A 54,515-nucleotide genomic window follows, 5' to 3' on the forward strand; every position below is an offset into this window, starting at 1 on the left:
GGCCTTCAACACATCATCGATCCGCACGTACAGTGCGGTTGCGAGGGTGTCTAACTCTTTCGTCACACATCGAGCTTGGGCACCCTCGCCCTATCTCCGCAGCTACGCCTTGGCATCAATCATCTAGAGGAGCGGCGCCCCAACATCTGCCGCTGAATCGTCGCTGGCGCGCAGGAAGCCCCCCGAACACCACCAATCAGACCGCGCCCGCTCTCGTGCGACTATGACGCCTGATGTGTGACAGAGAACTTGCATTATCTGTCACACATGCGGCCATCGGGCCGCGTCCGCCCAGCTCGGCGTTCGCCGCCGAGACGGCGACTCGGCTACATTATGTGTCACATAGCCTGCCCGGAGGACGTCCGTGTCCGTCGTGTCCTTCCCTGGCCGGCTGGCACGGCGCCACCTATGCGGTCATCCTCGACTTCGCCGATGGCCATCGCAGCGCGGGCGGGCTCCGACCCACCGCCTTGCCCGGTGTGCGGCTGCCGGAGCTGACGGCGGCCCTGCGCGAGAGTGATGCCGATCCCCAGCGCTGGGATGAGGAGATACTGACTCTGCGGGCGCTGACCGCCCCGGGCGACGAACGGATCGGCGCCGCGCTGGAGCGCCGCAACCGATGGCCGGATGAGCCCATCATGGAATCCGCCGACGATCACCGGCGTCGCCTGGCGGCGCTGGCACAACCGCACCGGGCAGCACACGCCGAGGCGCTGCGCCTGCTGAACGGCTTCACACTGGAGCACGAGCGCGACCCCCGCCGTACGCTCATCCACCTCGGCGACCACCTCGCGCAGATGTGCATCCACAGCGGATACTTCGGTTATCGGCAGTGGTTCCTGTTCGACGACGTCTGGGCGGCGGCTCACCCCGATGTGGCCGCTTCGCTGATCCATTACGCCGGTCACTGGGATCCGGGCTGCGCCCGGCGCCATCCGCTCCACGCCCCCTGCGGGGACGACGCCTACCTGGAGATCGAACTCAACGACGGATACATCGTCCGGGACTATGAGCCCAACGACGAGCCCGGCATGACAGCGATCACCGCCGCCCTGGAGGCGGCGGGTGAGCACGCCGAGCGGGATGACCTCCGGCAGGTGCTCGCAGGACGGTGCACGGACACGCGGGTGCTGCTGGTGCTCGACAGGCAGGGGAGGGGGGAGCGGGGGATGGGGCTCATGGGCGTCATCGCCGTCCGGCTCCACCGGCCTGAACCCGGCACCTGTGAGGTGAGCGCCTTCGTGATCCGGCCGGATCTGCGCAGGCGGCAGCTCGCCCTGCAGACGGCATTACGGCTCTGGCACGAGCTGCGCGCGATCGGCGTCTCCAGGCTGGCCTTCACGATGCCGCGCACCTCTGGCGGCATGGCTCTGCTACATCGGCTGACCGGACTCACCGGGGACGTGCGGCCAGGCAGCCGAGTGGAGGTCCCCCTCGAACAGGTGCGATGTTCGACGAACCGTGCATGGATGACCGAAGGGACTCCACGCCCGTGAGGCGCGACCCCGCCCTTGGACCTGGCCCTCGAGAGAGCGCGGTAACGGAAGTGCCGAGCGGGTCATGGACATGAAGGCCCGATCACGAGAGATAGCCCCTCGTGATCAATACAGCGATGCGGCTTCCCACTACACTCGGCGCGCATGCGATTAAAAATGATCTTCATGGTGCTCCTGATTTACGCCGTGACGGCGGCGCCCTTGTTCCTGCCCGGTGAGCTGCGGGTGGTCGTCCAGCCGGCCACAAACGACGCGGCCGAGGTGTACTACGAGCCCGTCTCGCCCGTGATGCTCAGGTCGTACGAGGGCATCGAGCCCTTCAACCGGGCGCAACTACTCGCGGAGCAGCGGGCCGAGGCGTACCCGGACGACCTCGCTCCTCCCTACATCGCCCACGGCGGGCCGTACCGGCTCGTCGCCCCCTACGTCACGGCGCGAGGACGCGCGCTGGCCGCGCCGGTGCTCTCGGGGGCGTACTGGTCCGAGGGGAAACAGGTCAGGTACGACATCGTGCCGGAGGTGCGACGGGTGGCGAACACTCACGCGACGCTGAGCCGCGTGCTCCATAGTGACGAGCTGCTTGACGAGCCCGCCGCCCTCGGGGCGGGGATCGACGAGGAGACCAACCGGGTCGTCATCGAGACGAACACCTTCAACCAGGATTTGCGCCACAAGCTGGCGAAGCGATACGGCGGAATCGTCGTGGTGAAATGGGATCCGCTCGGGCAGCGAATGACGCTTCTGTGAGAATGGCCGGCTCTCGAAGAACTCGACGTGATCCAGCGATGCCACCGGCTGTCGCGAAGACGCCGAGTAGGCATGTCGTTAACGAGGGTGGCATGAAGTACACGCGAAGGTAGTTAGCCCTGCTCAGCGTCCAGTTGGCAGACAGGACCGAGAGGTCCTCAGCGGGAGCGTCGGCGTGCTGCCGGGTTGTGTTCGGCGGTGATGCGGGCCGAGGTCTCCTCGCCGAGGCGGACGTAGTGGCCGAGGCTGGAAAGGTGCTGGTGGCGGGACTTGGCCTGGAGCTCGGGGGCGGTGCGGCCGGCGGCGGCCAGATCGGTCAGCGCGCTGTGGCGGAGTCGATGCAGGGTCCAGCCGTCACCGTGCGGGTCGAGTTCGGCGGAGGCGGTCTTGAACAGGTGCTCCGCGCGGGTAGGACAGGCGGCCGCGCCCGGTGATGGGGCAGATGTCGGCGGCCGCGGGCGCACGCCGTCCGGAGGCGGGAGGGCGCCGGTCGGCGAGGAAGACGGGCCCGGCCTGGCGGCCCTGCAGCAGGCGGGGGTAGTAGGCGAGCCGTGCCGGTGGCCCAGTGCACGTATTCGACGGTCTCGATCTGCTGGTGTCTGGCCGTCACTCCCAGGTCGGCGGCTTGGCCGAGATCGGCCCCGCACCCGCATGGGCCTTACGGGTAGTGCTCGAAGATGTCTCCGTCGGCGACCTCCTGCGACCAGGCCAACGCCTTGCCTTCGGCTCCAGGCTGCTTACCCGGACGACGCCGGCCACTGCCGGCCTTGCGATCCTTCGGCTGCTTACGGCCTGGAAGATCGTCAGCCGAGGGAGGCATCCCGGAGTTACCGCTGTTACGCGAGACCAGCCGCTCCAGCTTGTCCACACGTCCCGCAGCTGAGCGACCTCTGTCTTCAACGCGGCGTTCTCGACCAGGAGGGCACGCGTCAGAGCGATCAGCTCCTCGCGGGACAACTCCTCCAGACCGGACACCCGGAGATCACATCACCACACGGCCAACTGATCAAGATGACCGACAGTCACACACTGGACCGTCCCGTCACGCCTTGCACACACGTGAATGCTTACCATTGAGGATCTCGCGTACATCCTCTCCGTTACCGCGAAGGCGTCGCCTTCTGCGCGCTGTCCGGTCCGCCGGAAGATCAGGAGCGGCTTCGGCTGACCCTGCGCAAGGCGGTGCTCGCCGTGCTGATCTCCACCGTGGATCCCGGGGACGACCTCAGCCTCGAGGAGGTGCTGTGGCAACTCATGGCCGTTCCGCAGGACATGCGGGGCACCCGGTCGCCGTGAGCCTGCGCGCAGACTCCACGACGTCGAAGACCTCAACCTGGAGGACCACGAAGCGCCGAATCCACGCTCAGGTGACGGCGGGCTGGGCGAGGATGCACTGCACGGGCATGCTGGCTCGGCGCGACCGGTTCGACGCGAGCGGTGCCCTGCGTGATACCCATGGTGGGCCCCGTCGTACAAGCCAGCGGGCCCACCCCGAACGGAACGGTTGCCTGCACCGGCCCGCCTGTACGTTATTGCGTAGTCGGCTCAGTGGCGCCAACCGAAAAGGCCGGTCTGCGGGGTCGTACGTCGGCCCCTCCTCATCCCCCCTTTGAGGGGTCACCACTTCGGCGCACTCGGCATATCGCCGCGAAACACCTCATCTCCCCTGCGAGGGGCCCTCACACCCGTATGGCCGTGATCGCAGGAGGACATTCCATGCACCGCACCATCCACTGGTACCGCGCCAACATGGACGCGGTCTTCCCCGCCCACATGCGTGAGCATGTCCTCGCCGCGATGGCCTCCGGAACCCCGCTGGACACCGCCATGGACGAGCATGGCCTGCTGGACGAGGTCGCCTACGGGCGGGCCCGCCGCGACCCGGAGTTCCGCGATCGCCTGTACCAGGCGCTCGTGAAGGGTCGCGACCCGAGTCTGAAGCACGGCCGAGGGTGGACCTACAGCCACCACAAATGCCGCTGCCCCGAATGCCAGACCACCCAGCCCGGATGCACCGCAGCGCGGCGCTGGCTGGAAACGCAGCACGTGGGACACACGTCGCTGACACCGACAGCCTAGTCATCCATGCGCCCTGGGGCCCGGACACGTGGCGCCTTTGATCCGTGGAGGCCGCATGCCAATCTGGAGAAGCTCTCGACAGCGCCGCGGACGTGACAAAGCATGGCAGCGTGGATGAGGAGGCCGCGGAACTGCCCGTGGCCGACCTGGCGACCCGGACGGCCGCGCTGTCTGTCGACCTGCGGCGGGTAGGCGACCAGTACTTGGCGTCCGGACCGGACTCCGAGTGGATTGACGCAATGCTCGACCACCTGGCTTCGCTTGTCAGGTGAGCATGGCGCCTCACGCGCCAGCGGTGGGCAGCGTGTTGGCGGCCGTGTCCCGGTAGGTGATTAGGGCCAACCGACAGCGACGCGTGGGACGTTAGCCGCGCAACCTCTCTACGTCGATCACCCGTGCGGCCTCCGCCTGCGTCGCCGCACGGACCTCGACGAAGTCGTTCTCCTTGCGCAAGATGGTGACAATCCCCGTGAACAGCGTGTTCTGACGGATGCGGTCGCGGGCGATCACTTCCCTGTCGACCGACAACACGTCGGCGTGGCCATTCTCCTCGGATGCCCATACCCAGGCGCGCCCGCTGAAGCCCGGCTCGGCCCCGAAGAATGGTGTGCGCACACTGGATGCCTCCAGCACCAGCGTGGGCGTGCCATCCGGGTTCAGCTCTCGGCCTATGCGCCGGTCCACGCGCAACTGCGTCGCGTAATCCTCCAGCATCGATCGCGACCAGGACCACACGTTCTGCGGCAGGTTGCCGAGCACGTCGTACAGCAGGTCTCCCAGCACCTCGTGGACCAGTGGCGGGTCATCGTCCGTATCGACAGACGAGACCGTTATGCGTCCCCCGTCGGTCTCCGAAGCGCTGTCGGCTTGCGCAGGGTGGCCTACCGTCGCACGGCCGGGTTCCGGTGGGTTGAATCGCATCACCGCGGTGGCGGTGTCGGGCTGCGGGTGCGGGCGCAGCGCTGCCCAGGCCTGCGGCCGTGATGGTGCCGTGCCGGGTTCGAGCGCGAGGATCTCGCGCATCCTGGCCATATACCCGCTGTCGTCTTCCCCGCGCAGAGCGGGTCCGGCCACGTCGGCTACCGGCCAGAACCGCAGTAGCCAGCGTTCCTCAACGGCTACGATGTCGCCGGGATCCCAGGAGGCCGGCTCGCTGCGTACGGAGCCGATGTAGGCGCTCAGCCAATAGGCGAAACAAGGCGGTCCCAGAAGGAGCTTCTGTCCCGTGGGGCTGTATCCCATGCCGCTGACGGCCACGATGCCGCCCGGGCTCCAATACAGAACCCGCCCCGCCTCGGCCCATGGCTGGCCGGGTTCATCCTCGGGCTCGGCGTTCCATGCCTCCAATTGGACAGTGGCCAGCCGCGCTCTGGCCGGGCTGACCAACTCAAGAGCACCCAGTGAAATGCCCTCGGGCTCGGCCAGCAGCGCACCATGTTCGGTCTCTTGCACGACATCCCGGCCATAGCCGGGTATGTCGTGCAGGCCAAACCGCCCGTACGAGATCGGCGCCTCGTCGTAGACGCTGCGGATCAACTCAGCCACTACGGTTTCCTCCATCCGGTCGCAGGTGGAAACCCTAGCGATCACGAACGACAGTCCCGCTCGCGCCATCAGGGAAGCCCGGACGGAGCCCCATATCGAGCAGATGCGGCGCTGCTCTCGCTGGGGGCACGCGCTCCTACATCGAGACCGCGCTCAGTCGGCGACTATGCCGAGCCCTGCCGCGCCAACTTCAAGAAGACCCAGCTCCGTCACACGGATGAAACGCGCAACCATGCTTCTCGGCATAATCGCGGTGTCAGCATAGATCAATCTATGCGGATATCCGCATAGATTGATGAGCTCGGCTACATGGAGCTCGACCGCCATGGAGCCGAACTGCTGTTCCAAGTTCTCACGGAAAGGGAGGAGACCAATAGTGTCGCGATCGCCTCCAATGAGTCGTTTTCGAAAGCGCACATGTTCGAGCCAACAAGTGTGTGGTTCGGCTGAAACTTCACACGTTGGAGCAGCTATTCAGGCTGGGGTGGGCGTGCGGTGTGGTTGCGCCATGCGGTCCGGAGGGCTTCGAGTTCGAGCCGAGGGAATGGCGCTCCCCATTTTCCGTGGTAACCGCTTTCGTCATAGCGTCGCGCGACATCGTCGAAGCAGCGGATGACGGCTCGAGCCAGGGTGTCGATCGTTTGCCAGCTGGACCAGACCTCGGTGCCGGCGTTGTCGTGACGGCGGCCGTCGGGCAACTCGAGCAGTCGCACCCAGACGTCGTTGCCCCCTCGATAGAAGTTCCAGCGAAACGCAGTCGGCTCGGCTTCGAACTGGGCCCGTGTCTGCTCTTCACCGAGCACCAGCCGGGCTGTCGCGGTCAGGAGTTCCTCAGGAGCCGCGGTGATATAGGAGGCGGTGACCTCCGCCTCGGCTTGGTCGTCAGCAACGATGCAGTCGGCCCATCCAGACCCCGCCAGCATCCAGCGCAATGACATCCGTGTCATGGTCATCCCTGTTCTGGTTGCGCCGTCAGATGGCCTTCGTCGATGTGGTCCGCGAGATAGATCATGACGCTTTCGGGATGCATCCCGAAGGCAGCGGCGACGAGTTTGGCGTCCATGGGGTTGACCAGGTCGATCAGGCGAGTGGAGCGGAGCATCCGTGGTGAGAGGCCGGACGGGTCCAGGACGTGGCTGCCCTCAAGGTCCTGGTCTCCGTCGATATGGAGGGCATCGCCGGCATCGTGCATCCCGCCGAGACCACCCCCGCAGGCGGCGACCACGAACGCGGCCGGGTCTGATGACCGCGGCGGCCAACGCCGTGGTGGCGGGCGTGCTCGACGCCGAGCCGGCGGCCGAGGGGACGGGTGCGGCGCTGCGGCTGCGCGTCAGGCGCAGGGTGATTGCCAGGATGGTCCACCGGCCGGGCTGGGTCTTGAGGATGGAGGTGCGGTAGCCGAAGCCGCACGCGGCGGCCGGCAGGCGGACGATGTGGCCTGATCGCCAGTCGTGAGCGGTGACGGCGGTCAGGGTGTCGGCGATCTGCTGGCCGTAGGCGCCGGTGTTCTGTACCGGGCGGCGCCGGTGGTGCCGGGGATGCCCGCGAGGTACTCGATGCCGGACATCTGCTCGGCCGCCGCGTGGGCGACCAGGCCGTGCAGGGGATGTCCGGCCTGGGCGGTCACCTCGACCGCGCCGTCGCTGGCAGCAGCACCGCCCCGCCGAGCCGGACGTCGTGGCCAGGGCGGGCAGGTGCGGCGCGTCCGGCAGCATCGGCTCGCGTTCCCAGTCGCGGCCAGCCGCCGCGGCGTCGTCGAGCTGGCGTTCGGCGAGCATCCACAGCCGGCCGGGCCCGGCGTGTTTGCCGATCATCGCGGCGACGTCGTCGGCGTCCAGATCGCGGCGGCGGCGGGTGAGCGCCAGCAGTTGGGCGAGCGAGGCGACCAGGTCGCGGCGCGCACCGGTCTGAGCGGCCTCCCACAGTTCGATCAGGTCAGAGTCGGCGGCGGTGGCGGCGGCCGCGCCGTCCAGGTCAAGGTCCAGGCCGCCGTCGTCGGCGCCGCCGGCCTGCTCGTAGGCGGCGGCGATGGTCGCGGCCAGGTGGTAGGTACCGATCTCGTGGAAGCTGGTCACGAGCTCCATCGCGGCGGTGGCAGCGGCCAGCTGGTGGCCAGCCTTGCGCGCCTGCGGCGGTAGCGCGCCGAGCTCGGCGAAGTCCACCACGTGCAAGTTGTCGCCGTGTTCGGCGGCGAGCTCGCGCACCAGCGCGGCCAGGTCCAGGTCATCGTCGTGGTGGTCGTGGCCTTCTCCGAACCGAAGCGACGGGGCAATCGAGGTCGGGCAGAGCGGCCAGCCAGCCCGGCACGGTGGCGATCGGCAGGTCGACGGGCGGCGGAGGGAAGGGCGTGGCTACCGCGCTGCTGGTCGGGCTCGCGTTGCTACCGCGCGAGACGCTTGCCGTCGGCCACGCACGTGGCGTTCCTAGGGGCAGCTTCGCCGGTATGGCTCATTGTCGGGGATGTACTGCCGCCACTCCTCAAGAGTGAACGGCCGAGCCGCGATGTCGCAGACCGCCCGGTGAAGATCACGTGGCAGGGCGACGTTCCAGATCCGCGCCGTCCCGTCTCTGCCGGCGGTGGCGAGGCGGGCGCCGTCCGGGCTGAACGCCACCGAGTCCACCCAGCCGGTGTGACCGGTGAGGGCGCCGATCTGGCGGCGGGTGGCCGCGTCCCACAGCCGCACTGTCCCGTCCTCGCCCGCGGTGGCGAGGCGGGCGCCGTCCGGGTTGAACGCCACCGATTCCACCCAGCCGGTGAGGCCGGTGAGGACGCCGATCTGGCGGCGGTCGGCCGCGTCCCACAGCCGCACAGTCCCGTCGCCGCCGCCGCTGGCCAGGCGGGTGCCATCCGGGCTGAACGCCACCGAACGGACCGGGCCGGTGTGGCCGCTGAGGGGGTCGCCGATCTGGTGGCCGGTGGCCGCGTCCCACAGCCGCACCTTCTTGTCGTGGCCGGCGCTGGCCAGGCGTTTGCCGTCCGGGCTGAACGCCACCGAGTTCACCTCGTCGGTGTGGCCGGTGAGGACGCCGATCTGGTGGCGGGTGGTCGCGTCCCACAGCCGCACCTTCATGTCGTCGCCTGCGGTGGCCAGGCGGGTGCCGTCCCGGCTGAACGCCACTGAACGCACCAGGCCGGTGTGATCGGCGAGGGAATCGCCGATCTGGTGGCCGGTGGCCGTATCCCATATCCGGACGGTCTTGTCGCTTCCGGCGCTGGCCAGGCGGGTGCCGTCCGGGCTGAACGCCACCGAGTTCACCGGGCCTATGTGGCCGGTGAGGGCGTGGATCTGGTGGCCGGTGGTCGCATCCCAGAGCCGCATGGTCCCGTCGAGGCCGCCGGCGCTCACCAGGCGCTTACCGTCCGGGCTGAAGGCCGCCGAGTTCACCGAATCGGTGTCCCCGGTGAGGGAGGCGCCGATCTGGCGGCCGGTGGCCGCGTCCCACAGCCGCACCGTCATGTCGCCACCGGCGCTGGCCAGGCGGGTGCCGTCCGGGCTGAACACCACCGAGTTCACCGGGGTGGCGTCGCCGGTGAGGGGCAGGTCGGTGTGGCCGGTGAGGGGGTCGCCGATCTGGCGGCCGGTGGCCGCGTCCCACAGCCGGACCGCCCTGTCGTCGCCTGCGGTGGCCAGGCGGGTGCCGTCCGGGCTGAACACCACCGAGTTCAACGGATCGGTGCGGTCGCCGAGGGCGTGGATCTGGTGGCCGCTGGCCGCGTCCCAGATCCGTACGGTCTTGTCGCTTCCGGCGGTGGCGAGGCGGCTGCCGTCCGGGCTGAACGTCACCGAGGCCACCGGATCGGTGTGGCCGTGGAGGACGCGGATCTGGTGGCCGGTGGCGGCGTCCCAGATCCGTACGGTCTTGTCGTTGCCGGTGCTGGCCAGGCGGCTGCCGTCCGGGCTGAACGTCACCGAGGCCACCGCATTGGCGTGGCCGTGGAGGGCGTGGATCTGGTGGCCGGTGGCGGCGTCCCAGATCCGTACGGTCTTGTCGCCGCCGCCGCTGGCCAGGCGGCTGCCGTCCGGGCTGAACGCCACCGAACGTACCTCGAAGCTGCCGGTTTGGTCGTGGAGGGCACGGAGGGCGCGGAGCTGGCGGCCGGTGGCCGCGTCCCACAGCAGCACGGTCGCGTCTTCGCCGCCGCTGGCCAGGCGGCTGCCGTCCGGGCTGAACGCGACCGAACGCACCGGGCCGGTGTGGCCGCCGAGGACGCGGATCTGGCGGCGGTCGGCCGCATCCCATATCCGTACGGTCTTGTCGCCGCCGGCGCTGGCCAGGCGGATGCCGTCGGGGCTGAACGCCGCCGAGTTCACCTCGTCGGTGTGGCCGGTGAGGACGCCTCGTGCGGGGCGGCCGAGCAGCGCGGACATGCTCGCCCGTGCGCTCGCTCGGGCGTCGTCGGACGGGGGAGCGATCACCCATGCCGCCGCGGCCAGGCGAGCCGCCGTCACCGGGTCGTCGCCGGGCCATGACTGGCTGTCGGCGGCTATCTGGCTGGAGAGTGCCATGGTGCGTCGCCGTTCGGTGTCCTGGTTGAGGCGCACGGCGGCCACTGCGGTGATGACGGCGATGACCAGCAGTCCGGCCAGGACGGCGAACAGGGCCTGCCAGCGGCGCCGGGTGCGGGTGGCAGCGCGGGCGGCGGCGTGCAGGAAGGCGTCGGCGGGGTCGGGCAGGTCGAGGTAGCGGCCGGGGTCGGCGGCCCAGCGCTCCGCGGCGCGCTGGGCCGTCTCCAGCCGGACCCCGCGGTAGAGGAAGGACGCGTCACGGCTGGTCCGGTCCCATTCGGCGGCGTCCTGGCAGATCTCGCCGTGCAGGATGCGATCGGCTTGATCTTCGGCCAGCCAGGAGCGCAGCCGTGGCCACGCGCTCGGCAGGACGTCGTGGGCGAGTTCGACGGTGCCCGGCTCGCCCAGGGCGGGGGCGGGGGACGAAGAACCGGTCACCATCAGCCGGGCGCGAGTGAAGACCCTCACGACGTGCCGGGCCACCTCCGGCTCGGCCGGCTCGCAGCGGGCGGCCAACTCGTCCACGACCGCGCGCTGCCGCAGGACCCGCCCATCGGCGCCGGTGAGAGTCAACGCCAGGATGACCCGTTTCGCCGACTGCCGCTGCCGGTCGCTCAGGGCGCGGTAGGCGTCCTCGGCGGCATCCTCGACCGCGGAGGCGACGCCTCCCGATCGGTCGTAACCGTGCAAGGTCAGGCGTCCGTCGTGCCGATTGTCCCAGGTGCGCACCATCGCCATCGACAGCAGCGGCAACGCTCCCACCACCGAGCCGCCGCCCGCCGCCCGCGTATGGTCGATGAGGTCGCGCACCACCTGCTCGGCCAAGCCCTCCTCCACCGCCAGCCCGGCTGCCGCGGCGGGTCCGGTGATCGCCCGCTGCAACTCCTGCTCACTCATCGGGCCCAGGACGAACGTCCGCTCCTCCAGAGCCCGCGCGAGGGCCGGGTGGGCTGCGCACCGGTCGATGAAGTCGCCGCGCACCGCGACCACCACGACCCCAGCAGACTCCCCGCCGGGCCGGTCCGGGCTCAGCGGCTCTCCGTCCACTCCGCCGGTGTCTCCCGGACCGGCCGGGGTGGCGATCGCTTCGAGCGCGGCCACGAACGCGGCCACCTCCCCGGCGTGCCCGTTCGAGGAAGGGGCGAACACTTCCTCGAACTGGTCCACGACCATGATCAGCCGTCGTGGGGCATCGCCGGACCCGCCCTGCTGATCACGGCGGATCGCCTCGGCAGCCAGAACCTGCCGGGCCCGCTCCGCGGCCCGGCCGGGATCATCGCGCAACTCGCCCAGCACGACATCCGGATCGGCCGCGCACCGCACCGCCAGCTGCACGGCCAGCTCCCGCAGCGGCCGCTCTCCGGGGGTGAAGCGCACCTGCGGCCACGCCCCGCCGTTACCGGGGCCGCTGGACGCGGCGGCCAGGGCCGGCAGGAGCCCGGCGTGCAGCAGGGAGGACTTGCCCGCCCCGGACGCGCCGGTCACCACGATCAGCCCGCCCCCCTCACGCTCGGCCTGGGCGGTGACCATCGCCAGCAACCGGGCGCCGGCCCGGCCCCGCCCGTGGAACAACGCCGCCTGATCCGCGCCGAACGGCGCCAGCCCCTGGTACGGACAGCCACCCGCCCACACCGCGCCGCCGTCCGCCTCCGGCAACGACGTCAGCCGGTCGAGGCCCGTACCGAGCAGGGCCCACCACGCGGCGCGGTCGGGGAGCGCGTCGATCAGAGTGATCGGCACAAGGGTCAGGTCGGAGGCGCCCTGACGCGGCGCGTGTTCGGACACCACGCCGACCACCAGATCACCGGCCAGCACCACGGCTCCGGACATGCCCGACCAGACCGACCCGGCCAGCGCCGTCCCGGCCGGCGGCAGCGGCGGCTGACCGGGACGGTGCGTGGTCTGCAGGGTGAGCAGGCCCGGCCCCGGCCGCTGTGAGACCGGGATCCGCCCGCTGACCTGCGCGGGATGGCGGACGGCGGCCGAGCCGTCGCCGCGCTCCAGGAACCGGGGAAACCCCACCGCGCCGCAGCCCCGTACCTCCTCCAGGCGCCGGGTGCGGTCGGCGACGCGGGCGAACCCGGCCCGCGCCAGCCGCGCGATCTCCCGAGGGATTTCCTCGCGGGCGTCGGGGGAGAGCTCGAGAATCGCCAGATCCGCACGTTCGAGGTCCCCGGCCAGGAGCACCCGGGCCGGCCAGCTCCGCTTCGGGCCATCAGGCCACGGAATGGCACGCCGGACGGTGATGCTCCCGCTGACGACGGCGTGCAGGCAGGTGAGAACATGACGGCCGTCGACCAGGAACCCCGACGCCACCTCCCACTCCGTACGGGCCCCCGTACCGCGGCCGACCACGACCTCGGCGATGACCTCGACGAACCGGTCCTGGATCGCCACGCCGGCTAACCCGGCAGGTGGGACGAGCGGCGGGAGACCTTCACCGGATTGCCGTCACGGTCGACGGGCGGCTCCAGCACGACGGTCACCTTCTGCACCCGTTCATGCTCGATCTTGCCGACCGCGCCGGCCTCCAGCACCCACACTTTGACCTTGCCGCTGCCTTCGCCGGTCTTCTTCACCCCGACCTGCAACTCCACCGTCACGTTCCCGACGGGAAACTGGATGTCCGCATCGGCGCCGGCGGCCACCGCCTCCCGCAGCTCCTGGCGGATCTGCTCGATCGCCTCCGATAACCCGAGCTCAGCCACGCAACCTCCAACAGCACCGAGGATGGATCAGGCAACCGATCGTAGGCCAGCGGCAACCCCAGCGGGCGCGGCGATCTCCTCCCACGGACCTTCCCGCCCGCGACCAGGGCGACCGGCGTACGCAGACACCCGGTCCGGGGGACGTCACGGGGTGAGGACGACCTTGATGGATCCGGAGGCCCGGTCACCGGCGACGCGGAACGCCTCCGCGGCCTCGTCGAGGGGGAAGCGGTGGGTGATCACCGTCTGCGCGATCGCGGGGTTGCCGGCGAGCAGCGCCGCGGCCTGTTCGGTGTCGCGGATGCCGTCGTGGCGGCCGTAGGCGATGGAGTGGACGTAGGTGAGTTCCTTGACCAGGCTGACGATGCCCGGAATGGGAACGGTGTGCTGGTACACGCCCAGCAGCACGACGCGACCGCCGGGACGGGCCAGCTCGGCGCACCGGGCGAGACCGGTCTCGCTGCCCGCGGCGTCAATGACAACGTCGTAGACGCCTTCCGCCGAGCCGAGTCCGAGACGTTCCGCGGCCGTCCTCTGGTGCTTGTGGCGTACCTCGATGTCGACGTCGTAGCCGCACTGCCGGGCCGCGGCCGCCGCCAGCAGTCCGATGCTGCCGCCGCCGACGACCGCCACCCGCTCCCCGGGCGTGAGCGCCGCCCTGCGAACGCCGTGCCAGGCCACCGACGCCGGCTCCATGAGGCAGGCGTCGCGTACGTCCAGGCCGGCCGGAAGCGGGACGAGCATGTTCTCGGGGACCGTCACGGCATCGCACATGCCTCCGTCGCGGAAGATGCCGAGCGTTCCGTGCTCCGGGGCGACGCACCGCTGGACATGGCCGGCGCGGCATTGGTCGCACTCACCGCAGTGCACCGTGGGCTCGACGGCGTAGCACCGGCCGTCGGCGGCGGTGCCGGCGAACTCGTGACCATAGGTGTAGCCCTGGACGCCGCCGGCCGCGAAGTTCACATCGGTCCCGCAGATGCCCGTCGAGGCGATGGTGAGGCGTACCCCGGGGGCTTCTGGTTCGTCGATCGAGGTCACGAGGATGCCCCGGTCCGTGTTGCGCACTGCGCGCATGGTGTTCCCCTTCGACCCGCCGTTATGCGAACGCCGTTAGCTTATGTTAAGCGATCGATGTTCGCTTAGCGCCTATCCTTGTCCCGTGCACGAACCGACGACAGGCGCGGCCGGCGAGCCGTCGCCGGAGGACCCGCGGAAGAACCGGCCGGCGGAACCGAAACCAGGCACCGCGGCCTGGTGGCTCGCCCGGGAGAACGAACCCGCGCGGCGGCGGAGGCGCAGGTCGCTGACCCTCGACGCCGTTCTCGACACGGCCATGGCCCTGCTCGACACGCGCGGGGTGGCCGCGCTGACGATGCGCAACATCGCCGAGGGGCTCGGCTGCACGCAGGCGTCCCTCTACCGCCACGTACGCAACCGCGAGGAACTGGTGACGCTGCTGATCGACCGGGCGATCAGCGTGGCGAGCTCGGCTCCGCCCGACGACGCGGACTGGGTCGGGAAGGCGGCGTGGTCCGCACGCCTGTTCCGCGACCACCTGCTCCGGCACCCCGGCGTGGCCTCGGTCCTTCGCGGGACCGAGCGGCTCGGCCCCAACTCGCTGGCCGGGGTGCAGTACTCCCTCGACCTGTTCATCGGCGCCGGCCTCAGCCCCCGGCTCGCGTACGCCGCCGCATCGTCGCTGGCCACCTTCGTCATCGGCTCGGTGCACTTCAACCTCGGCCTGGACGCCTCGGATCCCAAAGAGAGCCGTCACCGGCGCCTGCTCTACCGCTCCCGGGACCCGGCCGCCTTCCCCCTGATCGTCCAGCACGCCGACACCCTCGCGGAGGTCAGCGGCGACGACGAGTTCGAAATCGGCCTCAACGCCCTGCTGACCGGCTTCCGCGCCCTGATCCAGAGCCCGGGCAACACCCGCGATCAGGATGCGGAGCGAGGCGAAGCTTGTTCTCGATCGTGATCCGCGGCGAACCGGCCGGACACGGCCCGAGCCGGTCAGCCACGTGTGAGGGCTTGGGAGTTGCGAGGGCGGATTCCCGCCACGGTCGCGGTGGACGGCGGGGACGGGTGTCTAGTCCTTGAAACGCCAGTCGAGGCGGCCTTTTTCCACGCCGGGATGCCAGCCGCGCACCGGCTCGCCCCGTTCCAGGGCGCGGGCGGTGACCTTGAGCAGGGTCAGGTAGGAGGGCCAGACGTCGCCGCCCTGCATGCGCAGGCCATCCTCGTTGTGGAAGCTGCCGGTGCGGCCGGTGTCCGGGTCGATGAACAGGTTGCCGCCGGTGAGGTCGTAGCCGAAGGGGATCAGGCGGCCGTGCCACCAGTACGGGCTCAGCTCCGGGTCGTCGAGGGTGATGTCGCAGGTGAGCTGCCAGTCGCGCTGCATGCCGCGTACCGACATGGGGGTGTAGATCGGCGGGAAGGAGAAGCCCCAGTCGCTCGCCCCGTCGTGGCGCAGCAGGGAGGCCCGCAGGTCGTCGGGGAAGCGGGCGCCCATGGCGGCCTCCGCCCGCGCGATCGCGAGCGACGTGGCAGGCGGGCGCAGGCTCTCGGCGTCGGACGCGGTCCGCCCGCGCACCCGCCCGGCAGCGGGGCGGGCTTCGCGGCCCAGCGCAGCTCGCAGCTCCCGGTCACCGTCGGGTACGAGCCGCCCATCCCCGCACCGCCCTCCAGCGCGGCTGCCAGCGGCTCCAGCATCGCCGCGTGGGAGGTGAAGCCCATCGGGCCGTCGTAGCGGAGCTGTTCGCCGAAGGCGGCCTCGCCCACCCGGCCGATGCTGGGCTCGACGAACAGCTCATGTCCTGAGGCGTCGCTGCCGGTCGGCAGCAGCGTGCCGTGCCAGGTGCCGTGCTCGGGGTCGGCGTCTGCCAGGTCACCGGCCATGACGAGGTTCTGGCAATTGCCGGTGGTGATGTAGTCGATCTCGTTGACCCCCAGCAGGCCGTACCCGCCGGGGAGCCGGAAGCCGTCGCCCAGGTTGCCGTCCGCGCCGTCATAGCGCAGGTAGGAGGCGTACAGGTCGTCGGGCAGGCGGCTCCCCGCGTAGTGCTCCCACTGGGCCAGGCGCTCCGGCTCGGCGCCGAGGCACAGCTTGCGCAGGGTGGCAGAGGCGTGCGCGCCGAGCCAGCGTTCGACGCGGTCCCACGCCGCGCCGACGCGGGCGGTGAGCGCCGGGTCGGGGGTGCGGACGGCGAAGCCGGCCGGCTCGGGGATCGGCGGCTCCTGGCCGGACTCCGGCTCCTGCTGCTGTCCCACCTAGAGCGGCGGGCAGCCGATGGAGCGGGCCTCGGCGGGCGTGAGCATGGCGGCCGCGATGGCGGCGTCACGCTCGGGGGAGCCGCAGGACATCGAGTCGCCCACAAAACCGCAGAAGAAGCCCTCGTCTTCGAGCAGCGCGTCGGAGGTGAGGCAGCCCAGCAGCAGCACAGCCGCGAGCCCGAGAGTGAGGGGCCGAGGTAAGCCGATCATGGACGCGTACGATACGGCAGCGCGCCGACAGATCGCCGGGCGCGGCCCTCATGTGCGGCACGCAGTACGCCGGAAGCACCGTGTGGTGTCGGCGTCCTGCGCTCGTCGGCCGCGGGGGGAGTGGTCGGCGCTGATCCGGGCGGGCGGTCTCAGCGGGATCGGTCCGCGGCCTCCCAGGCCGCCTCGATCATCTGGAAGATCTCGTCCACCGCGGCCTCCGGATCCGCCGCCTCGCGAGCCAGCGAATGGGCGTCGGCCACGAACCTCGCGATCGTCCGGCAGGCCGTCGTGGTCTGGGGCAGTACGACAAGTACAAGGCGATCCGGCCCGCGTACGTCTTCTCGGTGTTGAACGCCCGGCTCGCCGCGCGCACCCCCGCCAGGTACGCGCACGCCTCGACATGCAACCCGAAGTCCTCATCCACCACCACCCACCACACCGACTCATCGGCGCCCACCGCGCGCTCAGGGCGGTAGTAGCGAGGCAACGCACCTGACATGCCTGACATGCCTGAGAACCCCTGGATATCTGTGAGGCAAGTACGCGCCAACCTTACTTGACGAACACGTCTGACTACCAAGAGTAACAATAGATAACGTTCTGCGTCTTCGCCGAAATCCGGCCGTACCGTCCTCCAGCACCGGGCATCGCCCCCGGGTTCATCCTGGCTGAAGAACCCCTCACCACGAGAACCGTTCAGTTCGCGGTGTCGGACGCGCATATCCGTTGGATTTCCGTGATTGCTACCGGTTACAGGCGACTCGAACAGCTCGCGCTCGCCACTGCAGAGCCGCGCCGCCCGGCCACGCAGAAGATCGATCCTTACTCGTGCCAGCTTTCCCGGATTCCGGGTGACGGGCGCGCCTGAAAGGCGCAGGCTGCTACAGCTCGGACGTGCCCGGGACGTCGAAGGGAAGGCTGATGAGCACGCTGGGAGGGTCGGATCGTTCGTCGAGTTCGATGAGGATGCCTAGCCCGGTGTCGAGAATCGCGGCAAGGTCAGCTTGATCTTGGGCGGCGACGGTGACCAGGTGTGTCTGGCCGGCGTAGAGCGCCAGCGGCGCAGGCCGCGGTCCGTCTGGCATCGCTTTGAGGGTCAGGGGGCCTGCCCGATCAGGCAGGTCAAGGAGCGTCGTGGGGAGGGCGACGGTCACAGTGCCGATCTCCAGGAGACTCTTGAGCAGGCTGCGGCGCCGCAGCCGGGTGAAGTCGAGCAGGTCCAAGACCTCAGAAGCCGAAGCGCTGTAGAAGGAGCGCCAGCCCGCCACTCCCAGCGTCGCCACCCATGAACCTGGACGCCGCGTTGCGCGTGCAGATGCGCGCGGAGCTCATCGAGTTCCACCGCCGCACCAAGGGCACGGTCCTGTACGTGACACACGACCAGGTCGAGGCCATGACCATGGGACACCGTGTCGCGGTGCTCAACGAGGGCGAGTTCGCGCAGATCGGCACCCCGACCGAGATCTACGAGCGGCCGGCCACCGTGTTCGTCGCCACGTTCCTCGGTAGCCCCCGGATGAACCTGCTCGACGCCACCGTGCGCCCGTCCGACGGGGAAGTGGAGCTGGCCAGCGGTGAGCTGAACTGGCGGCTGCCGCGCGAGGGTCTGCCGGCGGACCTGCCGGAGTCGGTGCAGATCGGCTTCCGGCCCGAGTCGGTCCACCTGCGCGCCGGCGACGGGACGTCCGCCTATCCGCTGGCGGCGACCGTGTCGTACCGGGAGAACCTCGGCAACGAAAGCATCCTCCACCTGCGCGACAGCACCGGACGGGCCATCGTCGCCCGCCTCCCGCCCCGCACCGGACCGCGCGACGGAGAACACGCGACCTTCCAGGTGCCGCTCACCGATCTCCACCTCTTCGGCCCTGATGGGCGGGCGTGCTGGCACGGCATCGAACTCGCCGCCGACGGCCGGCCGCTACCGTGGTCGGCATGACCGCTGAACGCGGGAAAACACCGTCGACGACGAACCTCAGTACGCTCATCGCCGTCCTCGAGAACCGGATCCTGACCGGAGGCTGGGCCCCCGGCGTCCGCCTGCCGTCCGAACGCGACCTGGCCACCGAGTTCATCGTCAGCCGCCCCGTCATCCGCGAAGCGCTCAAGGCCCTGCAGGAACGCGGGCTCGTCGAGGTCTCGCCGAAACGCGGCAGCTTCGTCCGCCACTACACCGCAGAGAACCTGATGCGGCCGATGAACCTCGCGGCCCGCGCGGCGGGCGTCACCGCCCGGCAACTCATGCGCGCCCGCGTCATGCTGGAGACCGAGGCCGCCGGCCTGGCCGCGACCAACGCGACCAAACAGGACCGGACCGACCTCCTGCGGATCCACCAGCTCTTCGCCCAGCCGGGCAACCTGCACGCCAGGGCACGCGTGGACCTCACCTTCCACGAGACCATCGCCAGGGCCTCCGCCAACCCGGTCATCCACATGATGTTCACCGCGATCCAGGACCTCGCCTACGGTCTGATGCTGCGCAGCCTCAGCGACCGCGAGGTGCGCGCCGCCGGCGAACCCCTGCACACCGTGATCCTGGAACACATCCTCGATCGCGATCCCGACGGCGCGCGCGAGGCGATGCGACGGCACCTCAACCTCGCCGAAGACCTCTACGGGCCGGACCTGGACACCAACCTGGCCGAAGTCGTCGAACACCAACTCGCGGCACCCTCGGCCGACACCCCGCCCGGCGACAACGTGATGGCGAACCCCACACCCGTCTGACGCCGTGAGGCCTCTGCGGTGCCGCCGAGCCGGCGCGTTCCTAAGTGGACACGCTGGTCAGGCTGTGAGGGCGTATCCGTCCTGGTAGCGGGTGCGGCGGACACGGCGGCGTTCGTGAGCGAGAGGGAAGTCCCAGCAGGCGTCCAGGCGGCCGTTTGCGATCAGTGCCCGGAGGTTTGAGGACAGCCTCGGCGCCGGCCAAGCCCCACCTCACGTCGGCAATCTCGAGGCGGTCTCCGACGATATGTGAAGGCGCAGTAGCTGTAGCCGGCTCAGCCGACCAGGTTCGAGCGCTGCACGGTCGGAGGGGACATCCGCAGGGTATCGGCGTGGAGTCGGTGATCCAGTGGTTTGTCGAAGCAGAAGTCGCTGCCGATGGCGAGTTCCGGATCACTTGCTTGATCAGTGGCAACGCTGCGCGCAACCGCTTGTTTGTAGCCCGACTGCTGCGGCAGGTACGGAACATACCGGACAGGTGCGAGCGAAGCGCCGCCAGCGGGCCTCGGAGTGGTGACCGAGCAGGGTCTGGACCACCGCGAGGCAGACAAGTCCATCTGATCGTGGTGTGGTCGCCTGCTTCGCGGCCCGGAATCGGGGTTGCCGACCGGATCACTCCGTTACGGGCAGGCACTCAGCGAGCAGGTCGACGACGTCGCGCCAGGCTCGCTGCGCGTGCCGTGGGTGGTAGCCGACGCCGGGGACGACGGTGTGGTCGACCGGCGGGTGGTGGAAGGCGTGCAAGGCGCCGCCGTAGACCACGAGGCGCCAGTCGACGCCCGCAGCCTGCATCTCGGCGGTGAACGCGTCCCGCTGCGCAGGCGGCATGATCGGGTCTTCCGACCCGACCCCGGCCCACACCGGACAGCGAATGCGCGCCGCCTCGCCCGGTCGGCCCGTGGTCAGTGCGTTGACTGTCCCGATCGCCCGGAGGTCGACGCCGTCACGCCCGAGTTCCAGGCCGATGGCGCCCCCGGTGCCGTAGCCGACGGCGGCGATCCGGTCGGGATCGGTCCGCGGTTCGGCGCGCAGCACGTCAAGCGCCGCGTGGCCGATGCCCCGCATCCGGTCGGGGTCGGCGAGCAGCGGCATACAACGGGCCAGCATCTCCTCGGGGTCGGTGAGCAAGCGCCCGCCGTGGAGGTCGAAGGCCAGCGCCACGTATCCCAGCTCGGCGAGCGCATCGGCTCGGCGGCGCTCGACGTCGCTGAGCCCTGGGCCCTCTGGTCCGAGCAACACCGCGGGGCGGCGCCCGGCGCCGGAGGGCAGCGCAAGGTGCCCGATCATCATCAGGCCGTCGGCCGGGTACTCGACCGTGCGGGTTCTCACTGTCGTCATGAGACTGGACTGTAGTGATCGTCGAGCCCGGTCGGGCCGGTGTTCACCGCTGGCAGAGTTCACCGCTGGCAGAACAGCGCGGAAATGCCTCTGAAATGCGGCGATGGATCACAAGGTCCGTCACGAACCCCGTCCTCGCGGCAGCGTTATCGGATCACCTGTCCTGGCCACGGTGCTGGAGACTGACCCTCCCGGCAGGTTTCTGGCATATTCCGGCCCACCCCTCACACAGCGTCACGAGAGCCACGCCCCAGAACCGCTTGGCCCGTCTCCTGCTCACCTATCCCGACCGGCTACGCGACAGCGACACCCAGCTGGTGCAGGAACTCACCGCTGCCTGTCCCGAACTGACCGCCTTTGCCCGCCTGATCCGTGACTTCGCCGCATTCCTCACCCGTTCTGCCGCAGGTGGCGCAGGAGGATCTGGTCGAGCGGGCCGGCGAGATCACCGTCCAGCAGCTGATCCGCCACAGTTCCGGCATCCCCGACTTCTTCGCTTCGGGGAAGTTCGACGACGCCTTCGACTTCACGACCGACTACTCCCCGATCGATCTGGTGAAGGCGTCGCGTAAGGTTTCCCGCACGGGGGAGCCGGGCGCGGGATTCGCCTACTCCAACACCAACTACGTCCTCCTCGGCCTGATCGTCGAGAAGGTAACCGGCCGCAGCCTGGCCGCCGAGCTGACCCGGCGTCTTTTCGCACCTCTTGGGATGAAGCACACCTATCTGACCACCAAGCCCCCTCAGGGGATCAAGGGCCCGCATGGGCACGGCTACTACCCCGACGCCAAGGGCGAGCCGCGCGACGTCGACCGGCAGAACGCGAGCCTCGGCGGCGCGGCCGGAGGGGTCGTCTCCACCTCCGGCGACCTCAGCGCCTTCTACCGCGCGTTCAACCAGGGCCGGTTGCTGCCGGCGGACCTGCAGAAGGCGGTGGGACAGCCGCGGCCCGGTCTGTGTGACGGGACGGTCGCGGCGGCTGCGGGCAGTGGCCCCGGCTTCCTGGCCGTGACCTACACCTCGGAGGACGGCCGCCGTCAGTTCGTGGTGTCCACCACGTTGAAGATCGACAACCGGCAGGCCATGCCCGTCGGCGACGCGATGAACAAGGCTGCCGAAACCGTGCTCTGCCCCAGCTGACAACTGGGGGCATCCATCGACCGCGACATGCGTCCACGAGTGAGGGAAACCCGTCAACGTGAAGCGTTCACTCCTGACCGCGCTGGCCTGCACCGGCGTCCTGACACTGGCGACGTCCTGCGCCGTGGCGACCGCCCGGACCGAGGCAGCCTCCCGGACCGAGGCGGCCGTGTGCGACGCCAAGCCGGGCGGGCCCGTCGCCACCGGCCTGAGCACCATCAAGCAGGCGTACGCCTGCATCTTCACCGGCTTCTACGGGCGCGAGCGGCTCGACCACCGGGCGGTGCTCGCGGCCGGGCTCGCCGGGCTCACCGAGGAGCTGAACCGCCGCGGCGCCGACCGGCCCGACGCCATCATGCCGCCGCTGGCCGGGAACCGCACGACCGACCTGGACGCGTTCGCGGCCGTCTACGAGCGGGTGGTTGCCGCCTTGCCGGACGACGCCGCACTGCGGCAAGCCGTGGCCGGGGCGATGATCAAGGGCATGGTGGGCGGCCTGCACGACAATCACTCGCAGTGGGGCCGCCGACCGCAACTGCCCGGTAAGCCGGGCGACGTCTACGGCCTCGGCTTCACCACCTCACCCGGCTATTCGATCACCTACCGGGCACCGCAGAAGGCGGTGGCGCCGTTGTTCGTCAACGCCGTGCAGGGCGGCCCTGCCGCCGCCGCCCGGATCCGTCCAGGCGAGATCGTGCAGTCCGTCAACGGCGCGCCCGTCTTCGCAGCCGGCGTCCTGTCCAGCGGCGTCATGAATCTGCTCAACCCCGCATACTCCAATGACCGGGCGGATCCGGTGCGGCTGGCACTGCTCGACCCCTCCACCGGCCGCGTCAGGAAAACGACGCTGCGGCCGAAGGTGTTCACGCCCACGACGCGGCCCGTGGCGGCCCGCCGGCTCGACGGCGACGTGGCCGCGATCAAACTCAGCAACTTCCAGCCCGGCACCGCGGACCAGGTCCTGGCCGCCATCGCCGGACTGCGCAAGGACAAGGAGCTGCGCGGCCTCGTCCTCGACCTGCGCGGCACCAACGGCGGCTCGGCCGCCGAGGTCCTCAAACTGCTCAGCAGCTTCGTCCATGGCAAGGTTCACAGTTACAACTGCGCCCCCGACGACACGTGCACCCCCAACCGCACCGACGACTCGGTCCCGCTGCTCGGCCTGCCCCTGGCCGTGCTTATCGACGGCATCTGCGCCTCGGCCTGCGACGCCTTCTCCGCCGCGGTCAAGGATCTCGAAGTCGGTCCGCTGATCGGGTCGCGTACGTCGGGCATGGTGTCGGGACCCGCCCGCATGTTCACGCTGGACGACGGCAGCACGCTGTCTCTGCCTGCGGCCTACCAGGTGGGCGCCAACCGCGAACTGATCAACGGCATCGGCGTGCCGCCCGACCACTACCTGCCACTGACCGCGAAGAACCTGCGCGAGGGCCGCGACCCGGCGATGGCCAAGGCCCTGTCCCTGCTCTCCGCCGCCCGGTAGACGAACCTCGGCGGCAATGGCGCGCTGCAGTCCCCTGTCCATGCGCTCTCGAAAGGAATATCTCCATGGTCGTCAGCCGTAGGGCTTTGTCGGGATGCCGGTAGGAACGCTGTCATTGGCCCCAAACGGCGCTGATCTAGGCTGGTGGGAGCCGGATGCAGGGTTCTGATCAGCCGATCAGCAGTTCTCAACGAGGTTGATCATGCTCGGGGAGCCTCAGCAGCTGTGATGCGGGCGGAGTACAACCGGTAGGCCTTGCGCGCGGCCGGGCCGGTGCCGTCGACGAGGGCGACACGTTGCTCCAGGGCGGCGCGGTGAAGGGCAAGCGGGGCCGCGAGGCGCACCGAGTGGCCCTGGCCACGGCGGATGATCTGCCCGGTGGTGAGGGCTTGGCGGACGGGGCCGTCGCGGGCGGCGCGCAGGTGGTCGGCCAGGAGGCCGGGCAGATCGAGGATCACGATCAGGTCCGGCGCAGTCGCACTGGACCGCTCGCCGGGGCCGACCGAAGCGACCTCGAATTGGTGGGGCAGAGTGCGGGCACCGGCGGCGTCTCTAGGACGCGGCGGATGGTTTTGGGGGCGACCTGGTGCTGGCGGGCCAGGGCTTTGACAGCGGCGCCCTGCCGGTAGGCCTCCACGATAGTGGCGGCCTTGTTCTGGTCGAGCGCGGCGGGGCGGCCGAGGGTCTTGCCGTCGGCCTCGGCGGCGGTGACGCCCTCGCGGGGGTTCTCGCTGATCATGTCACGCTGGAACTTCAGCACAGCGGCCAGGACGGAGACCATCATCTTGGTGCCAGGTTCGTCGCTGGCCAGGTCGATGCCGGACAGCAGCCCAGATCCGACGCGCAGGTGCAGGCCGGCCAGCCTGAAGAACCTTCGGTTCGCCTGAACTCTGGGAAATCCTGGGGTCTTGGACTATCCAGCCGAAATTGAACGATAAGCATCCCGCCGCAGGTCAGGGGGTTGCGGGTCGAAGCATCGCGGACTAGTTGATCTCGGTTTGGGCGTACCGGCTGGTAGAGCCGTCGCGGTTCATGTCGTATCAGTACCTGTCTGAGGAGCAGAGGGACCGCTATCGGCGGTTCTTGACCGATCCGTCGCCGGAGAATCTGGAGCAGTTCTTCTATCTGGACGCGGACGCGTTGGCGGAGGTGGCGAAGAAGCGCGGTCCGCACAACCGGCTCGGCTGGGGTCTGCAGTGGGGGACGGCGCGGATGCTCGGCACGTTCCTGGCCGACGCCGTTGGCGATGTCCCGCATGTGGCGGTCGACTACGTCGCCGAGCAGCTCGGGGTGGCGGACCCTTCGTGTATCAAGCACTACGCGGAGCGGCTGCCGACCCAGCATGAGCACGCGCGGGAGATCCGCGGGCTGCTGGGGTTGCGGGAGTTCGCGGAGGCGGAGGCGGAGACGGAGCTGCGGGTGTTCGTGGCGTCGCGGGCGGCGCAGACGCGGGATTCGCGGCGGGAGCTGTTCGACCGGGCGGTGGTGTGGCTGATCGAGAACCGGGTGTTGCTGCCGGGGATCACGACGCTGGCGCCGCTGGTCACGAACGTGCGGGCGGAGCAGTTGGCTGCGGTCAACGAGCATCTGGTGCAGCAGACACCGGTGGAGATGCGGCGGGAACTGCTGGAGACCATGGTCGTACCGATCGGCAAGAAGGTGTCGCCGTTGGAGTGGATGCGCACGGCAGTGGCGCTGTTGTCCGGGACGGGGATGAAGGAGGCGTTGAACCGGTCGGTGGCGGTGTGGGCGTTCAGTGCCGGCGCGTGGATGTGGGCGGGGTCGTTCCGGTGAAGCTGACGAAGCTGGCCGCCTACGGGATGTCGGCGAAGGCGCCGAAGATCGGGCAGTTGAAGGGGAACCGGCGGGTCGGGTTTTGACGGTGCCCTCGGCCAGGAAGAGGTCCTCGGCGATCTCGGTGTTGGACAGGCCGCGGGCGATGAGGCTCAGCACCTCGCGTTCGCGTTCGGTCAGGACGTCGAGGTCGGCTCTGGGGTGACCGGGGGCGGCGCTGATGCCGACGTATCGTTCGAGGGGCCGGCGGGTCACTCTGCGCGCGACGACCGCATCGCCGCGCGCGGCCACGCATCACGCCGCAGCACCTCCTCTCCTGGTTGATCTCGCCGGCCACGTCGAGCAGCGTCGTGTACGCCGGGACCTCGGCGCCGTACAAATCGGACAGACGAGCGGCGAACGCGGCTCGCAGCTGCGAAGTCTGAGGCATCGGGTTTCCTAATGAGAGTGCCACCGGACAGCCGACCGTGGCGGGGGAGTCTGCTCACTTCGGCCGGATACCAGGGCCTCGCCGTCGACGAGCACCGCCGCGATACCGGGAAGGTCGCCCATCGCGAACGACTCCAGCGCGTCGCCGGCGTCGGAGCCGGTGATCGGACCGAGCACGACCAGGTCGGCGGGCCGGCCGGGCGCCAGCACACCGGTGTCCAGCCGGTGGGCCGCGGCGGTGACGCCGGTGGCGGCGGCGACCGCGTCGGCGGGATCGACTCCGCAGACCGACGCGAGGAAGCAGATGTTGCGGAGCATGCCTCGCGGGATCACGCCGGTCCCGCCGGGCGTGTCGGTCCCCAGCGTGAGCCTGTCCAGCCCGCCTCCGGCACGGAGTTCGTCGACCACGACCTGGGTGGCGCGGTAGTTCATCGAACTGCACACCTCCAGCGCCGCGGTCGTCTCGCGGACCACCGCACGGATGTCGTCGTCGCGCATCGGGATCGGCCCGCCGGAGATGTGCCCGACGATGTCAGGGCCGACCGCCGCCACGATCTCGTGGCCGGCCACCCGGCTCGACCCGGAGCGCGAAACGCCGCCGGAGTGCATCTTGACGGTCATCCCGCGCTCGTGCGCCCAGGCGACGTACCGGATCGCTTCACCGTCGCCCAGCCGGTTCCAGTCGTAGAAGATGAACTTCAACTGGTCGACGCCCTCGGCGGCCAGCCGGTCGAAGTGCTGCTCGGTCATGCCCGGCACGAGCAGCGCAGTGCCCGCGCAGACCTTGACCCCGGACGGGCGCATCCGGCCGGTGGTGTGCTTGGACACGATCGCGATGCTGACCACCAGCTCGGGGGTGAGCTGGTCGAACGCCAGCCCGGGAATGTGCAGCTCGCCCGCCGACACCATCGACGTGGTGCCGCCATGCAGGTAGTTGTGGATCCAGCCGATCGCATCCTGGGCGGGAGTCCATTCACCGAAGGTCGGGTGCACGTGCCCATCGACGAGCCCGGGGATCACCGTGAGACCGCCCGCGTCGAGGACGCGGTTGGCCTGGTGGGAGCCGCCGATGGCGGCGATGACGCCGTCTTCGATGAGCACGGAGGTCTCCCGCGTCACCGGGGCACCGGGCTGTCCGGTGGCCAGCGTGCCGATGTTGTCGATCACAAGAGAGGTCATGCGTGACTCCGTAAGATCAGAAAAATGTTTCGTATAAACTATTAATGTGAGCGACGAGGGTGGAAGCGGCGCGGTTCGTTCCAGCGCGGCGGTGTACGTCCGGCCGACCACTGCGCACCAGGCGGTTCTGGTCGAACTGCGTAAGATGGTGATCAACGGGGAGCTGGCGCCCGGCATCGCGATCCGGCAGGACGAGATCGCGGAGCGGTTCAATGTGAGCCGAGTGCCGGTGCGCGAGGCGCTGAAGATGCTTGAGGGCGAAGGGCACGTCTCCTATCTGCCGCACCACGGGTTCCGTGTCACGCAGCTGTCCATCGCCGAGCTCATCGAGATCTACGACATGCGCGAGTGGCTTGAGACGGGGCTGGTCCGCGCCAGCATCCCGAGGCTGGGCCGTGCTGAGCTCGCCACGATGCAGGACGCGATGGCCAAGATCGCCAAGGCCGCCGCCGACTCTGACCTGACCACGGTGAACGAGCAGAACCGGCGGTTTCACTTCCAGTTGTTCGAGCCGAGCGGGCTGCATCGCGCGGTGCGCACTGTGAGCCAGCTCTGGGACAGCACCGACCCTTACCGGCAGCTCTACTTCGGCGATCGGTTCAACGCCGAGACGGTCAACGACGATCATCAGGCGATCCTCGAAGCCGCGTTCGCCCATGACATCAGCCAGACCGTGAGCCTGCTGAATTTGCACCGTGGCGATTCGGTGGCGCACCTGCGCAGCCTGCTGGGAGACGGCAAGTGACCGTCAGCCCGCGGAGTCAGGAGGTGTTGGCCGAGCTCGGCCTGGAGTTGCACGCGGGGCTCGGCGTGCGCGGTGCCTACGCTGCGACCCGCCGGGTCGGCACCACGTTGTGGGTGTCGGGCGTGACCGGCCGAAGTCCCGCCGGTCCGGGTATCGCCGGCATCGTGGGGGAGAGCGTGACGGTCGAACAGGCCCGGGACGGCGCCCGGCAGGCGGCGAGGACCGCGCTCGGCGTCGCCTCGCTGCCCGGCGGTGCGGCTGTGGAGCTGGATCTGGCCGCCCATGTGACGGCCTAGCTCCGAGCCGCGCGCAGGGCCTGCTGGTCCAACGCGCGCCGGCAGGCGAACCCGAGCAGGAAGGCGCCCAGCGCGGCACTGGCCAAGGGTGCCAGCACAGCCCCCCGATTGATCGCCGGCCGGTCGTGCCCGGCGCTGACCTGTCGCGGCACCGCCGGCGGGGCGCCGGTCATCACGGCGGCGAACTGCTGCTCCAGCCGGCCGGCGAACTGCCGTACGATCCGGCCGCTGATCTTCTCGATCATGCCCGCGCCGTACTGGGCGACCTTGCCGGTGAGATCGACGTCGGTGCGGACGTCGACGGTGGTGCGTTCTTCGGCAGCGGCCGCCAGTGTCACCGTGACCACGGCTGTCAGCGCGCCTTGGCCCCGATGTTCTCTCGCTGATGCCCGTATCGCCAGCGTGTGCGTGCCGGGGTCGACGCCGGCGACCTCGGCCGCGCCGGCGAAGCGCAGGTTCACCGGTCCGACCCGGACGCTGACGTGACCCCGGTAGACGTCGCCTTCATGGCCGTCGAGCTCGGCGCCAGGGATGCAGGACACCAACCGCTCGATGTCGGTCATCAGCGGCCAGGCCGCGGCCAGGGGCGCCGGGATGTCGAACGTGTTGACCAGCTGCACCCGGTACTCCCTCCGCGAGCCTCGCCTCCGCGAGACGCCTCTGCTAGCTTTTTATAAAGAATACACTTGGAGGCAGCGTGGGCAACATCAGCAAGGGCGTGGGTCTTTTCCCGACCGAGCCGGTTGGCGTGATCCGTGAGTATGTGCAGCTCGCAGAGGGTCTCGGCTACGACAACGTGTGGTTCGGCGACTCACAGAACATCTGGCGGGAGTCCGGTATCGCGATGGGTGCCGCAGCGGTGGGCACCGAGCGGATCGTATTCGGTACGGGCGTGACGAACGCGGTGACCAGGCACCGATCGCTGCTGGCATCCCAATGGGCGACCCTGGCGGAATTCACCGGCGGCCGGGTCGCGCTGGGCATCGGCACCGGCGACTCGTCGTTGCGCACCATGGGCCTCAAGCCCCTCAAGCTGGCCGAGCTTGAGCACGCGATCGACGAGCTGCGCACCCTTTTCCGAGGTGAGAGCGTCAAGGAAGCCTCCAGCGGCGCGGACTTCCACCTGAACTACCTGACCGAGCCGACCCCGATTCCGATCTACATCGCCGCGTCCGCGCCGAAGATCCTGGAGATGTCCGGGCGGGTGGCCGACGGCGTGATCGTGCTGGTGGGCACCGCCTCGCAATTCATCGAAGGCGCGCTGAAGCAGATCGAAAAGGGTGCGAAGGCAAGCAACCGCACTCTGGCCGACCTGCGGATAGTCCTGTGGACTCCGACCGCGATCCAAGACGACCCAAAGGAAGCGCGCGACCTGGTGCGGGCGCACGTGTCGCGAGTGGTGATCCGGCCGCTGCCCGCGGAGATCGACCCTGAGCTGCAGGGCGCGGTCGACCGGATCCGCCAGAACTACGACTACTACCACCACATGGACACGGAGGCCGACCACGCCGACCTGGTCCCGGACGCCCTGGTCGACCTGTTCGCGCTGGCCGGCACACCCGACGAGTGCCGCGAGCGGGTGAAGCAGATCCAGGCCATGGGGGTGGACCAGATCTCGATCGTTCCGTTCGTCCGGCCAGGCCAGAGCAAGACCGCGACGATCACCCGGTTCGCCGAGATCTGTGCGTCACTGGGATGAAACCCCAGGACAGTGGCATGTTCCCAGCGCCGGGCAGCTCGGCCGCCGGCGCCCCGCCGGAGCTGCGCTCAGCCCGGTCGACGCCGGCGGCTCCGGTCCGGACACCGCCCCTGGCGCCTCCGCAGCCCTTGATGGCCGACCGCCCTGCCGGCGCTCCCCGTTCCGCTGAGGCGGCGGGCTGGGAGCGGGTGCTCGCCAGCCCTGGCTTTCTGGTGGGGGTCGCCTGCGCCGCCGCCGCACTTGGCGTGGCGCTCGCAGGCAGAAGAAGTCCCGTTACATGCTCGTTACATGCTGTATGTCGCATTCGGAAGTAGGAACGTCTACTTTATTAAATCTACCAGCGCCTAGGAGGTCCTTATGCGCCACCGCCGACTCGTTTCTTCAACGGCCGGACTGGTCGCTGCCGCGCTTCTGCTCGTCGGCTGCGGGAGCAGCGACTCCGGAACGAGCGGCACCACCACCAAGCTGAGCATCTCCGCGACCGGCACCGACAGCCTGCCGTTCATGGCGATCCTCCAGGTGGGCATCGACAAGGGCTGGTTCAAGGAAGCCGGCCTGGACGTCGACCTCTACAACGGCGGTGGCGGCGGCAACACGCTGCGCGTGGTGACCACGGGCGACGCGGACATGGCCATCGCGGGCAACACCTCGGTGCTGCTGGCCGCCCGGCAGGCCGGGTCGAACCTGAAGATCGTCGCGCCGTGGTTCCAGGTCAACGACTTCTACTGGATCGCGCCGTCGGGCCGCTCGGTCACCGGCGCGAAACTCGGGTTCTCCTCGGCCGGTTCGTCCACCGAGTTGCTGGTCAAGGGCTTGGAGAAGAAGCTCGGCACGACGTCACAGGCTGTGGGCACCATGGGCGACAACTGGACGGCGGCCAAGGCCGGCGAGGTCACCGCGGGCTGGGCGATGCACCCGTTCGTCACCGACAAGCAGGCCAAGGAAGGCGCCCAGGTCCTGGTCGCCGCCCGCGATCAGCTGGGTGACACGCCCGCCGACCTGGTGGCGGTGAACACCGACTACGCGGCGGACAACCCGGGCAACATCAAGGCCTTCTTCACGGTGGCCGAACGCCTCAACAAGTGGGTCGTGGACAACACCGACGAGGCCGCCAAGACGCTGGCCCCGCTGATGAAGGTGTCGCCGGAGGTCATGGCGCAGTCTCTGAAGGACACGCCGGAGCTGGCCAAGGCCTATTCGCTGAAAGTCGACGCCCAGGCGCTGGACAACCTGTCCAAGCTGATGGTCGCCGCCGGTCAGCTCACCGAACCGGTCGACTGGGCCAAGACGATGGACCAGCAATACCTGCCGGAGAACGTCCGCGCCACCCTCTGACGAGAAGACAAGGGTTTCCATGGAAGGCATCCACCTCAACGACGTGCACGTCCAGTTCGACCATCCCAGTGGGATCACCATCGCGGTCGACGGCGTCACCCAGCGGGTGCCGCCCCGCAGCTTCGTGTCCATCGTCGGTCCCAGCGGCTGCGGGAAGTCCACACTGCTCGCGGTGATCGCCGGCCTGCAGCCGGCCACCTCCGGCAGCGTGGACATCAACGGACGGCGCGTTACCGGGCCGGACCGTGACATAGGTGTGGTGTTCCAGGAGGATTCCACGCTGCCGTGGCGAAATGTCAGCGAGAACGTCGAGTTCGCCATGCAGATGGCGGGCGTGTCCAAGGGTGAGCGTGCGGCCAAGGCGGCCGCGGCCATCGAACTCGTGGGACTGAAAGGGTTCGAGAGCTCCTACCCGGCGACGTTGTCCGGTGGCATGCGCCAGCGGGTGGCTCTCGCCCGCACTCTCGCGCTGCAACCCGGGGTGGTGCTGATGGACGAGCCGTTCGCCGCGCTGGACCAGCAGACCCGGATCTTCCTGGGTGCCGAGGTGCGCCGGATCTGGGAGCAGACACATCAGACGGTCCTGTTCGTCACCCACGACATCTCCGAGGCGATCCTGCTCAGCCAGCAGATCTGGGTGATGTCCTATCGGCCGGGCCATGTCATCGACGTCATCGACATCGACCTGCCGGACGAGCGCGACGCCTCGATCGTGTCCTCCACGCGGTTCAACGAACTGCACAACCGGGTCTGGACCTCGCTGCAGAAGGAATCCATGCGCGGGTTCCAAGACGTGGAGACGGCGTGATGGCGGTGGGGGTCGAGCCAAGTCAGCAGGCGCCCCCCAAGCGCCTGCCCCCACCGTGGGGTGCCCGATGGCGTGCCTTCCAGCGTGTTCCCCAAGGTGTTCGCAGTGCGGCGGCGAGTGCGGTGCTGCTCGCCCTGCTGTTCGTCGCTGTCCAGATCGGTGTGGCGAGCGGCGCGCTGAGGCAGACGGGCCTGCCGTTGCCCACCGAAGTGGTCGACGGCACCTTGGGGTTGCTGGGCACCGGCGGGTTCTGGAGCGACTTCGGCCGGACCTGCCTGGAGATCGGGGCGTCCATTGTGGCCGGTTGCGCACTCGGCCTCGGCGCGGGCATCGTGTTCTGGAAACTTCCGCTGCTGGGCCGGGTGTTCGAGCCGTATCTGGTGTCGTTCTACGCCGTGCCGCTGGTGTTGTTCTACCCGATGATGATCGTTCTGGTGGGCATCAACGCCGGGTCGATCATCATCCTGTCGTCGATCATGGCGGCCATTCCGCTGGCGCTCAACACCCGCACCGGTCTGCAGGGCATCCGGCCGGTACACCTCAAACTGGCCAGGACGCTGCAGTGCAACGCCAGGCAGACGCTGTTCAGCATCGCCATCCCGGCGGCGGCGCCGATGATCGTGGCGGGCCTGCGACTGGCTGTCGTATACGCCTTGATCGGGTCGATCGCGATGGAGTTCACCACCGCGCAGAGCGGCCTGGGCTACCGCATCCGCTACCTGTACGAGACCTTCGACAACACGACCATGTTCGCCAACATCTTCGTCGTGCTGATCCTTTCGGTCCTGCTGACCGTCCTGATGACGCTGGCCGAGCGAGTGCTGCTGAGGGGGCGTCGATGACCACGCTGACCAAGCTTCGTCAGTCACAGTTCGTCGGCGCAGTGGTTCTGGCCTTGCTGGCGTCGGTGATCTGGCAGATCTCGTCGGGCCTCAGCTTCGTCATCCCGTCGCCCGCGGCCACGGCGGAGGCGTTCGTGCAGAACTTCGCCGACCCGAGGTACCTGAGTGACATGGGGGAGACGGCGCAGGCGGTGGCGCAGGCGTTCGTCATCGGAACCTTGCTCGGTGGTGCGATCGGGGTGCTGCTCGGGTTGTCGGCCGCAGCCCGCACCTGGCTGGAGCCACTGCTGATCGCCTTCAACGGCGTGCCGAAGATCGTGCTGTACCCGGTGCTGCTGCCCATTTTCAGCCTGAGCGGCTCCAAGATCGTGATGGGCGTGCTCTTCGCGCTGTTCCCGGTGCTGATCAACGTCGCGGTGGGCGTGCGCAGCATCCCGCCGGTGTACTGGAAGCTCGGCCGGACCGTGCAGGCCGGCAAATGGCAACTGTTCGTGCACATCCTGCTGCCGGCGATCCGGCTTCCGCTGCTGACCGGCGTCCGGCTCGCGATCAGCTTGGCGGTGGTGGGCGTGGTACTCGCGGAGTTCTTCGCCACCCGCTTCGGGCTGGGCCGTGTGGTGCTGCAGGCATACAGCCACGGTGAATACGCGCAGATGGTCAGCACGATCTTGCTGCTGCTCCTGGTCGCCTTCACGGTGTCCGTGCTGCTGTGGCGGCTGGAACGGCGCGTCCGATGACCCTCATCGGCACGTCCGTGCTGCGCAGGGAGGACGAACGTCTCCTTGCCGGCAAGGGGTCGTTTCTGGCCGACCAGGCGCAGGGCGCGTATCACGTGGTCTTCGTCCGTTCGGACATCGCCCACGGCGACCTCCGGCACATCGACGTCTCCACCGCGCAGGAGGCGCCGGGTGTCGTCGGTGTGTTCACCGCCGACCAGCTCGGCCTCCGCGACAACCACATCGCGCTGTTGCACGAGCCCGATCCGGAGTTCGTGGCCGCCACCGCTTTCACCATGGCCGATCAACGGCTGGCGCTCATGGCCGAGCGGCGTGTGCACTATGCCGGTCAGATTGTGGCGGCCGTCGTCGCCTCCGACCGGTATCTCGCCGAGGACGCGGCCGAGCTGGTGAACGTCGGTTACACGGCATTGCCGGTCGTCGTCGAGATGGAAGACGCGCTCGACGCCGGCGCGCCCGTGCTGCACGACCATCTCTCCAGCAACGAAGCGGCTTCGCTGTCCTTCGCCTTCGGCGACCCGGATTCGGCTCGCGCCCAGGCCGCGGTGACCGTGGCCGAGACGTACCGGATCGGCCGGCATGGCGCCGTGCCGCTGGAATGCCGCGGGGTGCTCACCCGGATCGACCATCGCACGGGCGAGGTGGACGTGTGGTCCTCCACCCAGGTCCCACACATGGTCCGGCGCGGGATCTGCGCCGCCACCGGATGGACGACCGACGGGGTACGGGTGCACGTCCCCGACGTCGGCGGCGGCTTCGGCACCAAGGCCAACGTGTACCCGGAGGAAATTCTGGTGCCGCTGCTGGCGCGGCTGACCGGCCGGGACGTGGTGTGGGTCGAGGACCGCCAGGAACACCTGACCGCCGCCGCCCAAGGCCGGGACCAGGTCCACCGCTGCGTCTTGTCAGTGGACGCCGACGGCCGGATCCTCTCGCTGGAGGACGACTTTCTGGTCAACATCGGCGCGGGCAGCCTGTGGGTCGCCGGGATCATCGCGAACACCGCGATCCACATCCTCGGGCCGTACCGCGTGCCCGCCGCGCGGGTCGGCGGGAAAGGAATCTTCACCAACAAGGCGGTCGTCGCGCAGTACCGCGGCGCCGGCCGGCCCGAAGCGTCGTTCGTACTGGAACGCAGCCTGGACGCCGCGGCGCGCCGGCTGGGGCTCACGAACGTCGAGATCCGGCGGCGGAACCTGTTGACCGCGCAGGACATGCCGTATCCGCGGCCGTTGCCGTACCGGGACGGGGTGCCGATCGTCTACGACGGCGGCGACTACCGGGCTTGCCTGGACGCCGCCCTGGACCTGTTGCCGCCCGACGTGGTGGCGCAGGAACAAGCCGCGCATCCGGAGCTGCGCATCGGCCACGGCGTCGGCTGCTACTTGGAGGCGACTGGGCGCGGCCCTTACGAGGCCGCGCAGATCACCGTCACGCCGCAAGGCCGGATCGAGGTGATGACGGGCGCGGCATCGGCCGGGCAAGGCCACGAGACAAGCTTCGCGCAGGTCGCCGCGGAAAGCCTTGGTCTGCCCATGGAAGCGGTCCGGCTGTTGCCCACCGACACCGGATCACTCGCGCACGGAATCGGGACCTTCGCCAGCCGATCCGCCGTGCTGGCGGGCAATGCGATCGCTCAGACTGCCGCACTGCTCGTGGACGCCGGCCGGCGTCGGTACGCGCGAGCGACCGGCGCGGACCTGGCCGACGTCGGCTACCGCGAAGGGGTCTTCCAAGCGCCTGGCCGTGATCCGGCCGGCTGGCGTGAACTTGCGCGGCTCGGCGCACCAGGAGAAGCGCTGGAAGGCGAGCCACCGCTGTACGCCGCGAGCATGTACCGCTGCCGAACGGTGACGTGGACCATGGGCGCCCACGCCACTGTCGTCGGTGTGCATCCGGGGACGGGGATCGTGCGGGTGCTGCGCTATGCGGTGGCCCACGAAGGGGGAGTCGAGATCAACCCGCTCGTCGTGGAAGGCCAAGTGCTCGGCGGTGTGGCACAGGGGATCGGAGGGACGTTGTTCGAGGAGTTCCGCTATGGGGCCGATGGCGGCCCGCGGTCGACGACGTTCGCCGAATACGGCCTGCCGGGCGCAAGCGAGGTTCCGGAGGTGCAGATCCGGCATCTCGGCGTACCCACCGACAATCCGCTCGGGGTGCGCGGCGCGGGGGAAAGCGGGACCATCGCGGTCGCCGCGGCTGTGGCCGCCGCGATCGACGCGGCGACCGGCTGCACGCACGTCACCGCGACCCCCATCGCCCCTCGGACGATCAAGAGCGCCCTTGATGCCGCATGAAGCCCGCAGCGGTCGACTATGTCCGCGCGGAGTCCGTCGCGCAGGTTCTGGACCTGCTCGCGGACGCCGAGGACGCCCGGGTGATCGCCGGCGGGCAGAGCCTGATCACGATGATGAACCTGCGCCTGGCCAGGCCACGCCTGCTGGTGGACATCACGGGCCTGGCCGAGCTCGCGCGCACGTTCGACGACGGCGACTCGATGATCCTCGGCGCGCTCGTCCGGCAGCGCTCGCTGGAGACGGATCCGTTGCTCACGCATCGCCTCCCGCTCGCCGCCGACGCCGTACGGCACACCGGGCACGTGGCCATCCGCAACAGAGGGACGCTCGGCGGAACCCTCGCCCACGCTGACCCGTCGGGAGAGCTGCCGCTCGTCGCACTTGTCTGCGACGCGACCCTTTACCTGGAATCCCGTGACCGCGGCCGCCGCGAGGTGCGTGCCGGGGACTTCTTCCTGTCCTACTACACGGCCGATCTCGCCGCCGACGAGCTGCTCACCTGGGTACGCATACCGGTCCAACCCCCCGGTCATGGCTGGGGATTCACCGAACACGCCCAGCGGCACGGTGAGTACGGCATCGCCGGGGCCGGCGCGCTGGTCACGACCGACGAGCAGGGCAGGGTCACCAGTGTCCGTGCAGGTCTGCTGCACGCCGCGGACCGCCCCTTGCTGGTCAGTGCGGAAGCGGATGTCGTCGGCGAGTCACCCTCGCCCGAGGCGTGGTCCCGGATCGCTCGCTCCTGGGTGCGCGCGGCAGAACCGGTCGAGGACACCGACTACGTGCGCGCCGTCGCCGCGGACGCGCTCAGCACCAGCCTCATACTGGCCCACGACCGTGCTCGGGAGGAACGACAATGACCGACCATGTCATCCGCGTAGCCGTCAACGACAAGCAGATCGAGGCGACCGTGCCCGCCCGCCTGACGCTGGCGGACTTCCTACGCGATCTACTCGGCCTGACCGGCACCCACCTCGGTTGCGAACATGGCGTGTGCGGGGCCTGCACGGTCCTGGTGGACGAGCGAAGCGTGCGCGCCTGCATAACCCTGGCCGTACAAGTCGACGGCTGTTCGATCACGACGGTCGAAGGCCTGACCGGCCCACTCGCCGACCGGTTGCGTGCCGCGTTCAGCCGCCGCCATGGCCTGCAATGCGGCTTCTGCACGCCGGGTTTCCTCATCACGGCAACGGAGATGATCCAGAACGATTCCCGCCCGAAGCCGTTGACCGCCGACTACGTCCGGGAAACCCTGTCGGGCAACACATGCCGATGCACCGGATACCAAGGCATCGTCCAGGCGATGCTGGACGCCGAGGCGCCCGATCACATCACAGGTTGAATCGCCTGAAGGACTCTGCTGGTTAACTCGTTTCAGGCGGTCAGAGCGGGTTCGAGTCGGGCCAGGTGGCTGGTGCGTTTCCGGTCCAGGGGTTGGCCTGCGGCTCTTGGGCGCTTTCATTTGAGAAGACGCTCAAAATAGCTTTGAGCGGCAGCCTTGAAACGTTGGCCATGCGACACCAGCTCGGACTCGATCAGCAGAGCGAGCGACTCGGTCAGTAGTCGACGGCGCGGCGGCGGTGCACGAGCTTGAGGCCCGTCTCGACCATCGACCAGCCTAGGCGCGCCTCCCAGGCACGGACGGCCGAGCCGAGGCGGGTCGCAGGATGCAGGGCCGGTCGATGGTGGCCGTCCAGCGAACGCGTCAGGCGGTGCGGAATGGGAAGCCGTTCATGTGCACGGCGACGTTCTCGCGTCCTTCCACGTCCCCCGCCTCGCGAGCCGCGCTGGAGCGCTCGCGCCACCGCTCGACCAGCTCGTTAAGCTCCCCCTTCAGGCCGCGCAGCTCGTCGGCCGTCAGCGACAGCAGGTATTCGGCGCTGAAGGCCGAATTGCGCCAGCTCTCGTCCCAGGCCGATTTAGAGTCGAGGTAGGTCTCGTACAGCTCGCTGTACTGACGGGCATACACGCGCGAGACCGCGGTGTGGACGGCGTCGCGCTCGGGGGGCGTCGCGCCAGTCCTCGTCCTTGGTGGTGATGACGGTGGCCGCCGGGCGCCACCAGCGCTCCCTGGCGTCGCCGCTGGCCGCCGGGCCCGGATGGAAGGTCTGCTTGTCGTCGGGCCGGACGGCAGATCGACGTTCAACCGGCTCAAGAAGCCCGCCCAGCGGGCCACCTGGTCGCGGCTGCGGGATCAGGTGAGATGGCTGGATCAGGTGGACGCGCTCGGCGACACCGACGCCTGGCTGGACGGCATCGCGCCGTCGAAGATCGCCGACTTCGCGGGGTGAGGCCGACACCCAGGACGCCAACACCTTTTCGCGCTACGACCCCGTCAAGCAGGTGGCGTTACTGGCTCGCTGCGATACCGCACCGCGGCGCCCGGTTTGCGTGATCGCGACGGCATCGGCTCCTCCACGAGCCAGCGCATCATCGCCATCAGCTGCGGAAGGCTCGGGCCGGCCCAGTCCAGCCCATGACCTCGGCAGTACGACAAGTACAAGGCGATCCGGCCCGCGTAGGTCTTCTCGGTGTTGAACGCTCGGCCCGCCCCGCGCAGCCCTGCCAGGTACGCGCACGCCTCGACATGCAACTCGAGGTCCTCATCATCGATAACCACCCACGACACCGACTCATCGGCGGCTACCGCTCGTTCAGCCCGGTAGTGCTGCTCGGGCGTACCTGACCTGCCCAACATGCCGTACGGACCCCCAGATACTGTGCGCCAAGTAGCCGCCCACGCTACTTGAAGTACTTGCTTCACTACTGGGAGTCACCCAAGATAAACGACAACGGCGTGGGGAGCCAGGCGGATGATGTCGCCGTAGTCCGCCTGGTTGGTACGCAGCCAGGACATGCGGTCGCACTCGTAGGCGAGGAGTTGGCCGACCAGCCACTGTCCGCGAGGGCCTGGGATTTTTAAGAACAAAAGGGCCACACGGGAAAGATCGCTCGTCATTGACTTCCGAGTCGGCGCTACCCCGGCTGGCGCCTGCCAAGCTGCAGCGTGTGACGATTCGCATGCTTATCGCCGATGATCAGGAGCTGGTGCGGGCCGGCTTCAAGATGACCCTCGACGCCCAGCCCGGCATAGAGGTGTCGCAGCGCAGTCCTCTCGCGACGTGACCGACCTCAACGACCTGCGATCCATCCGGCGGAAACCGGTAGTTGCCGGCCTGACCAGCGAATACCACCGCGCCGCTTGACCGCGTAACTCGATATTCGAGCGGGACAAGCAGAGTCCTTCAGGGTGCGATGCTCCGGGCGCCGGGGCCGGGTGTCGCCTGGGTGACGTTCGGGGTCAGGGCGTGATGGTCGTGCTCGCAGGCCAGAATGGCGCTGACCGCACCGCCGCAGTCGCGGTGCCGGACCTGGACGGGCGGACCGTCCGGACCGGTCGTCCAGCGATCGCCCCACTGCATGAGAGCGATGAGCGCGGGCAGCAACTCGAGACCCTTTTCGGTCAGTTGATATTCGTAGCGGCCGCGTTGCCCGGGTTCCTGATAGGCGACGCGTTCGAGCACCCCATGGTCCACGAGCTTGGCCAACCGCTCGCTGAGCAGATTTCGGGCGCATCCGAGGGCTTGATGGAAGTCGCCGAACCGGCGGAGCCCGAAGAACGCCTCACGCAGCACGAGCAAGGACCACCGTTCGCCCACGATCTCGAGCGCGCCTTTGATGGAACAGTTCTCGGCGCTGTAGCGAAGCCGGGTCTCGACGGAATCCATGCCCCCAGGATAGCTGGGTTGACAAGCAGTACTCAGGCGTGGAAGCTGAGTATCGCTATTAAACTCAGCCCTGCGGAGGTCGAACGATGCCCCAGCTCGATGCCTATATCCCGGCCGGTGCCCTGACCCCCGACGCCGAACACGGCCTGATCGCCCGACTCACCGATCTGCTCATCCGCCACGAGGGCGCCGACCCCGCCAACGAGATGGTCCGCTCCATCGCCTGGGTGTTCGTACACCGCCCCGAATCCGTCTACGTCGGAGGGCTGCCCTCGGCGGCGCCACGCTACCGATTCATCGCCTCCGTCCCCGAAGGGCAGTTCAACGCCGATCGTCGCCAGGCGATCGTCGCCGACATCACCGAGGCTGTGCTCGACGCCGAGCAGGGGGCCCATCCGCGTGACCCGATGCGCGTCTGGGTGTTCACTCCCGAGGTGCCCGACGGCACCTGGGGCGGCGCGGGTAGCATCGTGACCTTGGCCGACATCGTCGGCCTGGCTCTCGGCGACATGCAGCAGGGCCGCGAATACGCCGAGCGCGTCTTCGCCGAACGGCGCGGTGAGCTGGTCACCGCCACCACCCGATCGGATGAGGAGGCTTCCGCCCGCGTCACCACCGAAGCCGGCCCCGTCCAGCGCCGCCAGCCAAGCTGAAACCTCCACACCATCCTGGCGACCAGCGCTCTCACGAAGGCGGCCAATCGGCGTTGTCGCAGGTCAGGCAGTTCCCCCAGGACTACGGCCAGGCCGTCAACGGCACCCCCAGGCGCAGCGTACGGATTCAGCTCGGCGGCCTCCTCGCGAGCTATGTCATGGCATCGAGATTGGTCAGGACGTCCCGCGATTCGGCCTGGGCCCAGCTGAAGATGCCGATCGACATGGTGCTGCGCTCCTGGGCGGCGCGGAGCGCGTAGACCTCGGCGCGGGCGGTGTGGACGGCCCTGTCCTCCGGAGCGGCGTCGCCGGCGAGCTGGGTGAGGTGGCAGGCCAGCCCGTGCTCGCCGGCGCGGGCCAGCTCGGGGGCCAGACCAAGTACGAGAGAAAGGGGCAGCGTCCCCTCCCACTCGGAGAAGTTCCTGATCAGAGTGGGTACGGCGGCGGGGTGCCAGGACCTCGGTGACCTTGGCGATGGCTTCGGCGCCGGGTTTGACGTAGCGCATGGCGGTGCGGGGGTTCTTGTGCCGGGTCTTGCCCATGATGAGCTGCAGCGGGACTTCGGCGTCGCCGAGGTGGGTGGCGGCGCTGTGACGCAGCTGGTGCAGGTCGAGCCCGGCGTACTTGTCCAGCAGGACACGGGCGCGGTCGTAGCCGAGGCGGGCGCGGCCGGTGTGCGGGCAGATGTCGGCGGCCGCGGGGCGGCGGGCCGGGACCGGGCGGCGTTCGGACAGGAACAGCGGGCCGTGCGTGCGAGGGCTGCCGTCCGGGAGCCGGAGCAGGCGGGGTAGCAAATGGGCGGTGCCGCTGTCCCAGTACACCCACTCGACGGCGCCGCCCTTGGAGTTGACGGGGCGCGGCGGTGCTCCAGGTCGAGGTCCTCGACGTTCAGCGCGAGGATCTCGGCGGCTCTGGCCGCCGTTTCGGGGCATGACGAGCATCCGAACGAAAAGTCCCGTTAGCAGAGCAGCGTTGAGCGGCTTGCCGTGACTTTCCGTTCAGATGCGTCTCGCCGAAGGGTTCTCGCAGGTCATGACGGATGCAGCCGGGTGGCCTGAACGGGTGTGACACGGGCGGCGAACACGCGGTGCGCCTTGCGCTCGGTCGGGCTGGCATCGGCGAGGGCAGCGCTCTGCTCCAGCGCGGCGCGGTGGAGTGCGAGCGGGGCCGTGATGCGGATTGAGTAGCCGTGGCCGCGGCGGATGGTCTTGGGGGTGACCTGGTGACGTCGGGCCAGGGCCTTGACTGCGGCACCCTGGCGGTACTCCTCGACAATGGTGGCTGCCTTGTCCTGGTCGAGGGCGGCGGGGCGGCCGAGGGCTTGCCGGCGGTCTTGGCGACTGCGACGCCCTCGCGGGTGTTCTCGCTGATCATGTCGCGCTGGAACTCCAGCACGGCGGCCAGGACGGAGACCATCATTTTGGTGCCGGGGTCGTCGCTGGCCAGGTCGATGCCGGACAACAGCCCGGATTCGACGCGCAGGTGGAGGCCGCGGCGGATGAGCACCGGGCGCAGAGCGAGGATGTCGGCGACGGAGCGGAACAGGCGGGCGGCGTCGGCGATGCGGATGGTGTCGCCGACGGCGGCCTCGTGCAGCAGTGTGGTGAAGCCCGCGCGGTCCAGGGAGAGTTGCCGGCTGGAGGTGGCGGGGTCTTCGTAGACCGGGGCGCCTGCGTCCAGCAGGGCGGTGAGGGCGTGCCGCTGGCGGGCGTCGATCTGCTTGTCAGTGGAGTGCCGCAGATAGACCAGGTCAGCCACGCCTGGCATCCGCGGAGTGGTTGCTGGTGAAGGGGATCTCCGTGCCGTTCCAGTCGGTCTGCTTGACCAGGGCCATCGTGCCCCCTTCCCGAAGGTCGGCCTTGTGGTAGCCGGCGGGTGTCCGCGACCACTTTAAGGGGGCGGAAAAGGGGAGGCGGAAGTCAGTATCGGATTCCATTGGATCGACCAGCCGTTTCCGCAGGTGGCGGACGGCGGTTTGATTGGATCCGCCCATGGGGGCGCAATCGACCGATTCCACCCCACCCGTCAGTCGATCGGCACCACGGGGCGTCACATCATGTGACATCAAACTGCATTCTCTGCGCGGCTCCTACTCGACCCCGAACCCGGCGAGGCCGCTTCGGAAGCCGACAACGATGTGCCCGGCCTCGTCCACAGCAACGGCTGTCACAGCGTCGGGAAGGTGAAGGCGGGGACCGATCTGCCGGCGGGTGGTGAGGTCCCACACCTCGACCATAGGACCGCTGGCGGCGACGGCAACGGGGTGGCCGTGCACGGATGCCGCCGTGAGTACCTGCACGTTGACGGCAGGCAGTTCGCCGAGGTGGCGGCCGGTAGTCACCTCCCACAGCCTCACCGGCACGTCCTCTTCCCAGTTCCAGTTCTCGCTCGTGGTGAGGGCAACCGGCTGACCGCCGACCACGGTGGTGGCGAGCTGCTGCACGGGTGGGCCGTGGCGCCCAGGGGAAGGGGTGCTGGTCTGCCGGTTGGTGGCCAGTTCCCGGACGCGGATGGCGCCGTGGAAGGAACCGGCTACGGAGACGGGTGTGCCGTCGATCACCGCGGTGTCGACGGCGCGGACCCAGCGGCGGTGGCTGATGCCGGGCGCACCGATCTGCTCGCCGGTGGCGACGTTCCACACCCGCACGGTCTTGTCGGCGCCAGCGGTCACAACCAGGGGCTGCCCGGCCGCCGAAGCGGTGGCGACTGAGCAGACGGGGGCGGTGTGGCCGGTCAGCGAAGCGCCGAGTTGCTTACCGGCGGCCAGGTCCCAGATCCGGACGGTGTGGTCGTCGCTGCCGGTGACGGCAACGGTGCGGTCGTCGACGACGGTGGTGGCGAGCGCCCGTACCGGTCCGTTGTGCCCCATGAGCGGCTGCCTTACCGGCTGGCCCGAGGTCAGATCCCACAGGCGGACGCTGTGGTCGTCGCTGCCGGTGACCACCACGGGCTGTTCGTCGATCACGGCGGTGGTCATCGCTCGCACCGTCCGGCGGTGGCCGACGGCGGACTCCGCGCCCTCCAGCCCGAACTGCAGGTCCCATATCCGCAGTGTGCCGTCGCTGCTGCCCGTGACGGCGACCGGCCGGCCGTCGAGCATGGTCAGGTCGATCGACCACACGAAGTCGGTGTGCCCGGTGAAGACATGAAGCTGCTTTCCGGTGGGGAAGTCCCAGAGCCGGACGGTGCGGTCGACGCCTGCGGTGAGCGCCACCGGCCGGCCGTCGAGCGTGGTGAAAGCGACACCGGACACTCCCCGCTCGTGGCCTGTCCACGGTTCTCCGATCGGCAGGCGGGTGGCCAGGTCCCACACCCGCACCGTGCCGTCGTAGTGGCCTCCGGTGACGGCCACCGGGCGACCCTGCAGCGTGGTCGTGGCCAGTGTGGACACGGTGTCCTTGTGAGCGGTGAACGGTTCACCCAGCTGTTCACCGGTGGCCAGATCCGAAACCCGGATCGCCCCGAGTGAGCCGCTCGACACCACCACCGTCCTGCCGTCGAGCTCGGCCGTGGCCACATCCGTCGCCATGTACGCGTGACCGGTGAACGGTTCAGCGAGTTGTTCGCCGGTGGCCAGGTCCCACACTCGCACCGCCCCGTCGAAGCCGCCGGTGACCGCCGCCGGCCGACCGTGGCGCGTGGTCGTCGTGACCCCCCGTACGATCGCCGCGTGCGCCGTGAACGGGCTGCCGATCTGCCGGCCGGTGGTGAGGTCCCACACCCGTGCCGACTTGTCGTTGCTGGCGGAGACTGCGACGGGCCGACCGTCGAGCGTTGCCGTGGCAAGTCCGTACACGGCGCCCGTATGCCCGGTGAGCGGGCTGCCGATCTGCTTCTGGGTGGCGAGGTCCCACAGCCGTAACGAGCCGTCTTCAGAGGCGGAGACGACAAGGGGCCGACCGTCGACGACTGCGGCAGCAACCGCGAATACCGAAATTCCGTCAGCATAGGGCGGTTGCTGTCCAAGGGGCGGCATGGACGCTAACTCCCCGGTCGACCGCCAAACCCATCGCAGGCCCCACCCCTTCGCGTCGCCGAACGGCGCTGACACCACGGACGTCTCACGCGCTGACATGGCGCACACAGTACAGCCGGGGAACGACACCGGCAGGAGACGGGACGCCGCAGGCTTACAGGATGTCCTCCTCCCAGTCCGGCTCATCGGGGTTGCGGAGCTGCCGGACGCCGGCGGGACCAAGGTCGGGTTGGGCGAAGGAGTAAGTGCCGATCACGTTGATGTGCCGGCGGACGAAGGGGGACAGCCGCGCAACGTCTTCCTCGGCCAGCGGATAGCCCTCGGCTTTGAGCTGATCGAGGGCCCGGTCCATGTAGAAGGTGTTCCACAGCGTGACACAGTTGAGCACCAGGCCGAGCGCGCCGAGCTGGTCTTCCATGCCCTTGTTGTAGCTGGTAGATCTCGCCCTTCCTTCCGTGGAAGATCTTCCCCGCCAGTGCATGACGGGATTCTTGCAGGTTGCGCACGCCCTTGATGTCACGCCGGTAGGGCTCCTCCACGGCATGGGTGAGGATGTGGAGGGTCTTGAAGATCCGCCCGTAGTGGGCGATCGCCTCCCCGAGCGGGGGTCGGGTTGCCGTCCCGCTGGATCATGCGCATCACGTCGTAGGCGCGGATCTCACCGGTGTAGATCGACACCACGACGCGCAGGATGTCACTCCAATGGCGCTTGATCCGTTCCAGATCGATCTTCCCACGCGCGAACCGGGACAGGCTGCCGTAGCCGGCGTCCTGGATGCGCCAGCCCTTCTGATCGGGGATATCGGCCAGCGCGGGCCGGTACTGCATGCCCAGCAGGTGGACCAGGCCGAACACGACGTCACTGTAAGATCCGGTGTCGGTCACCAGAACCTCAGGGCGCAGTCCGCCGTCCCGCCGGAACGCCACATCGATCATGTGGAGCGAGTCGCGCACGGTTCCGTTGACGACCTTCGAGCCGAGGTCTACCCCACGGTCGTTGATCATGTTGAGCCACGTGATACCGCGCGAGCGGCCGAAGAATTTTTTGCTCGGGCGAGTGTAGATCGAGGGCACTGGGACCACGAACCGCATCCCGTCGATCGCGGCGACCAGCCCGCCGCCGAGCGCTTGGGCGAAACCGATCTTGCCCTGCTCATCAATGAGCGGGCCGTTGGCCAGGGTGTAGGTCTCCGCCGACAGGTAGTTCTGCACCACGTGCGACAACCGTCCGCGTTCCAACGCCGGCGTGCCCGCCTTCACCACCGGCGCGTACCCGATGTTCAGCGCTTGGGCCGTCAGGCAGGCCGCGACCGAGACGTGGAAGTCGGCGAGCTTGCTCACCCCGCCGGCCACCGAGGTGAACGCGGCCTCGAACTCCTGAACGCGCGTCGTATGAAGTTTTCGCTTGAGAGGCGCCTCGCACTGCGGGGCGTCTTCTTTTTGCCTCGGGCGACTCCTGGGCCTTGGAGTGGTTTCCCCTTACGCGCTGTTTGGGCCGGTGGTGAGGACGGTGGTGTGTTGGTCGGTGCAGATGATCAGGTGTCCGGCGGGAGTGAGGGTCAGGGCGGTGATCGGGTTGGGGAAGGACAGGGTGGGGCCGATCTGCTGGTGGGTGGTGAGGTTCCAGACGCTGGCGGTGTGGCCGGTGGCGATGAGGGCGACGGGGTGGCCGTGGACGCGTGCGGCGGCCAGGGCTTGGGCGCCTTGGGTGGGTAGTTCGGTGGTGGGCAGGCCGGTGGTGAGATCCCAGACTTTGACGGCTTCGCGGGGGTGGTTGCTGCTGGTGATGGCTATGGGCCGGTTGTCGGTGCCGGTGGTGATGGCGATCTTGCGGATGGGTTTGCCGTGGCGGCCGGTGGGGTGGGGGGCGATGTCGCGGTTGGTGGTTAGGTCGCGGATGCTCAGGCTGCCCTGCCGGGTGCCGGCGACCGCAATGGGTCGGCCATCGATGGCGGTGGTGGTGACTAAGGCGTGAACCCAGCGGCGGTGGCTGGCGGGGGGCGGCGGGAGCGGGTCACCGGTGGCCAGGTCCCAGCGGTGGATGGTCTTGTCCGCGCCGGCGCTCACCGCGATCGGCCGGCCGTCCACGACGGCGGTGTCCAGCGCGTGGATCTCACCAATGCCACCTGCTTGGGCGGACTGAGCGGCCTGAGCAGACTGGCCGGTCAGGGCGATCCGCCCTGCGGTGGCGAGATCCCAGATGCGCAGGGTGCCGTCGACGCCGCCGCTGACAACGGTCAGCCGCCCGTCCACCACAGCGGCCGCGACATGCCGGACCTCCCCGGCGTGGCCGCTGAGCCGGAGGCCGGCTGGCTCTCCCGTGTCCAGGTCCCACACCCGCACCGTGGCGTCGGCGCTGCCGGTGATCACGACCGACCGGCCGTCCAGCACCCCGGTGGTCACGGCACCGATCACCCCCGCATGCCCGCCGCCCGCGGGCTCACCCCCGCCATCCGCACCATCGGCCAGATCCCACACCCGCGCCGTGCCATCGCTGCCGCCAGTGACCGCGACGGGCCGGCCCTCCAGCACAGCGGCCGCCAACGCTAGCATCGAGCCGCCGGCGTGGCCGGTCAGCGGGTCGCCCACCGGCTTGCCGGTGGCCAGATCCAACACCCGCACCGTGGCGCCGCCGCCGTCGGTGACCGCAACAGGCCGGCCGTTCAGCACGGTGGTCGCCACCGCTAAGGTCACCACCGTCCTTACCCCTCTGGTGTGGCCGGTCAGCGAGGTCTCGATCGGCTTGCCGGTGGCCAGGTCCCACCCCCGGACCCTGCAATTGCCGTCGCAGATGACCGCGACAGGCTGGCCCTCCAGCACGGTGGTCGCCACCGTCCTTACCCCGCTAGTGTGGCCGGTCAGCGGGTCGCCGATCGGCTTACCGGTGGCCAGGTCCCACACCCGCACCGTGGTGTCGGCGCTGCCGGTGATCGCGACGGGCCGGCCGTTCAGCACGGTGGTCGCCACCGCTCCCACCCAGCCGGTGTGGCCAGTCAGCGGGTCGCCGATCGGCTTACCGGTGGCCAGGTCCCACACCCGCACCGTGGTGTCGGCGCTGCCGGTGATCGCGACGGGCCGGCCCTCCAGCACAGTGGCTGCCACCGCTCCCACCCAGTCGGTGTGGCCAGTCAGCGGGTCGCCGAGCTGCTTACCGGTGGCCAGGTCCCATACCCGAACCATGTGATCGTAGCTGCCGATGACCGCGACGGGCCGGCTGTTCAACACGGTGGTCGCCACCGCTGACACCCCGCCGGTGTGGCCGGTCAGCGGGTCACCTACCGGCTTGCCGGTGGCCAGATCCCACACCCGCACCGTGGTCTCGGCGCCGGTGACCGCGACGGGCCGGTCGTCCAGCACGGCGGTCGCCACCTTTGCCACCCCACGGGTGTACTCAGGCGGGATGGGTGCTCCCATCACCGGGCTGCACGCCAACTGCCGGCCGCCCCACCGCGTCCACCGCACCTCCCACCCGGGGGAATCGACGAACGGGACCGCGACATCGGGTAAGCCGTGAAAAGACATGCCGCACAGCGTAACCACGAACACCGACAACATCACCGAGGTCCTACAGTCCGGCACCGCACATTTATCACTGCTACATAACGCCCCGATACGTTACAGAATGTTACTTTGCACGGACCCGAGTGGAGACACACACAAGACTCGCGCCGCACGCGTGCACTGCGCAGCCGGGAGGCGTGAGATGCGCCCTACGTCGTGCGCATCGAGCGGTCGGCAAGCCCGGCCGCGAGACTCGTACCATGTACGTGATAACAATCCATTATCACGTACATGAGCGATCGTGGCGAAGCGGCGACCAGGCGCACCTCTCGCCGGGACGGTGCGCGACTCCAGCACGTTATCCGGTACGTCGTGGCGGACATCGCACGGCCGCCGACATGAGCGCCGCACCGAATGTCGCCGCGCTGCGCGGCGGGCACATCACGCTCGCCGCGGCCGCCGACGCCTTCCTCGCCATCCCGCGCACGGCCAACCCCAACACCCACCGCGCCTATGCCTCCGCGATCGACCGCACGATCGCGCTGCTCGGCCGCGACCGGCCGCTCGCCGAAGTCGCCAACGCCGAGATCGGCGCCGCGCTCGCCGAGCTGTGGGGAGCGAGCGCGCCGGCGATGTGGAATCGTAACCGCGCCGCCATCACCTCCTGGCTGTCCTGGTGCCGCACCAAGAAGCGCCGAGGCGTGGCGGCAGCAACATCGGATGACGGCCAGCCATCAGGTAGGTGTCGTCCCCCTTCTCCACGAGTTGATCGGCGGTGAGGTGCCGGATCCGCTGGGCTTGGAGGGCGAACAGAAGAATGAGTGCGCCGGCTGCCCGGGCCTGGATGGGGAGCGCCTCGTCGGTCAGGCAGCGCTGCAGCAGTTGCCAGCGTTCGTCGTCATCGAGTAGGTCGGCGGGTTCCTGCCGCGGGATGAGCGGGACTGTGAGTTGGCGGCTGAGGCCGCGAGCCGAGGTCCAGTTCAGGAAGTAGCGGATGCGGTTGCGGCGCTGGGTGCCTTCCTCGTCGAGCCATTGGTCGAGGTCGTCCTGGCGAAGTTCTCCGAGAGTGGTTCCCTGGGCGTCGATCCAGGTCAGAAGGTCCAAGGCGACCAAGATTCGGCGGCGTAGGTCGCGGCCGACGGTGGTGGGGTAGGCGCGTTTGCTTGCGTGGTTCCGGGCGCGGCGCGGCAAGTTGACCGAACTCAGCCCGGTGCCGGCGTACGGATAGGTAGGTAAGGCATGTGGACCGGCCTTGAAGGCATGTTGCATCGGAGGCGTGCCCGGGTGTTCGACCGAGCTCGCGATGCCGGTTAGGCCGCTATCAGGGGCTGGGGTTGGTTGCGCCTGCTCATGATCCCCACCGAGGGCCTCCGTGTCCTGCTCCCGGAGGCTCTCGGCGTGTTCTCATATGCAGGTGATAGATCATTACCGGGACGTCCTGCGCCGCGTCGCCTGGCTGGACGCCCTCTGCTGGATCGTCGTGCAGCCCCTCGGCGAGCATCTCGGTCTCGACGACGTCTTATGGCGCGTGAACGGCGGTCGCGACCCCGAACAGCGCGTCATGGCCTACCCGCCCGAGGAGGCGCTGGAGGCGGACGAGCCCGTGCTCTTCGCCTTCGAAGGCGACGGCGCTTGGGGCCTGCTGGAGTTCACCTACGGTTACGGGCTCTCCGACCAGGTTCTCGCCACGGTCAGTGAGGGCGCCCGGGTGTGGATGGCGTCGTGGCACTTCAAGGGCGGCCACACGGTCGTCTATGCGGCCGACGGGCGGATCAGGGCGCGGATGTGGGAGTTCGTCTTCGGCGACCATCGGGAGGAGGATGGCGACCCGTCCGCCCTGACCGATCTGCGCACCCTGCTCGACGGCCTGGCCCGGGACGACTTCGACGGCAAGCTCGCCGCCGTGTTCGCCTTCACCGAGCAGACCACCGGGGTAGGCTTCGACGCCGATCAACTGCTCGCGGAGAACGCGCCTGTCATCGTTCTCGACGTGCCGCGCCCCTGACTCCCCGCTGCAACGCTCTGGGGCAGGGGGCTTGTTGTGATGCGCGATCAGGTAGGTGATGCAGTTCGCAGCGATGTGCGTGACTGGGTCAGCTGATGGTCCGGTTGAGGGCCTCGGGGGCACTCACATGGATGAGCGGCTCCGGGCGCATGCCCAGTCAGCAGATCTTTCGGTACGCCGGGCCTTCCGGCACGTACCGCTCCCATTCCTCCTGAGTAAAGGAACGCCCCACCTGAGCACACAGAAATGACAAGGGTTTGACGAGATAGCTCACGTCCCACAACCACACCATCCCGCCGCCGCCGCTGGCCAGCGTCTTACCGTCCGCCAGGAAGGTCACAGAGGAGATTGCGTCCCGGTCGCCGGTGAGCTGGACGATTTCCCGGGGCCCGCCACGTCCCACAACCGCACCGTCCCGTCGTCGCCGCCGCCGCTGGCCAGGATTTGGCCGTCCGGCGTGAACGCCACCGAGGAGACCCCGCCTTGGTGGCCGGTGAGCTGGGCGATTTCCCTGCGGCGGGTCACGTCCCACAACCGCACCGTCCCATCGACGCCGCCGCTGGCCAGCGGGACAGCCTGGAACTCTCTGGATGAGGCAACGCCTCCTGACCCTGCGCAAGCTCGTCGCCGACGCCTGTGCCACTCTCGGCGGCGTCGGCACCTTGAGCACTGCGAGGATCAGCCAACGTGGCACACGTGAAAGAAAAGATCATCACGCGCTGGCCTGCGAGAAGCGGCCACGAACCCAAGATAACGATCGAATCGCCGGGGCGAGGGCGGATGTTCCGTCCCAACGGCGAATTCTGGCGAGAGGACGGAGATGCTCGCTTGCGTCCTGCCGGTGGAGAGGCAGGGCAAGCCAGTCACGCGGATCCGGCGCCCGGCGGGCTGGCGTTGGCGCGGTCGCCGCGACCCAAGGCCGCGGCCAGGCGGCGGTCGGCGCGCTGGGCGGGACTGCGGGCCAGGTGGTCGGGGTGGGCGTACGTTTGCGTGGTGCGCGGGTCGGCGTGGCCCAGCAGGGCTTGGACAACGTCGAGGGGTTCGCCGGCCTCGAGCAGGGCGGTGGCGACGCTGTGCCGGATGCCGTGCGCGGTGAGTTCCTCGGGTTTGTCGACGCCGACGGCGTTGGCGATGCGCTGGATGAGCGTGGTCACGTAGGTGCGCTGCAGCGGCGCGCCGGTGCTGATGAGGAACAGCGGACCGGGCCGATTGTCGCGCTCGGCCAGGTAGCCGTCGAGCAGATCGCCGGTGAGGTCGGCGATGACGGCTTCGTGCCGGCGGCCGCCTTTGGCGGGCAGGGTGAGGATGCGGTGCTCGCCGCGAGTGCCAAGGTCGGCGAATTGGGCGCCGGTCAACTTGCTGACGCGGCAGGCGGTGCCTTTGAGCACGGCGAGGATGGCCTGCACCCGGTGGCTCTCCACCGCGACGGCGTGGGCGAGCATAGCGTTCAGTTCGGCCTCGGTGATGTACGGGGTGTGCTTGTCGCGCTGCCGTTTGGGCAGGTCCATCCCGTCGAACGGGTCACTGGCCACGACCTGGGCCCGGCGCAGGTAGCGGTACCAGCTTTTCAGCGCTGACAGGCGACGGCGCCGGGTCTCGACGGCATTGCCGGCGTGACGCATGGCGGCGGCGAAGGCGTCAGCCTCGATGAAGTCGACGTCGGTCGGATCCAGGCCGCGGGCCTGGATCCACCACAGCCACCAGGAGGCATCGGTGATGTAGGCCTTCTGGGTGTTGCGGGCGGCGTGGCGCTCGGCGAGCAGCCAGCCGCCGGTGGCGCGCAGGACTTCGTCGTCGGCGGCGGCGGCGCGGAGCAGCGTGGCCAGGCTATCCGGATCGCGGGCCGGGGGCGGGCTGCCCCGGCCGGGTAGTCGGATCGGCAGCGCCGCCGCCGGGATCATGTCGGCGAACGGCAGGTCAGGCTCCTCGACGTCGGCCGCGGTGGCGGGCCGATCGGCCGAGACGGCGGGGACGACGACACCGAAGCTGTGCATGGTGGCCAGCCGGTCCGCGTCCTCCCCGGACGGGGCCAGTTCACCCGCAGACGGCGGGCTCATCTCCGAACTCCGCCGCCGGGCTGCTCGCTTGCGCGCCACACGGCGCGAGCGGGCGAGAGCTGAGCGCCGGTGCGCGGCACCACGCGGATCTCCGTGTCGGCCAGGTCGGCCGGGGGGAGCACGATGCGTCCGGCGTCGCCCAGCCACACGGTCTCAGGAGCGGTGTTGCTATAGGTCGCCTCGCCGGTGAGAGTGAGCACCGGACCCCAGGTCACCGAGGCGCTTCGTGCTTCCAGACCGGGACCGCGGTCCGCGAGCCTGTCGCGGGAGGCGCTGGCGCGGCCCTGGGCGGGCACGCTGAGCCGCCAGGCGGTGAGCCTCGACCCCCGCCGCCACGGAGGCATACAGCCCCTGCCGGTCAGGGCGGGGTCGGGCCGGTGCGAAGGCTGTTGCGGCCTCGCGTGTCGCGGTCGGTGTCACGGTCCGTCTGGTCGCCCACGCGAAACAGGTCCGCAGCGGCGTCAGAGAGCGGGCGTGGGCCCGGCTCGTGGGCCCCGGCCGATGCGGCGACTCACCTGCTGGGACGATCCGGCGGCCACGCAGCGCCGGAGCGGAGGTGGGGGAGTGCTCGGTGCGCGGCACGGTCGCCACGGCGTCGCGCACCCGCACCTCGCTGCGGGCCGGGTTCTCCTCGGTCATGGGATGTGCCTGTCCTCACAGCTCGTGTCGTGCGGGGCGTTGCAGGTCGAAGAACATGAGGAGGTCAGCCTGCCTGAGCTCGTCCCGAGTGGCCGGGCTATCGGTCGGCAGCTCGGCCGCGGAATGTTCTTGATCATTTCTGTCCGCTTGCCACAGAACGTGGAGATGGAGCCCCTCGACCTGAGGGTAGCCACATCCCTCGCCGCTGGCGTTGGCCCGGACGGTGCGCCGCGCCCAGCAGTGCGCGCGGGCAGGAGAGCTACGGGCTGGCGGGGTCTCGCCCCGAAGCGGGCACCCGGGTCAGGCATCGGACGGGCGGGGCCGAGGCGTGCGAGCAAGGATGTGGCTGAGATCGATGCGGCTCAGCAGGCTCGGCAGGTCCAGACCGCCGGCCGGGGTGCGGGGACAGGTCGCGGGCCAGGTGCAGTCCTCAAGGTGAAGCGGGCCGACGAACTCCTCACCAGCGAACTCCTCACCGATGGGCGGGTCCCTCCCGTGCATCGCCCGGTGACCGGGTCGAGGAGGCATGAACACTCGCGCCGCTCGATGGTCGGCCGCACGCACACACGCACCCGTTCGTCCCCGAGTTCGGCCAGCAGGCCGGCCAGATGCGCGGCGGCGGCCACCGTCTCCTGCCACGCATGAGGCGCCGGCTGATCCCGCGGTACCCGGTGCAGGGCCTGGCGGGCGGCCGAGAACCGGTCATGTGCCGCCGCCAGGTCCGCATCGTCGTGATGGAGCACCACGAAGTCCAGGACGGCCTCATCCAGCCAGGACAGTCCTCCGTCGACCGGGAGATGGGATGGCGGCGCTGTGCCGACTGCGCTCAGCAATTGGGCGAGCTCGGCGGCGCTGCGGCCCTCCGCGCTGCTGGGGGCGCCCACGGCTACCATCCCGCCCGGCCGTGGCGGCGCAGCGACAGTGGGACCGGTCGGTGAAATTGCAGTGGCCATTGGTCACAACGTTTCAGTGTGCAGCTCAAAGGGCTAATTTCCTGGATCTGGTGATCCATTATCGATGATCGTTGCTGATGGATGTTCCTCGCTGCTGCAATCTTAATGACGTTCCATAGTGCAGCCATGTGAACACCTGCACGTCAAAGGAAAATGGTCGCGCTGATTTCAGCTGGGTTGGTCATCCCTTTGCAGTCAGTTCGCTGGGCCTGGGTGCTCTTGCTGCTCCTCAGCCTGACGAGTATGGCGGGGGAGCATGGCCGACCGCCGCGGTGGATGGGCCTGCGATGCAGGAGGCGGGAGCCTGTGGCCCAGGGCCGTCGTCAGGAGATTAGGGTGGGTGCCCCGAGGCTGACCATGAGGAAGAGCTTGTTCTCGTCGCACTCTGAAGCGTGATCGCTGTACGTGCACAGTTTTATGATCGAGCTCTCGTATCAGCCCCGACCGTGTTCCTGTTCCCGCATCTAGATGATTGCTTCCAAGGGGTTCAGTGATCGTAGGCGGTCAGGGCACGCATGACGGGCTGGCCGGTCTGATCGTTGTGCCAGATCGCGCTGGTCAGTGCGAGGATCCGCTGTAGGACGCGGACCATCACGCCGGCCGGAGTGCGGCCGCGGTGGCGTTCGAGGTCGAGCTGGCCCTTGAATGTCTCGTTCACCGACTCGATAAGCTGCCGTAGCGGCCTGAACAGCTGCGAGCCGGGACGCTCGGCCTCGCCCTTACGGGCAGGCCGCAGTAGCTGGAGGCCCAGCTCGGTGAGCCGCTGCTCGAAGCCGGCGCCGAAGTAATTCTTGTCACCGATCAGGGTTTGACCGGGCCGGTCGGCGGCCAGCTGCGGTTCGACATCGAATATGGCAAGCAGGGTCTCGCGCTCGTCGGCCTTGGCGCCTGTCAGCGCGAACACCACTGGCAGTCCGTGCAGCGTGCACACCAAGTGCAGCCGCAGCCCCCAGAAGAACCGCGAGTGACTGGCGCAGTACCCGTACTCGGCCCACCCTGCCAAGTCCGAGCGTTTGACGGTCTCCCGGGAGCGGCCGCACTCCACCGGAGTGGAGTCCACTACCCACACGTCGTCCGACCAGAGCGTGGTGTCGACCGCGAGCAGCCGGATGACCTGCTGGATCAGCCTGCCGGCCTTGCGCAGCCGCTTGTTGTAGCCAGGTGCCTTGGGCAGATACGGGAACAGGTGCCCCAGGTGCGTACGGGCGTGGCGGATCCACCGGCGCTCGGAGGTGAAACCGAGCAGGGCCTGCATCACCGACAGCGTGACCAGCTCGGCGTCGGACAGCCTGGGTGCAATCCCCACCGTCGGCCGCCACGGCGCTAGCTCCGGGGATTCCAGCAGCAGATCGTCGGTCCGCACAAAGAGTGCGGTCGCGAGGGTGTCCAGGTCAGCATCCAGCGTCTGAGTCCTCAACGGTTCAGCGTTGACCAGCACCGATCCTGGACACTCGCCCGACAGGCCCGTCGCGTCGTCGCCTGGCCCGATCGGCTGCGTCACGCCGCCTTCCGATAGGCGCGGAAGGCGTGCGTGGACATCAGGCCCATCACCAGGGCTGTTGCTGCGAGCAGCCCCAGGTGTGCCCAGAGC

At 69.1% G+C, this 54,515-nt stretch carries 62 protein-coding genes and 3 pseudogenes (1 of these 65 running past the window's edge); 32 read left to right on the plus strand and 33 right to left on the minus strand.

Going from position 1 to position 54,515, the window contains the following annotated elements:
• Positions 1-335 precede the first annotated feature (335 nt).
• On the plus strand, positions 336-1,496 hold the full coding sequence (locus tag ABEA43_RS52055) for a GNAT family N-acetyltransferase (protein ID WP_345573886.1): 1,161 nt from the start codon (positions 336-338) through the stop codon (positions 1,494-1,496).
• A 165-nt stretch (positions 1,497-1,661) separates the two neighbouring features.
• Positions 1,662-2,243, plus strand: a complete 582-nt coding sequence (locus ABEA43_RS52060; RefSeq protein WP_345573888.1) for a hypothetical protein — start codon at positions 1,662-1,664, stop codon at positions 2,241-2,243.
• Positions 2,244-2,401: 158 nt separating this feature from the next.
• Here the strand turns inward: ABEA43_RS52060 and ABEA43_RS52065 are convergent, their stop codons facing one another.
• Complete coding sequence (locus ABEA43_RS52065) at positions 2,402-2,707, minus strand: hypothetical protein (protein WP_345573890.1); 306 nt, start codon at positions 2,705-2,707, stop codon at positions 2,402-2,404.
• Positions 2,708-2,901: 194 nt separating this feature from the next.
• Entirely contained in the window at positions 2,902-3,111 is a 210-nt protein-coding gene (locus tag ABEA43_RS52070) for a DUF6444 domain-containing protein (RefSeq protein WP_345573892.1), read from the minus strand.
• Positions 3,112-3,959: 848 nt separating this feature from the next.
• Here ABEA43_RS52070 and ABEA43_RS52075 point away from each other — a divergent pair.
• Both ABEA43_RS52075 and ABEA43_RS52080 read left to right on the plus strand, forming a co-directional pair.
• Entirely contained in the window at positions 3,960-4,322 is a 363-nt protein-coding gene (locus ABEA43_RS52075) for a hypothetical protein (protein ID WP_345573893.1), read from the plus strand.
• A gap of 110 nt (positions 4,323-4,432) precedes the next feature.
• Positions 4,433-4,594 carry a hypothetical protein gene (locus tag ABEA43_RS52080; RefSeq protein WP_345573894.1) on the plus strand — a complete coding sequence of 54 codons (162 nt, stop codon included), beginning with the start codon at positions 4,433-4,435 and terminating at the stop codon, positions 4,592-4,594.
• 91 nt (positions 4,595-4,685) lie between these two features.
• Here the strand turns inward: ABEA43_RS52080 and ABEA43_RS52085 are convergent, their stop codons facing one another.
• Both ABEA43_RS52085 and ABEA43_RS52090 read right to left on the minus strand, forming a co-directional pair.
• Positions 4,686-5,867 carry a hypothetical protein gene (locus ABEA43_RS52085; RefSeq protein ID WP_345573895.1) on the minus strand — a complete coding sequence of 394 codons (1,182 nt, stop codon included), beginning with the start codon at positions 5,865-5,867 and terminating at the stop codon, positions 4,686-4,688.
• 153 nt (positions 5,868-6,020) lie between these two features.
• Entirely contained in the window at positions 6,021-6,215 is a 195-nt protein-coding gene (locus ABEA43_RS52090; RefSeq protein ID WP_345573897.1) for a hypothetical protein, read from the minus strand.
• Here ABEA43_RS52090 and ABEA43_RS52095 point away from each other — a divergent pair.
• Positions 6,159-6,275: pseudogene (locus tag ABEA43_RS52095) on the plus strand (ATP-binding protein); the annotation flags it as partial. The gene ABEA43_RS52090 and the pseudogene ABEA43_RS52095 overlap by 57 nt on opposite strands.
• Before the next feature lie 62 nt (positions 6,276-6,337).
• Here the strand turns inward: ABEA43_RS52095 and ABEA43_RS52100 are convergent.
• Complete coding sequence (locus tag ABEA43_RS52100) at positions 6,338-6,805, minus strand: hypothetical protein (protein WP_345573899.1); 468 nt, start codon at positions 6,803-6,805, stop codon at positions 6,338-6,340.
• An 11-nt stretch (positions 6,806-6,816) separates the two neighbouring features.
• Positions 6,817-7,059 carry a hypothetical protein gene (locus ABEA43_RS52105; protein WP_345573901.1) on the minus strand — a complete coding sequence of 81 codons (243 nt, stop codon included), beginning with the start codon at positions 7,057-7,059 and terminating at the stop codon, positions 6,817-6,819.
• On the opposite strand from ABEA43_RS52105, the gene ABEA43_RS68385 reads away from it, so the two are divergent.
• The 3 genes from ABEA43_RS68385 to ABEA43_RS68395 are packed head-to-tail and all read left to right on the plus strand — an operon-like array spanning position 7,033 to position 8,005.
• Complete coding sequence (locus tag ABEA43_RS68385) at positions 7,033-7,110, plus strand: hypothetical protein (protein ID WP_425570590.1); 78 nt, start codon at positions 7,033-7,035, stop codon at positions 7,108-7,110. The genes ABEA43_RS52105 and ABEA43_RS68385 overlap by 27 nt on opposite strands.
• Positions 7,110-7,265 carry a hypothetical protein gene (locus tag ABEA43_RS68390; RefSeq protein ID WP_425570583.1) on the plus strand — a complete coding sequence of 52 codons (156 nt, stop codon included), beginning with the start codon at positions 7,110-7,112 and terminating at the stop codon, positions 7,263-7,265. The genes ABEA43_RS68385 and ABEA43_RS68390 overlap by 1 nt, the downstream gene beginning before the upstream one ends.
• Positions 7,266-7,318: 53 nt before the next feature.
• The gene (locus ABEA43_RS68395) at positions 7,319-8,005 is read left to right on the plus strand and encodes a hypothetical protein (RefSeq protein WP_425570584.1); all 687 of its coding nucleotides are present in this window, start codon (positions 7,319-7,321) and stop codon (positions 8,003-8,005) included.
• Positions 8,006-8,290: 285 nt separating this feature from the next.
• On the opposite strand, the gene ABEA43_RS52115 is transcribed toward ABEA43_RS68395, so the two are convergent.
• The 3 genes from ABEA43_RS52115 to ABEA43_RS52125 form a co-directional block, all read right to left on the minus strand.
• Complete coding sequence (locus tag ABEA43_RS52115) at positions 8,291-12,772, minus strand: nSTAND1 domain-containing NTPase (protein ID WP_345573905.1); 4,482 nt, start codon at positions 12,770-12,772, stop codon at positions 8,291-8,293.
• A gap of 5 nt (positions 12,773-12,777) precedes the next feature.
• Positions 12,778-13,083 (minus strand): trypco2 family protein, encoded by a 306-nt coding sequence (locus tag ABEA43_RS52120; RefSeq protein WP_138695610.1) that lies wholly within the window; start codon positions 13,081-13,083, stop codon positions 12,778-12,780.
• Positions 13,084-13,227: 144 nt separating this feature from the next.
• A complete protein-coding gene (locus ABEA43_RS52125; RefSeq protein WP_345573944.1) occupies positions 13,228-14,160 on the minus strand; it encodes a zinc-dependent alcohol dehydrogenase in 933 nt (310 codons plus the stop codon).
• 85 nt (positions 14,161-14,245) lie between these two features.
• Here ABEA43_RS52125 and ABEA43_RS52130 point away from each other — a divergent pair, with 85 nt between their 5' ends.
• Positions 14,246-15,064, plus strand: a complete 819-nt coding sequence (locus ABEA43_RS52130; RefSeq protein ID WP_345573946.1) for a TetR/AcrR family transcriptional regulator — start codon at positions 14,246-14,248, stop codon at positions 15,062-15,064.
• Between the two features lie 111 nt (positions 15,065-15,175).
• Here ABEA43_RS52130 and ABEA43_RS52135 read toward each other — a convergent pair whose 3' ends face one another.
• The 3 genes from ABEA43_RS52135 to ABEA43_RS52145 all read right to left on the minus strand — a co-directional run bounded on the left by ABEA43_RS52135 (position 15,176) and on the right by ABEA43_RS52145 (position 17,792).
• On the minus strand, positions 15,176-15,598 hold the full coding sequence (locus ABEA43_RS52135) for an SMI1/KNR4 family protein (RefSeq protein ID WP_345573948.1): 423 nt from the start codon (positions 15,596-15,598) through the stop codon (positions 15,176-15,178).
• Between the two features lie 758 nt (positions 15,599-16,356).
• Positions 16,357-16,569, minus strand: coding sequence for a hypothetical protein (locus ABEA43_RS52140; RefSeq protein WP_345573950.1), 213 nt, complete (start codon positions 16,567-16,569; stop codon positions 16,357-16,359).
• A gap of 881 nt (positions 16,570-17,450) precedes the next feature.
• Positions 17,451-17,792, minus strand: coding sequence for a hypothetical protein (locus tag ABEA43_RS52145; protein WP_345573952.1), 342 nt, complete (start codon positions 17,790-17,792; stop codon positions 17,451-17,453).
• Between the two features lie 62 nt (positions 17,793-17,854).
• On the opposite strand from ABEA43_RS52145, the gene ABEA43_RS52150 reads away from it, so the two are divergent.
• Positions 17,855-18,505 carry an ABC transporter ATP-binding protein gene (locus ABEA43_RS52150; RefSeq protein ID WP_345573954.1) on the plus strand — a complete coding sequence of 217 codons (651 nt, stop codon included), beginning with the start codon at positions 17,855-17,857 and terminating at the stop codon, positions 18,503-18,505.
• Positions 18,502-19,293, plus strand: coding sequence for a FadR/GntR family transcriptional regulator (locus tag ABEA43_RS52155; RefSeq protein ID WP_345573957.1), 792 nt, complete (start codon positions 18,502-18,504; stop codon positions 19,291-19,293). Before ABEA43_RS52150 ends, ABEA43_RS52155 begins: the two co-directional genes overlap by 4 nt.
• A gap of 609 nt (positions 19,294-19,902) precedes the next feature.
• On the opposite strand, the gene ABEA43_RS52160 is transcribed toward ABEA43_RS52155, so the two are convergent.
• Positions 19,903-20,628 carry a dienelactone hydrolase family protein gene (locus ABEA43_RS52160; protein ID WP_345573959.1) on the minus strand — a complete coding sequence of 242 codons (726 nt, stop codon included), beginning with the start codon at positions 20,626-20,628 and terminating at the stop codon, positions 19,903-19,905.
• Between the two features lie 408 nt (positions 20,629-21,036).
• Here ABEA43_RS52160 and ABEA43_RS52165 point away from each other — a divergent pair, with 408 nt between their 5' ends.
• Together ABEA43_RS52165 and ABEA43_RS52170 are read left to right on the plus strand one after the other, a co-directional pair.
• Positions 21,037-21,768: a serine hydrolase domain-containing protein gene (locus tag ABEA43_RS52165; RefSeq protein ID WP_345573961.1), complete on the plus strand. Its 732-nt coding sequence runs from the start codon at positions 21,037-21,039 to the stop codon at positions 21,766-21,768.
• A gap of 58 nt (positions 21,769-21,826) precedes the next feature.
• Positions 21,827-23,251 carry a S41 family peptidase gene (locus tag ABEA43_RS52170; RefSeq protein ID WP_345573963.1) on the plus strand — a complete coding sequence of 475 codons (1,425 nt, stop codon included), beginning with the start codon at positions 21,827-21,829 and terminating at the stop codon, positions 23,249-23,251.
• Positions 23,252-23,451: 200 nt separating this feature from the next.
• On the opposite strand, the gene ABEA43_RS52175 is transcribed toward ABEA43_RS52170, so the two are convergent.
• Both ABEA43_RS52175 and ABEA43_RS52180 read right to left on the minus strand, forming a co-directional pair.
• Positions 23,452-23,709, minus strand: coding sequence for a hypothetical protein (locus ABEA43_RS52175; protein ID WP_345573965.1), 258 nt, complete (start codon positions 23,707-23,709; stop codon positions 23,452-23,454).
• Between the two features lie 2 nt (positions 23,710-23,711).
• The gene (locus ABEA43_RS52180) at positions 23,712-24,035 is read right to left on the minus strand and encodes a helix-turn-helix domain-containing protein (RefSeq protein WP_345573967.1); all 324 of its coding nucleotides are present in this window, start codon (positions 24,033-24,035) and stop codon (positions 23,712-23,714) included.
• Between the two features lie 248 nt (positions 24,036-24,283).
• On the opposite strand from ABEA43_RS52180, the gene ABEA43_RS52185 reads away from it, so the two are divergent.
• Positions 24,284-25,045 carry a DUF4158 domain-containing protein gene (locus tag ABEA43_RS52185; protein ID WP_345573969.1) on the plus strand — a complete coding sequence of 254 codons (762 nt, stop codon included), beginning with the start codon at positions 24,284-24,286 and terminating at the stop codon, positions 25,043-25,045.
• 90 nt (positions 25,046-25,135) lie between these two features.
• Here the strand turns inward: ABEA43_RS52185 and ABEA43_RS52190 are convergent.
• Both ABEA43_RS52190 and ABEA43_RS52195 read right to left on the minus strand, forming a co-directional pair.
• A pseudogene (locus ABEA43_RS52190) lies at positions 25,136-25,336 on the minus strand (helix-turn-helix domain-containing protein); the annotation flags it as partial.
• Positions 25,337-25,483: 147 nt separating this feature from the next.
• The gene (locus ABEA43_RS52195; protein WP_345573971.1) at positions 25,484-26,653 is read right to left on the minus strand and encodes an amidohydrolase family protein; all 1,170 of its coding nucleotides are present in this window, start codon (positions 26,651-26,653) and stop codon (positions 25,484-25,486) included.
• A 46-nt stretch (positions 26,654-26,699) separates the two neighbouring features.
• Here ABEA43_RS52195 and ABEA43_RS52200 point away from each other — a divergent pair, with 46 nt between their 5' ends.
• Positions 26,700-27,398, plus strand: a complete 699-nt coding sequence (locus ABEA43_RS52200) for a GntR family transcriptional regulator (protein ID WP_345573973.1) — start codon at positions 26,700-26,702, stop codon at positions 27,396-27,398.
• On the plus strand, positions 27,395-27,694 hold the full coding sequence (locus ABEA43_RS52205) for a RidA family protein (RefSeq protein WP_345573975.1): 300 nt from the start codon (positions 27,395-27,397) through the stop codon (positions 27,692-27,694). The genes ABEA43_RS52200 and ABEA43_RS52205 overlap by 4 nt, the downstream gene beginning before the upstream one ends.
• Here ABEA43_RS52205 and ABEA43_RS52210 read toward each other — a convergent pair.
• Positions 27,691-28,314, minus strand: a complete 624-nt coding sequence (locus ABEA43_RS52210; RefSeq protein WP_345573976.1) for an SRPBCC family protein — start codon at positions 28,312-28,314, stop codon at positions 27,691-27,693. The two genes, ABEA43_RS52205 and ABEA43_RS52210, sit on opposite strands and share 4 nt — an antisense overlap.
• Before the next feature lie 77 nt (positions 28,315-28,391).
• Between ABEA43_RS52210 and ABEA43_RS52215 the strand changes: the two genes are divergently transcribed.
• From ABEA43_RS52215 to ABEA43_RS52250, 8 genes are all read left to right on the plus strand, one after another.
• The gene (locus tag ABEA43_RS52215) at positions 28,392-29,393 is read left to right on the plus strand and encodes an LLM class flavin-dependent oxidoreductase (RefSeq protein ID WP_345573978.1); all 1,002 of its coding nucleotides are present in this window, start codon (positions 28,392-28,394) and stop codon (positions 29,391-29,393) included.
• 357 nt (positions 29,394-29,750) lie between these two features.
• Complete coding sequence (locus tag ABEA43_RS52220) at positions 29,751-30,728, plus strand: ABC transporter substrate-binding protein (RefSeq protein WP_345573980.1); 978 nt, start codon at positions 29,751-29,753, stop codon at positions 30,726-30,728.
• A 19-nt stretch (positions 30,729-30,747) separates the two neighbouring features.
• Entirely contained in the window at positions 30,748-31,536 is a 789-nt protein-coding gene (locus tag ABEA43_RS52225; protein WP_345573982.1) for an ABC transporter ATP-binding protein, read from the plus strand.
• Positions 31,536-32,378 carry an ABC transporter permease gene (locus ABEA43_RS52230; protein WP_345573984.1) on the plus strand — a complete coding sequence of 281 codons (843 nt, stop codon included), beginning with the start codon at positions 31,536-31,538 and terminating at the stop codon, positions 32,376-32,378. The genes ABEA43_RS52225 and ABEA43_RS52230 overlap by 1 nt, the downstream gene beginning before the upstream one ends.
• A complete protein-coding gene (locus ABEA43_RS52235; RefSeq protein ID WP_345573986.1) occupies positions 32,375-33,115 on the plus strand; it encodes an ABC transporter permease in 741 nt (246 codons plus the stop codon). Before ABEA43_RS52230 ends, ABEA43_RS52235 begins: the two co-directional genes overlap by 4 nt.
• Complete coding sequence (locus tag ABEA43_RS52240) at positions 33,112-35,412, plus strand: xanthine dehydrogenase family protein molybdopterin-binding subunit (protein WP_345573988.1); 2,301 nt, start codon at positions 33,112-33,114, stop codon at positions 35,410-35,412. Before ABEA43_RS52235 ends, ABEA43_RS52240 begins: the two co-directional genes overlap by 4 nt.
• A complete protein-coding gene (locus ABEA43_RS52245; RefSeq protein WP_345573990.1) occupies positions 35,409-36,272 on the plus strand; it encodes an FAD binding domain-containing protein in 864 nt (287 codons plus the stop codon). The genes ABEA43_RS52240 and ABEA43_RS52245 overlap by 4 nt, the downstream gene beginning before the upstream one ends.
• Positions 36,269-36,754 carry a (2Fe-2S)-binding protein gene (locus ABEA43_RS52250; RefSeq protein ID WP_345573992.1) on the plus strand — a complete coding sequence of 162 codons (486 nt, stop codon included), beginning with the start codon at positions 36,269-36,271 and terminating at the stop codon, positions 36,752-36,754. Before ABEA43_RS52245 ends, ABEA43_RS52250 begins: the two co-directional genes overlap by 4 nt.
• Positions 36,755-37,117: 363 nt before the next feature.
• Here ABEA43_RS52250 and ABEA43_RS52255 read toward each other — a convergent pair whose 3' ends face one another.
• On the minus strand, positions 37,118-37,381 hold the full coding sequence (locus ABEA43_RS52255) for a hypothetical protein (RefSeq protein ID WP_345573994.1): 264 nt from the start codon (positions 37,379-37,381) through the stop codon (positions 37,118-37,120).
• A gap of 130 nt (positions 37,382-37,511) precedes the next feature.
• Between ABEA43_RS52255 and ABEA43_RS52260 the strand changes: the two genes are divergently transcribed.
• Positions 37,512-37,703, plus strand: coding sequence for a hypothetical protein (locus tag ABEA43_RS52260; RefSeq protein WP_345573996.1), 192 nt, complete (start codon positions 37,512-37,514; stop codon positions 37,701-37,703).
• Positions 37,704-37,747: 44 nt separating this feature from the next.
• Here ABEA43_RS52260 and ABEA43_RS52265 read toward each other — a convergent pair whose 3' ends face one another.
• Positions 37,748-38,032, minus strand: coding sequence for a hypothetical protein (locus ABEA43_RS52265; protein ID WP_345573998.1), 285 nt, complete (start codon positions 38,030-38,032; stop codon positions 37,748-37,750).
• A 625-nt stretch (positions 38,033-38,657) separates the two neighbouring features.
• Positions 38,658-39,140 (minus strand): winged helix-turn-helix transcriptional regulator, encoded by a 483-nt coding sequence (locus tag ABEA43_RS52270; RefSeq protein WP_345574000.1) that lies wholly within the window; start codon positions 39,138-39,140, stop codon positions 38,658-38,660.
• A gap of 86 nt (positions 39,141-39,226) precedes the next feature.
• Between ABEA43_RS52270 and ABEA43_RS52275 the strand changes: the two genes are divergently transcribed.
• The 3 genes from ABEA43_RS52275 (at position 39,227) to ABEA43_RS52285 (ending at position 40,584) form a co-directional block, all read left to right on the plus strand.
• Positions 39,227-39,793: a hypothetical protein gene (locus ABEA43_RS52275; protein ID WP_345574002.1), complete on the plus strand. Its 567-nt coding sequence runs from the start codon at positions 39,227-39,229 to the stop codon at positions 39,791-39,793.
• Positions 39,794-39,846: 53 nt separating this feature from the next.
• The gene (locus tag ABEA43_RS52280) at positions 39,847-40,053 is read left to right on the plus strand and encodes a hypothetical protein (RefSeq protein WP_345574004.1); all 207 of its coding nucleotides are present in this window, start codon (positions 39,847-39,849) and stop codon (positions 40,051-40,053) included.
• Positions 40,054-40,317: 264 nt separating this feature from the next.
• Entirely contained in the window at positions 40,318-40,584 is a 267-nt protein-coding gene (locus ABEA43_RS52285) for a hypothetical protein (RefSeq protein WP_345574006.1), read from the plus strand.
• 97 nt (positions 40,585-40,681) lie between these two features.
• Here ABEA43_RS52285 and ABEA43_RS52290 read toward each other — a convergent pair whose 3' ends face one another.
• The 6 genes and pseudogenes from ABEA43_RS52290 to ABEA43_RS52320 all read right to left on the minus strand — a co-directional run bounded on the left by ABEA43_RS52290 (position 40,682) and on the right by ABEA43_RS52320 (position 47,147).
• Positions 40,682-41,551 carry a recombinase family protein gene (locus ABEA43_RS52290; protein WP_345574008.1) on the minus strand — a complete coding sequence of 290 codons (870 nt, stop codon included), beginning with the start codon at positions 41,549-41,551 and terminating at the stop codon, positions 40,682-40,684.
• Positions 41,544-41,858, minus strand: coding sequence for a hypothetical protein (locus tag ABEA43_RS52295; protein ID WP_345574011.1), 315 nt, complete (start codon positions 41,856-41,858; stop codon positions 41,544-41,546). Before ABEA43_RS52295 ends, ABEA43_RS52290 begins: the two co-directional genes overlap by 8 nt.
• A 24-nt stretch (positions 41,859-41,882) precedes the next feature.
• Positions 41,883-43,898 carry a WD40 repeat domain-containing protein gene (locus ABEA43_RS52300; protein ID WP_345574013.1) on the minus strand — a complete coding sequence of 672 codons (2,016 nt, stop codon included), beginning with the start codon at positions 43,896-43,898 and terminating at the stop codon, positions 41,883-41,885.
• 25 nt (positions 43,899-43,923) lie between these two features.
• Positions 43,924-44,359: pseudogene (locus tag ABEA43_RS68400) on the minus strand (Tn3 family transposase).
• Positions 44,286-45,110 carry a Tn3 family transposase gene (locus tag ABEA43_RS52315; protein WP_425570585.1) on the minus strand — a complete coding sequence of 275 codons (825 nt, stop codon included), beginning with the start codon at positions 45,108-45,110 and terminating at the stop codon, positions 44,286-44,288. Before ABEA43_RS52315 ends, ABEA43_RS68400 begins: the two are co-directional and overlap by 74 nt.
• Before the next feature lie 138 nt (positions 45,111-45,248).
• Positions 45,249-47,147 carry a WD40 repeat domain-containing protein gene (locus tag ABEA43_RS52320; protein WP_345574017.1) on the minus strand — a complete coding sequence of 633 codons (1,899 nt, stop codon included), beginning with the start codon at positions 47,145-47,147 and terminating at the stop codon, positions 45,249-45,251.
• Between the two features lie 521 nt (positions 47,148-47,668).
• On the opposite strand from ABEA43_RS52320, the gene ABEA43_RS52325 reads away from it, so the two are divergent.
• From ABEA43_RS52325 to ABEA43_RS52335, 3 genes are all read left to right on the plus strand, one after another.
• Positions 47,669-48,049 (plus strand): hypothetical protein, encoded by a 381-nt coding sequence (locus ABEA43_RS52325; RefSeq protein WP_345574019.1) that lies wholly within the window; start codon positions 47,669-47,671, stop codon positions 48,047-48,049.
• Positions 48,036-48,179: a hypothetical protein gene (locus ABEA43_RS52330; RefSeq protein WP_345574021.1), complete on the plus strand. Its 144-nt coding sequence runs from the start codon at positions 48,036-48,038 to the stop codon at positions 48,177-48,179. Before ABEA43_RS52325 ends, ABEA43_RS52330 begins: the two co-directional genes overlap by 14 nt.
• Before the next feature lie 505 nt (positions 48,180-48,684).
• Positions 48,685-49,275 (plus strand): hypothetical protein, encoded by a 591-nt coding sequence (locus tag ABEA43_RS52335; protein WP_345574023.1) that lies wholly within the window; start codon positions 48,685-48,687, stop codon positions 49,273-49,275.
• A gap of 157 nt (positions 49,276-49,432) precedes the next feature.
• Here ABEA43_RS52335 and ABEA43_RS52340 read toward each other — a convergent pair whose 3' ends face one another.
• The 4 genes from ABEA43_RS52340 to ABEA43_RS52355 form a co-directional block, all read right to left on the minus strand.
• Positions 49,433-49,615 (minus strand): hypothetical protein, encoded by a 183-nt coding sequence (locus ABEA43_RS52340; protein ID WP_345574025.1) that lies wholly within the window; start codon positions 49,613-49,615, stop codon positions 49,433-49,435.
• A complete protein-coding gene (locus tag ABEA43_RS52345; protein WP_345574163.1) occupies positions 49,612-49,842 on the minus strand; it encodes a WD40 repeat domain-containing protein in 231 nt (76 codons plus the stop codon). Before ABEA43_RS52345 ends, ABEA43_RS52340 begins: the two co-directional genes overlap by 4 nt.
• Before the next feature lie 296 nt (positions 49,843-50,138).
• Complete coding sequence (locus ABEA43_RS52350) at positions 50,139-51,332, minus strand: tyrosine-type recombinase/integrase (protein ID WP_345574027.1); 1,194 nt, start codon at positions 51,330-51,332, stop codon at positions 50,139-50,141.
• Positions 51,329-51,676, minus strand: a complete 348-nt coding sequence (locus ABEA43_RS52355) for a hypothetical protein (protein WP_345574029.1) — start codon at positions 51,674-51,676, stop codon at positions 51,329-51,331. The genes ABEA43_RS52350 and ABEA43_RS52355 overlap by 4 nt, the downstream gene beginning before the upstream one ends.
• A 936-nt stretch (positions 51,677-52,612) precedes the next feature.
• On the opposite strand from ABEA43_RS52355, the gene ABEA43_RS52360 reads away from it, so the two are divergent.
• Positions 52,613-52,909 carry a hypothetical protein gene (locus ABEA43_RS52360; protein ID WP_345574031.1) on the plus strand — a complete coding sequence of 99 codons (297 nt, stop codon included), beginning with the start codon at positions 52,613-52,615 and terminating at the stop codon, positions 52,907-52,909.
• 502 nt (positions 52,910-53,411) lie between these two features.
• Here ABEA43_RS52360 and ABEA43_RS52365 read toward each other — a convergent pair.
• Together ABEA43_RS52365 and ABEA43_RS52370 are read right to left on the minus strand one after the other, a co-directional pair.
• Positions 53,412-54,326, minus strand: coding sequence for an IS982 family transposase (locus ABEA43_RS52365; protein ID WP_345574166.1), 915 nt, complete (start codon positions 54,324-54,326; stop codon positions 53,412-53,414).
• Between the two features lie 95 nt (positions 54,327-54,421).
• A protein-coding gene (locus ABEA43_RS52370; RefSeq protein ID WP_345574034.1) for an ABC transporter permease crosses the window boundary here: on the minus strand, positions 54,422-54,515 show its 3' portion. It continues 725 nt past the right edge of the window; the window shows 94 of its 819 coding nt (coding positions 726-819); the start codon falls outside the window, past its right edge — the gene reads right to left on this strand; it ends in the stop codon at positions 54,422-54,424.

The sequence above is a fragment of the Nonomuraea rosea genome (assembly GCF_039539705.1).
GTDB lineage: Bacteria > Actinomycetota > Actinomycetes > Streptosporangiales > Streptosporangiaceae > Nonomuraea > Nonomuraea rosea.

What these genes read in the sequence shown, in the direction of transcription:
- ABEA43_RS52060 (WP_345573888.1), top strand. Translation starts at nt 1,662, where the DNA reads ATGGTGCTCCTGATTTACGCCGTGACGGCGGCGCCCTTGTTCCTGCCC.
- ABEA43_RS52075 (WP_345573893.1), top strand. Translation starts at nt 3,960, where the DNA reads ATGCACCGCACCATCCACTGGTACCGCGCCAACATGGACGCGGTCTTC.
- ABEA43_RS52100 (WP_345573899.1), bottom strand. Translation starts at nt 6,805, where the DNA reads ATGTCATTGCGCTGGATGCTGGCGGGGTCTGGATGGGCCGACTGCATC.
- ABEA43_RS68385 (WP_425570590.1), top strand. Translation starts at nt 7,033, where the DNA reads ATGGAGGGCATCGCCGGCATCGTGCATCCCGCCGAGACCACCCCCGCA.
- ABEA43_RS52105 (WP_345573901.1), bottom strand. Translation starts at nt 7,059, where the DNA reads ATGCACGATGCCGGCGATGCCCTCCATATCGACGGAGACCAGGACCTT.
- ABEA43_RS68390 (WP_425570583.1), top strand. Translation starts at nt 7,110, where the DNA reads ATGACCGCGGCGGCCAACGCCGTGGTGGCGGGCGTGCTCGACGCCGAG.
- ABEA43_RS52125 (WP_345573944.1), bottom strand. Translation starts at nt 14,160, where the DNA reads ATGCGCGCAGTGCGCAACACGGACCGGGGCATCCTCGTGACCTCGATC.
- ABEA43_RS52135 (WP_345573948.1), bottom strand. Translation starts at nt 15,598, where the DNA reads ATGGGCGCCCGCTTCCCCGACGACCTGCGGGCCTCCCTGCTGCGCCAC.
- ABEA43_RS52140 (WP_345573950.1), bottom strand. Translation starts at nt 16,569, where the DNA reads ATGATCGGCTTACCTCGGCCCCTCACTCTCGGGCTCGCGGCTGTGCTG.
- ABEA43_RS52150 (WP_345573954.1), top strand. Translation starts at nt 17,855, where the DNA reads ATGAACCTGGACGCCGCGTTGCGCGTGCAGATGCGCGCGGAGCTCATC.
- ABEA43_RS52155 (WP_345573957.1), top strand. Translation starts at nt 18,502, where the DNA reads ATGACCGCTGAACGCGGGAAAACACCGTCGACGACGAACCTCAGTACG.
- ABEA43_RS52160 (WP_345573959.1), bottom strand. Translation starts at nt 20,628, where the DNA reads ATGACGACAGTGAGAACCCGCACGGTCGAGTACCCGGCCGACGGCCTG.
- ABEA43_RS52180 (WP_345573967.1), bottom strand. Translation starts at nt 24,035, where the DNA reads ATGATGGTCTCCGTCCTGGCCGCTGTGCTGAAGTTCCAGCGTGACATG.
- ABEA43_RS52185 (WP_345573969.1), top strand. Translation starts at nt 24,284, where the DNA reads ATGTCGTATCAGTACCTGTCTGAGGAGCAGAGGGACCGCTATCGGCGG.
- ABEA43_RS52195 (WP_345573971.1), bottom strand. Translation starts at nt 26,653, where the DNA reads ATGACCTCTCTTGTGATCGACAACATCGGCACGCTGGCCACCGGACAG.
- ABEA43_RS52220 (WP_345573980.1), top strand. Translation starts at nt 29,751, where the DNA reads ATGCGCCACCGCCGACTCGTTTCTTCAACGGCCGGACTGGTCGCTGCC.
- ABEA43_RS52225 (WP_345573982.1), top strand. Translation starts at nt 30,748, where the DNA reads ATGGAAGGCATCCACCTCAACGACGTGCACGTCCAGTTCGACCATCCC.
- ABEA43_RS52230 (WP_345573984.1), top strand. Translation starts at nt 31,536, where the DNA reads ATGGCGGTGGGGGTCGAGCCAAGTCAGCAGGCGCCCCCCAAGCGCCTG.
- ABEA43_RS52235 (WP_345573986.1), top strand. Translation starts at nt 32,375, where the DNA reads ATGACCACGCTGACCAAGCTTCGTCAGTCACAGTTCGTCGGCGCAGTG.
- ABEA43_RS52240 (WP_345573988.1), top strand. Translation starts at nt 33,112, where the DNA reads ATGACCCTCATCGGCACGTCCGTGCTGCGCAGGGAGGACGAACGTCTC.
- ABEA43_RS52245 (WP_345573990.1), top strand. Translation starts at nt 35,409, where the DNA reads ATGAAGCCCGCAGCGGTCGACTATGTCCGCGCGGAGTCCGTCGCGCAG.
- ABEA43_RS52250 (WP_345573992.1), top strand. Translation starts at nt 36,269, where the DNA reads ATGACCGACCATGTCATCCGCGTAGCCGTCAACGACAAGCAGATCGAG.
- ABEA43_RS52260 (WP_345573996.1), top strand. Translation starts at nt 37,512, where the DNA reads ATGGAAGGTCTGCTTGTCGTCGGGCCGGACGGCAGATCGACGTTCAAC.
- ABEA43_RS52270 (WP_345574000.1), bottom strand. Translation starts at nt 39,140, where the DNA reads ATGGATTCCGTCGAGACCCGGCTTCGCTACAGCGCCGAGAACTGTTCC.
- ABEA43_RS52275 (WP_345574002.1), top strand. Translation starts at nt 39,227, where the DNA reads ATGCCCCAGCTCGATGCCTATATCCCGGCCGGTGCCCTGACCCCCGAC.
- ABEA43_RS52295 (WP_345574011.1), bottom strand. Translation starts at nt 41,858, where the DNA reads ATGTCACATGATGTGACGCCCCGTGGTGCCGATCGACTGACGGGTGGG.
- ABEA43_RS52325 (WP_345574019.1), top strand. Translation starts at nt 47,669, where the DNA reads ATGAGCGCCGCACCGAATGTCGCCGCGCTGCGCGGCGGGCACATCACG.
- ABEA43_RS52350 (WP_345574027.1), bottom strand. Translation starts at nt 51,332, where the DNA reads ATGAGCCCGCCGTCTGCGGGTGAACTGGCCCCGTCCGGGGAGGACGCG.
- ABEA43_RS52355 (WP_345574029.1), bottom strand. Translation starts at nt 51,676, where the DNA reads ATGCCTCCGTGGCGGCGGGGGTCGAGGCTCACCGCCTGGCGGCTCAGC.
- ABEA43_RS52360 (WP_345574031.1), top strand. Translation starts at nt 52,613, where the DNA reads ATGAGGCGCCGGCTGATCCCGCGGTACCCGGTGCAGGGCCTGGCGGGC.